Origin of the sequence: Ottowia flava, from assembly GCF_008017535.1 — a bacterium.
GTDB lineage: Bacteria > Pseudomonadota > Gammaproteobacteria > Burkholderiales > Burkholderiaceae_C > Ottowia > Ottowia flava.
Map to the genome: position 1 here is coordinate 1 of NZ_VRUA01000014.1, position 55525 is coordinate 55525.

54 protein-coding genes and 1 pseudogene (1 of these 55 cut by a window edge) are annotated in these 55525 nt (G+C 67.4%); 34 read left to right on the forward strand and 21 right to left on the reverse strand.

Going from position 1 to position 55525, the window contains the following annotated elements; genetic code table 11:
• Positions 1-113 (reverse strand): annotated as a pseudogene (locus tag FVQ98_RS13670) (IS481 family transposase); the annotation flags it as partial.
• A gap of 216 nt (positions 114-329) precedes the next feature.
• On the reverse strand, positions 330-1154 hold the full coding sequence (locus FVQ98_RS13675; protein ID WP_147914014.1) for a mechanosensitive ion channel family protein: 825 nt from the start codon (positions 1152-1154) through the stop codon (positions 330-332).
• Positions 1155-1502: 348 nt separating this feature from the next.
• On the opposite strand from FVQ98_RS13675, the gene selD reads away from it, so the two are divergent.
• The 8 genes from selD (at position 1503) to FVQ98_RS13715 (ending at position 10828) form a co-directional block, all read left to right on the forward strand.
• Complete coding sequence (gene selD / locus FVQ98_RS13680) at positions 1503-2594, forward strand: selenide, water dikinase SelD (protein WP_147914015.1); 1092 nt, start codon at positions 1503-1505, stop codon at positions 2592-2594.
• A gap of 467 nt (positions 2595-3061) precedes the next feature.
• A complete protein-coding gene (gene ftsY / locus FVQ98_RS13685) occupies positions 3062-4351 on the forward strand; it encodes a signal recognition particle-docking protein FtsY (protein ID WP_147914108.1) in 1290 nt (429 codons plus the stop codon).
• 111 nt (positions 4352-4462) lie between these two features.
• Complete coding sequence (locus tag FVQ98_RS13690) at positions 4463-5554, forward strand: NAD(P)/FAD-dependent oxidoreductase (protein ID WP_147914016.1); 1092 nt, start codon at positions 4463-4465, stop codon at positions 5552-5554.
• 346 nt (positions 5555-5900) lie between these two features.
• Positions 5901-7106: an ABC transporter substrate-binding protein gene (locus FVQ98_RS13695; RefSeq protein ID WP_147914017.1), complete on the forward strand. Its 1206-nt coding sequence runs from the start codon at positions 5901-5903 to the stop codon at positions 7104-7106.
• Positions 7107-7185: 79 nt separating this feature from the next.
• On the forward strand, positions 7186-8049 hold the full coding sequence (locus FVQ98_RS13700) for a branched-chain amino acid ABC transporter permease (RefSeq protein WP_147914018.1): 864 nt from the start codon (positions 7186-7188) through the stop codon (positions 8047-8049).
• Between the two features lie 184 nt (positions 8050-8233).
• Positions 8234-9262 carry a branched-chain amino acid ABC transporter permease gene (locus FVQ98_RS13705; RefSeq protein ID WP_147914019.1) on the forward strand — a complete coding sequence of 343 codons (1029 nt, stop codon included), beginning with the start codon at positions 8234-8236 and terminating at the stop codon, positions 9260-9262.
• Positions 9255-10016 carry an ABC transporter ATP-binding protein gene (locus FVQ98_RS13710; RefSeq protein WP_147914020.1) on the forward strand — a complete coding sequence of 254 codons (762 nt, stop codon included), beginning with the start codon at positions 9255-9257 and terminating at the stop codon, positions 10014-10016. The genes FVQ98_RS13705 and FVQ98_RS13710 overlap by 8 nt, the downstream gene beginning before the upstream one ends.
• Positions 10017-10018: 2 nt before the next feature.
• The gene (locus FVQ98_RS13715) at positions 10019-10828 is read left to right on the forward strand and encodes an ABC transporter ATP-binding protein (RefSeq protein ID WP_147914021.1); all 810 of its coding nucleotides are present in this window, start codon (positions 10019-10021) and stop codon (positions 10826-10828) included.
• Positions 10829-10932: 104 nt separating this feature from the next.
• Here the strand turns inward: FVQ98_RS13715 and FVQ98_RS13720 are convergent, their stop codons facing one another.
• Complete coding sequence (locus FVQ98_RS13720; RefSeq protein ID WP_255507782.1) at positions 10933-11712, reverse strand: M48 family metallopeptidase; 780 nt, start codon at positions 11710-11712, stop codon at positions 10933-10935.
• Positions 11713-11931: 219 nt separating this feature from the next.
• Positions 11932-12708, reverse strand: a complete 777-nt coding sequence (locus FVQ98_RS13725) for an IclR family transcriptional regulator domain-containing protein (protein ID WP_147914022.1) — start codon at positions 12706-12708, stop codon at positions 11932-11934.
• A gap of 138 nt (positions 12709-12846) precedes the next feature.
• Here FVQ98_RS13725 and pobA point away from each other — a divergent pair, with 138 nt between their 5' ends.
• Positions 12847-14049 carry a 4-hydroxybenzoate 3-monooxygenase gene (gene pobA, locus FVQ98_RS13730; RefSeq protein ID WP_147914023.1) on the forward strand — a complete coding sequence of 401 codons (1203 nt, stop codon included), beginning with the start codon at positions 12847-12849 and terminating at the stop codon, positions 14047-14049.
• 51 nt (positions 14050-14100) lie between these two features.
• On the opposite strand, the gene FVQ98_RS13735 is transcribed toward pobA, so the two are convergent.
• The gene (locus FVQ98_RS13735; protein ID WP_147914024.1) at positions 14101-14403 is read right to left on the reverse strand and encodes a YciI family protein; all 303 of its coding nucleotides are present in this window, start codon (positions 14401-14403) and stop codon (positions 14101-14103) included.
• Between the two features lie 118 nt (positions 14404-14521).
• Here FVQ98_RS13735 and FVQ98_RS13740 point away from each other — a divergent pair, with 118 nt between their 5' ends.
• The 16 genes from FVQ98_RS13740 (at position 14522) to FVQ98_RS13815 (ending at position 30582) form a co-directional block, all read left to right on the forward strand.
• Positions 14522-15472, forward strand: coding sequence for a LysR family transcriptional regulator (locus FVQ98_RS13740; RefSeq protein WP_147914025.1), 951 nt, complete (start codon positions 14522-14524; stop codon positions 15470-15472).
• Between the two features lie 178 nt (positions 15473-15650).
• Positions 15651-16160 (forward strand): cupin domain-containing protein, encoded by a 510-nt coding sequence (locus FVQ98_RS13745; protein WP_147914026.1) that lies wholly within the window; start codon positions 15651-15653, stop codon positions 16158-16160.
• Between the two features lie 53 nt (positions 16161-16213).
• On the forward strand, positions 16214-17221 hold the full coding sequence (locus FVQ98_RS13750) for a hydroxyquinol 1,2-dioxygenase (RefSeq protein WP_147914027.1): 1008 nt from the start codon (positions 16214-16216) through the stop codon (positions 17219-17221).
• Positions 17222-17321: 100 nt separating this feature from the next.
• Positions 17322-18785: an aldehyde dehydrogenase family protein gene (locus FVQ98_RS13755; RefSeq protein ID WP_147914110.1), complete on the forward strand. Its 1464-nt coding sequence runs from the start codon at positions 17322-17324 to the stop codon at positions 18783-18785.
• A 123-nt stretch (positions 18786-18908) separates the two neighbouring features.
• On the forward strand, positions 18909-19775 hold the full coding sequence (locus FVQ98_RS13760) for a tripartite tricarboxylate transporter substrate binding protein (RefSeq protein WP_255507783.1): 867 nt from the start codon (positions 18909-18911) through the stop codon (positions 19773-19775).
• A gap of 14 nt (positions 19776-19789) precedes the next feature.
• A complete protein-coding gene (locus FVQ98_RS13765) occupies positions 19790-20857 on the forward strand; it encodes a maleylacetate reductase (protein ID WP_147914029.1) in 1068 nt (355 codons plus the stop codon).
• 50 nt (positions 20858-20907) lie between these two features.
• Positions 20908-22161, forward strand: a complete 1254-nt coding sequence (locus FVQ98_RS13770) for an ABC transporter substrate-binding protein (protein WP_147914030.1) — start codon at positions 20908-20910, stop codon at positions 22159-22161.
• A gap of 23 nt (positions 22162-22184) precedes the next feature.
• Entirely contained in the window at positions 22185-22904 is a 720-nt protein-coding gene (locus FVQ98_RS13775) for an ABC transporter ATP-binding protein (RefSeq protein WP_147914031.1), read from the forward strand.
• Complete coding sequence (locus FVQ98_RS13780; RefSeq protein ID WP_147914032.1) at positions 22901-23614, forward strand: ABC transporter ATP-binding protein; 714 nt, start codon at positions 22901-22903, stop codon at positions 23612-23614. The genes FVQ98_RS13775 and FVQ98_RS13780 overlap by 4 nt, the downstream gene beginning before the upstream one ends.
• Complete coding sequence (locus FVQ98_RS13785; protein ID WP_147914033.1) at positions 23611-24465, forward strand: branched-chain amino acid ABC transporter permease; 855 nt, start codon at positions 23611-23613, stop codon at positions 24463-24465. The genes FVQ98_RS13780 and FVQ98_RS13785 overlap by 4 nt, the downstream gene beginning before the upstream one ends.
• A 49-nt stretch (positions 24466-24514) precedes the next feature.
• On the forward strand, positions 24515-25546 hold the full coding sequence (locus FVQ98_RS13790; protein WP_147914034.1) for a branched-chain amino acid ABC transporter permease: 1032 nt from the start codon (positions 24515-24517) through the stop codon (positions 25544-25546).
• Between the two features lie 32 nt (positions 25547-25578).
• The gene (locus FVQ98_RS13795) at positions 25579-26442 is read left to right on the forward strand and encodes an intradiol ring-cleavage dioxygenase (protein ID WP_147914035.1); all 864 of its coding nucleotides are present in this window, start codon (positions 25579-25581) and stop codon (positions 26440-26442) included.
• A gap of 87 nt (positions 26443-26529) precedes the next feature.
• The gene (locus FVQ98_RS13800) at positions 26530-27237 is read left to right on the forward strand and encodes an SDR family oxidoreductase (protein WP_147914036.1); all 708 of its coding nucleotides are present in this window, start codon (positions 26530-26532) and stop codon (positions 27235-27237) included.
• A 126-nt stretch (positions 27238-27363) separates the two neighbouring features.
• Complete coding sequence (locus FVQ98_RS13805; RefSeq protein ID WP_147914037.1) at positions 27364-28275, forward strand: CoA transferase; 912 nt, start codon at positions 27364-27366, stop codon at positions 28273-28275.
• A 36-nt stretch (positions 28276-28311) separates the two neighbouring features.
• Positions 28312-29037 (forward strand): DUF1294 domain-containing protein, encoded by a 726-nt coding sequence (locus FVQ98_RS13810; protein ID WP_147914038.1) that lies wholly within the window; start codon positions 28312-28314, stop codon positions 29035-29037.
• A 69-nt stretch (positions 29038-29106) separates the two neighbouring features.
• Positions 29107-30582 carry an RNB domain-containing ribonuclease gene (locus FVQ98_RS13815; protein WP_147914039.1) on the forward strand — a complete coding sequence of 492 codons (1476 nt, stop codon included), beginning with the start codon at positions 29107-29109 and terminating at the stop codon, positions 30580-30582.
• 144 nt (positions 30583-30726) lie between these two features.
• Here FVQ98_RS13815 and FVQ98_RS13820 read toward each other — a convergent pair whose 3' ends face one another.
• Positions 30727-31338 (reverse strand): DUF924 family protein, encoded by a 612-nt coding sequence (locus FVQ98_RS13820; RefSeq protein ID WP_147914040.1) that lies wholly within the window; start codon positions 31336-31338, stop codon positions 30727-30729.
• Between the two features lie 116 nt (positions 31339-31454).
• On the opposite strand from FVQ98_RS13820, the gene fusA reads away from it, so the two are divergent.
• Positions 31455-33512 (forward strand): elongation factor G, encoded by a 2058-nt coding sequence (fusA, locus tag FVQ98_RS13825; RefSeq protein ID WP_147914041.1) that lies wholly within the window; start codon positions 31455-31457, stop codon positions 33510-33512.
• A gap of 351 nt (positions 33513-33863) precedes the next feature.
• Here fusA and FVQ98_RS13830 read toward each other — a convergent pair whose 3' ends face one another.
• From FVQ98_RS13830 to FVQ98_RS13865, 8 genes are all read right to left on the reverse strand, one after another.
• Complete coding sequence (locus FVQ98_RS13830; RefSeq protein WP_147914042.1) at positions 33864-36392, reverse strand: YgiQ family radical SAM protein; 2529 nt, start codon at positions 36390-36392, stop codon at positions 33864-33866.
• Positions 36393-36560: 168 nt separating this feature from the next.
• Positions 36561-37079, reverse strand: a complete 519-nt coding sequence (locus tag FVQ98_RS13835) for a CHRD domain-containing protein (protein ID WP_187265741.1) — start codon at positions 37077-37079, stop codon at positions 36561-36563.
• A gap of 146 nt (positions 37080-37225) precedes the next feature.
• Positions 37226-37870, reverse strand: coding sequence for a CHRD domain-containing protein (locus FVQ98_RS13840; protein ID WP_147914044.1), 645 nt, complete (start codon positions 37868-37870; stop codon positions 37226-37228).
• 189 nt (positions 37871-38059) lie between these two features.
• Positions 38060-38521: a SixA phosphatase family protein gene (locus FVQ98_RS13845; RefSeq protein WP_147914045.1), complete on the reverse strand. Its 462-nt coding sequence runs from the start codon at positions 38519-38521 to the stop codon at positions 38060-38062.
• A complete protein-coding gene (ppk1, locus tag FVQ98_RS13850; protein WP_147914046.1) occupies positions 38512-40593 on the reverse strand; it encodes a polyphosphate kinase 1 in 2082 nt (693 codons plus the stop codon). The genes FVQ98_RS13845 and ppk1 overlap by 10 nt, the downstream gene beginning before the upstream one ends.
• A gap of 31 nt (positions 40594-40624) precedes the next feature.
• Complete coding sequence (locus FVQ98_RS13855; RefSeq protein WP_147914047.1) at positions 40625-41695, reverse strand: glycosyltransferase family 4 protein; 1071 nt, start codon at positions 41693-41695, stop codon at positions 40625-40627.
• On the reverse strand, positions 41692-42609 hold the full coding sequence (locus tag FVQ98_RS13860) for a UDP-2,3-diacylglucosamine diphosphatase (protein WP_147914048.1): 918 nt from the start codon (positions 42607-42609) through the stop codon (positions 41692-41694). The genes FVQ98_RS13855 and FVQ98_RS13860 overlap by 4 nt, the downstream gene beginning before the upstream one ends.
• 222 nt (positions 42610-42831) lie before the next feature.
• Positions 42832-43683, reverse strand: a complete 852-nt coding sequence (locus tag FVQ98_RS13865) for a GNAT family N-acetyltransferase (protein WP_147914049.1) — start codon at positions 43681-43683, stop codon at positions 42832-42834.
• Between the two features lie 296 nt (positions 43684-43979).
• Here FVQ98_RS13865 and FVQ98_RS13870 point away from each other — a divergent pair, with 296 nt between their 5' ends.
• Both FVQ98_RS13870 and FVQ98_RS13875 read left to right on the forward strand, forming a co-directional pair.
• Positions 43980-44543, forward strand: a complete 564-nt coding sequence (locus FVQ98_RS13870; protein WP_147914050.1) for a DOMON-like domain-containing protein — start codon at positions 43980-43982, stop codon at positions 44541-44543.
• Positions 44544-44574: 31 nt separating this feature from the next.
• A complete protein-coding gene (locus FVQ98_RS13875) occupies positions 44575-45792 on the forward strand; it encodes an exo-beta-N-acetylmuramidase NamZ family protein (RefSeq protein WP_147914051.1) in 1218 nt (405 codons plus the stop codon).
• A gap of 77 nt (positions 45793-45869) precedes the next feature.
• Here FVQ98_RS13875 and FVQ98_RS13880 read toward each other — a convergent pair whose 3' ends face one another.
• Genes FVQ98_RS13880 through FVQ98_RS19720 form a run of 4 tightly spaced genes read right to left on the reverse strand, consistent with a single transcriptional unit; the run spans position 45870 to position 47150 of the window.
• Complete coding sequence (locus FVQ98_RS13880) at positions 45870-46238, reverse strand: BON domain-containing protein (protein WP_255507784.1); 369 nt, start codon at positions 46236-46238, stop codon at positions 45870-45872.
• A gap of 26 nt (positions 46239-46264) precedes the next feature.
• Positions 46265-46516, reverse strand: a complete 252-nt coding sequence (locus FVQ98_RS13885; protein ID WP_147914052.1) for a CsbD family protein — start codon at positions 46514-46516, stop codon at positions 46265-46267.
• A complete protein-coding gene (locus FVQ98_RS13890; protein WP_147914053.1) occupies positions 46513-46989 on the reverse strand; it encodes a hypothetical protein in 477 nt (158 codons plus the stop codon). Before FVQ98_RS13890 ends, FVQ98_RS13885 begins: the two co-directional genes overlap by 4 nt.
• Entirely contained in the window at positions 46986-47150 is a 165-nt protein-coding gene (locus tag FVQ98_RS19720; protein ID WP_187265742.1) for a hypothetical protein, read from the reverse strand. The genes FVQ98_RS13890 and FVQ98_RS19720 overlap by 4 nt, the downstream gene beginning before the upstream one ends.
• Positions 47151-47424: 274 nt before the next feature.
• Between FVQ98_RS19720 and FVQ98_RS13895 the strand changes: the two genes are divergently transcribed.
• The 5 genes from FVQ98_RS13895 (at position 47425) to FVQ98_RS13915 (ending at position 50567) form a co-directional block, all read left to right on the forward strand.
• Positions 47425-47610, forward strand: coding sequence for a hypothetical protein (locus tag FVQ98_RS13895; protein WP_147914054.1), 186 nt, complete (start codon positions 47425-47427; stop codon positions 47608-47610).
• A 24-nt stretch (positions 47611-47634) separates the two neighbouring features.
• Positions 47635-48651, forward strand: a complete 1017-nt coding sequence (locus FVQ98_RS13900) for an SDR family oxidoreductase (RefSeq protein ID WP_147914055.1) — start codon at positions 47635-47637, stop codon at positions 48649-48651.
• 75 nt (positions 48652-48726) lie between these two features.
• Entirely contained in the window at positions 48727-49077 is a 351-nt protein-coding gene (gene arsC / locus FVQ98_RS13905) for an arsenate reductase (glutaredoxin) (protein WP_147914056.1), read from the forward strand.
• A gap of 168 nt (positions 49078-49245) precedes the next feature.
• The gene (locus tag FVQ98_RS13910; RefSeq protein WP_147914057.1) at positions 49246-49977 is read left to right on the forward strand and encodes a chromate transporter; all 732 of its coding nucleotides are present in this window, start codon (positions 49246-49248) and stop codon (positions 49975-49977) included.
• Positions 49974-50567 (forward strand): chromate transporter, encoded by a 594-nt coding sequence (locus FVQ98_RS13915; protein ID WP_147914058.1) that lies wholly within the window; start codon positions 49974-49976, stop codon positions 50565-50567. Before FVQ98_RS13910 ends, FVQ98_RS13915 begins: the two co-directional genes overlap by 4 nt.
• Before the next feature lie 38 nt (positions 50568-50605).
• Here the strand turns inward: FVQ98_RS13915 and FVQ98_RS13920 are convergent, their stop codons facing one another.
• The 3 genes from FVQ98_RS13920 to FVQ98_RS13930 all read right to left on the reverse strand — a co-directional run bounded on the left by FVQ98_RS13920 (position 50606) and on the right by FVQ98_RS13930 (position 54476).
• Positions 50606-51373: an SIR2 family NAD-dependent protein deacylase gene (locus tag FVQ98_RS13920; protein WP_147914059.1), complete on the reverse strand. Its 768-nt coding sequence runs from the start codon at positions 51371-51373 to the stop codon at positions 50606-50608.
• Between the two features lie 117 nt (positions 51374-51490).
• The gene (locus FVQ98_RS13925; RefSeq protein WP_147914060.1) at positions 51491-52870 is read right to left on the reverse strand and encodes a 3-deoxy-D-manno-octulosonic acid transferase; all 1380 of its coding nucleotides are present in this window, start codon (positions 52868-52870) and stop codon (positions 51491-51493) included.
• 139 nt (positions 52871-53009) lie between these two features.
• Positions 53010-54476, reverse strand: a complete 1467-nt coding sequence (locus FVQ98_RS13930; protein WP_147914061.1) for a phosphomannomutase/phosphoglucomutase — start codon at positions 54474-54476, stop codon at positions 53010-53012.
• Positions 54477-54753: 277 nt separating this feature from the next.
• Between FVQ98_RS13930 and FVQ98_RS13935 the strand changes: the two genes are divergently transcribed.
• Positions 54754-55525: the 5' portion of a DMT family transporter gene (locus FVQ98_RS13935; protein ID WP_255507790.1), read on the forward strand. 110 nt of this gene lie beyond the right edge of the window; the window shows 772 of its 882 coding nt (coding positions 1-772); the start codon lies at positions 54754-54756; the stop codon falls past the right edge of the window.

Here is a 55525-nt window from a genome sequence, read left to right on the forward strand (position 1 = left end):
CGAGTGCTGATGCCGGCAGCCTCGGCTGCCGGCATCAGGCCAATCAAGGCGATCTGAGAAACCAAATGGGCTCTCCCTTTGGGCGTCAATGAGGCATTCTTATGGGTGTTCATCCGGGGAGTGCTGAAGCAGCCGGTTTGGCTTGAGAACCTCCATCTTGCTTCACCTCGGGTGAACAACCTCTTGGGAAACGACACCTAGGCGCACGGCCTTGTCGGCCAAGGGCGCGACCGGCGCGGCGGGTGGCCTGTGGGCACAAAAAACCCGCCACGCGGGCGGGTCGGTCAAGCCGAAGGGGCGCGGACGGGGTCGCCGCCGCGGTCGCCCCGTCAGCCCGCCACCGGGCCGGCCTGGCGGTAGGCCACGGGCGTTTCCGGCACCGGGTAGCCGGCCGCGCCGAAGGTGTCGACGATGGCCTTGTTGGTGTCGAAGTAAACCTGCCAGTAGTGGTCGGTATGCGTGTAGGGGCGCACGCACAGCTTGGGGCCTTCGGGCGTGAATTCGAGGATCTCGATGTCGGGCGCCGGGTCGGCCGCGACGTTGGGGATGGCGGCGATCACCGGGCGCAGGCGCGCGATGGCGTCGGTCGGGCTGACGCTGTTGGCCACCTTGGCCACGCAGTCCACGCGGCGCACCGGCAGCGCGCTGTAGTTCTGGATGTTGTCGCCAAACACCTTGCCGTTGCCGACGATGGTGGTCACGTTGTCGGGCGTGACGACGGTGGTGCCGAACAGGCCCAGCTCCTTCACCGTGCCGGTCACGCCGCCGGCCTGGATGAAGTCACCCACCTTGTAGGGGCGCAGCACCTGCATGAACACGCCCGCGGCGAAGTTGCCCAGCATGCCGCTCCACGCCGCACCAATGGCCAGGCCGGCGCCCGCCAGCAACGCCGCGAACGAGGTGGTGCGCACGCCGAACAGGTCCAGAATCGCCAGGATCAGGACGATGTTCAGCACCACCGCGATGATGGATTTCAGGTAGTTGGCCAGCGTGGCGTCGATCTTGCCGCCGCGCTCGAACGCCTTGCCGATCAGGTTGACGGCCAGGTTGATCAGCCAGCGGCCGATGATCCAGGCGACGATCGCCGTCAGCAGCTTGATGGCGAAATCCACACCTTGCGTGGACAGGAATTGCCAGATGTCTTGGGTGTTCATGCGCTTCTCTCCAGGAGGTCCCTTCCGTTGAATCGGCGGCACTCTGCCAGCGCGCATGCCGCGCCGGTGCGCCCCGCGTCGGCCAGCGTGACATCCGTCACGCACGCGTCAGGCGGGTGAGACGTTCGGCGCGCACAGGCGCCGGGTGCTGCGCAGCGGGTTCGCGTGGCCACGCCGCACATCAGCGGTGCTGGCAGCGCCTGGCGCCTGTCACCGCCGCCCGACCAATTACTTCTCTTTTGATAGCTGCCTGCGCAGGTGGCTGTAGCGCAAGCGCCTGATTTTGCTTGCTATGTCCGCATCCCCCGCGGCGCACTTGCCGATGCGCCCTTGGGCGACAATCAGTGCATGAGCACACCGCACGCCGCCAACCCAACCGCCCCCACCACGGCACCCACCGCCGAACCCCGCCTGACCAGCCTGTCGCACGGCGGCGGCTGCGGCTGCAAGATCGCGCCGGGCGTGCTGTCCAGCATCCTGCGCGGGACCGGCGGCCTGCCGGTGCCGCCCGAACTGCTGGTGGGCATCGAGACCTCGGACGACGCCGCCGTCTACCGCCTGAACGACGAACAGGCCCTGGTCGCTACGACCGACTTTTTCATGCCCATCGTCGACGACCCGTTCGATTTCGGCCGCATCGCCGCCACCAACGCGCTGTCCGACGTGTACGCCATGGGCGGCCAACCGATCATGGCGCTGGCGCTGGTGGGCATGCCGATCAACGTGCTGTCGGTGGACACCATCGGCAAGATCCTGGAAGGCGGCGCCAGCGTGTGCCGCACCGCCGGCATTCCGATTGCGGGCGGGCACACCATCGACTCGGTCGAAGCCATTTACGGCCTGGTCGCGCTGGGCTTGGTGCACCCCGACCGCATCAAGAAAAACAGCGGCGCGCAACCGGGCGACGTGCTGGTGCTGGGCAAGCCGCTGGGCGTGGGCATCTATTCCGCTGCACTGAAAAAAGGCCAGCTGCCCACCGACGGCTACGCGCGCATGATCGACAGCACCACGCGCCTGAACACCCCCGGCACCGCGCTGGCCGCCCTGCCCGGCGTGCACGCGCTGACCGACGTCACCGGCTTTGGCCTGGCCGGCCACGCGCTTGAATTGGCGCGCGGCGCCAGCGTCACCGCGCAGATCGACTGGGCCGCCGTGCCCCTGCTGCCCGGCGCGCGCGACTTGGCGACGCAAGGCACCGTGACCGGCGCCAGCGGCCGCAACTGGGCCGCCTACGGCCAAGACATCGCCCTGCCCACCGGTTTTGCCGACGCCGAGCGTGCCCTGCTCACCGACCCGCAGACCAGCGGCGGCCTCTTGGTGGCTTGCGAGCCGGCTGCAGCGCCGGCGGTGCTGTCGGTGTTCCGCAGTCAGGGCTTTGCGGACGCTGCTGTCGTGGGCGCGGTGACGGCAGCCGCCGCGCAACCTTTGGTGGTGCGTTAAGTATCGACAGGCGAAGACCCGCCGGGCGATCACGCCGTGCGGGTGGACACCGCGGGCGGATGTGCACCGCACGGGCCTGTTCACGACGCCACCTGCGCCAGCACAAGCACCCAGTCACAGGTCGCCACCTAGAATCTGTCTTGATGTTCAGCTTCTTCCGCCGAAAAAAGGCCGCCGAACCGGCCCCCGCTACCCCCGCAACGCCCCCCGTCGATGCGGCTGCGCCTGCGCCGAGCGCGGCGCCCGAAGTACCGGTGGCCACGCCGTCGCCAACTGCCCCGGCCGTGCCAGCCCAGTCTTCCGCTGTGCCCAGCTCTCCGCCGGCGACGGCTGCACCATGGTCGCCTTCGCCCGACGCCCCCGCGCCTCCTGCCGTTCAGGCGCCAGCACCTCAAGGCTTCTCCGGCTGGGCCCCCGCGCCCTCGCCTGTACCGGCGCCTACGCAGGCCGCCGGTTCGGGCGCTGCACTGGAGGGCTGGGTCCAGACGGGTCAGACAACGCCTGAGGTCGCGCCGGTTGACGCGCCAGCGCCACCTCCAACCATTGCTCCTGCTGCGGCCTCCGCAGAAACCGCAGCACTGGCATCCCCGGCTGCCGATGCCGTTGCGCCGGCGGCATCCCCCGCTGCCGCGCCCGTGGCCGTCCCGACCACGGCTTTGTCGTCGGTGGACCCTGTGCCGGTGCCCCTGGCGCCGGCCGCTCCGGCTCTTGCGGCAGCCAAGGCCAAACCCGCGCCCACCCGCATGGCCGCCAGCACCGTCGACGCTCCTGTTTTCGGAGCTACCCGCGCTGATGGCTCTAGCGCTGCAAGCCAAAATGACCTGGAAGCGGTGCCGGTATCGGCTGCAACCGTGGCCACCCGCTCGGGCTGGCTGGACCGCCTGAAGACCGGGCTGCGCAAGACCGGCAGTTCGATCACCACGGTGTTCACCGGCGCACAGATCGACGACGCGCTGTACGAAGACCTGGAGACCGCGTTGCTGATGGCCGACGCCGGCGTGCAGGCGACGGAATTCCTGCTGGCCGATCTGAAGCGCCGGGTGAAAGACACGCGCGCCACCGATGCAACGCAGGTCAAGGCGCTGCTGCAGGACGCCATCGCCGACATGCTGGCGCCACTGGAAAAGCCGCTGACGGTCGGCGTGTACCACCCCACGGTGATTATGGTCGCGGGCGTCAACGGCGCCGGCAAGACGACCAGCATCGGCAAGCTGACCAAGCACCTGGCGGACGCCGGCGCTACCGTGCTGCTGGCCGCGGCCGACACCTTCCGCGCCGCCGCGCGCGAGCAACTGGCCGTCTGGGCCGACCGCAACCAGGTGGAAATCGTCAGCCAGCAAGGCGCCGACCCGTCCGCCGTCAGTTTTGACGCCGTGGCCGCCGGCCGCGCGCGCGACCTGGACGTGGTGCTGGTCGACACCGCTGGGCGCCTGCCGACGCAGAAACACCTGATGGAAGAGCTGACCAAGATCCGCCGCGTGGTCACCAAGGCCGACATCACCGCGCCGCACGAGGTGCTGCTGGTGATCGATGGCAACACCGGCCAGAACGCGCTGGCGCAAGTGAAGGCGTTCGACGATTCGGTGCAGCTCACCGGCCTGATCGTCACCAAGCTGGACGGCACGGCCAAAGGCGGCGTGCTGTGTGCCATCGCGCGCGAAAAGCCGGTGCCGGTCTACTTTGTTGGCGTGGGCGAACGGCTGGAAGACCTGCAGACCTTCCGCGCACGCGAATTCGCGCAGGCGCTGGTCGGCTGAACAAGCAGCGGGTCCGCGCCGCCCGCCATCATTTACTGCTACCCGTTCGGGCCCTGCTGCAACGGATTGAAACGTCGCAGCAGGCGCAGGCCCACTCGATACACTCGCAGCATGACCGTGAACCCCTCCCGCAAGCACCTGGTCCTGGTGGGCGCAGGCCGCGCCAATCTCCAGGTGCTCAAAGGACTGGCCCGACAAGGTTCGGGCGACATGAGTGTCACCTTGGTGGCGCCGCACCCTTACTACATCGATTCCGCCATGCTGCCCGGCTACGTCGCGGGCGACTATGCGCTGGACGACGTGCGCATCGCGCTCGACCCGCTGGTAGAGGCCAGTGGCGTGACCTTCGCGCCCGCACACGTGCATTCGCTGGACGCAGGCGGTCGCCGCATCCAGTTGACCAGCGGCGACGCGCTGCCCTACGACGTGCTCTCCATCGACGCCGAGCCCACGCTGTCGCGTGAAGCGGTCGAGGACGTGATGCCGGGCGCGCGCCGCAACGCCTTGTTCGTGCACCCGCATGAAGCTTTCGTGCAGCTGTGGCCGCAATTGCAATCGCTGGCCAGCCAGCGCGCCTTGCAGGTCGCCGTGATCGGCGAGGACCTCGCCGGGGTGGAAATGGCGATGGCGGTGGCGCATGCGCTGGCCAATCCGCATGGCAGCCGGGTGTCGCTGGTAGCGGGCGACGCGCCGCTGCTGGCCGATCAACCTGCCAGCCTGCAGCGCCGTGTGCTGGCGCGCCTGAAAGCAATGAACATCACCGTGCTGCAGGACCATTGCATCGGTCTGGACGGCCAGGCTGTGCAATTGGCCAGTGGCGCCACACTGCTGTGCGACGCGCCCTTGCTGGCGCTGGAAGCCGGTACGCCAACCTGGCTGCGCCAGGCTGGTCTGCAGGCCGACGAGGCCGGCGAGCCGGTAGTCAATGAACGCCTGCAGAGCGAAAGCCACCGCCAGATCTTCATCGTGCCGCCACGCGCCCCGGCCGAGATCGGCCCGGTGCTGGAGGCCAACCTGCGCACCGCGATGGATGGCGGCAACTTCAGGAAAGCGCCGCTCGACGTCTCGCGCCTGCGCACGGTGGCTTGCGGCGATGGCCACGCGATTGCTGCCTGGGGTCCGCTGGCACTGGAGGGCCGGGAGGTCTGGAACTGGAAGGACCGCCGCGACCGCCGTCAGCTTGCGGCCATGTTCGCGACCTGAGATCGCAGGCTCACGGTCGGCGCGGCCGCTTTGTCGAGCAAGCCCGCCAACCAACGAGACCCTTTCCCGTTTGGCGGCCAGCGCAACGACTGGGGTTTCGCCTTTCCGGGAAGTGACGGCCCCAAAGGGACCGTCCGCCAGTCGACTTGATCGGATCAATCTTTGGGTAAACCCTAGATTTTTCCCCGACACTGCGCACTATACTGCCACTTAACAGGCACTTTAATTCATATTTAAGGTGTACTGGAAGACGCAGTCGCGTGGGCTCTCAGGGAAAGTCGGGGCATACGAGCCCCTCCTGCTGCCCCACAATGTCGCCATTACTTGACACCTAAAGGAGTTTTGCATGACCCACACCACCCGTGCGCTCAACCGCCGCCTCATGCTGTCTCGCAGCGCCGCCGTGGTCGGGGCCAGCTCCTCCGGCCTGCTGCTGCCTGAAATCGTTCGCGCGCAAGGCAACAAGATCAAGATCGGCTTCATGCTGCCCTACACCGGCACCTTCGCCCAGCTGGGCGTCGCCATCGAAAACGGTGTGCGCATGGCCATCGCCGAAAAAGGCGGCAAGTTGGGTGGCCGCGAGATCGAATGGGTCAAGGTCGACGACGAATCGGAACCCTCCAAAGGCGTTGAAAACGCGCAGAAGCTGGTCCAGCGCGACAAGGTGGACGTGCTGATCGGCACGGTGCACTCGGGCGTGCAGATGGGCATCCAGAAAGTGGCGCGCGACTCCGGCGTGTTGAACATCATCCCCAATGCCGGCGTGCACGCGGCCACGCGCGGACTGTGCGCGGTCAACGTCTTCCGCACCAGCTTCACCAACAGCCAGCCCACCATGGCGCTGGGCAAGCCCATGATGGACAAGGGCCTGAAGAAGGCCGTGTGGATCACCTGGAAATACGCGGCCGGTGACGAGGCCTTCGAGGGCTTCAAGGAAAGCTACACCAAGGCCGGCGGCACCATCGTCAAGGAACTCGGCCTGCCCTTCCCGAACGTCGAATTCCAGGCGCTGCTGACCGAGATCGCCAGCCTCAAGCCCGACGCTGTTGCCTGCTTCTTCGCCGGCGCGGGTGCGGCCAAATTCATGCGCGATTACGCCGCTGCCGGTCTGCAGGGCAAGATTCCGCTGTACGGCTCGGGCTTCCTGACCGAAGGCGTGATCCAGGCCGCCGGCCCCGCCGCCGAAGGCGTGTACTCCACGCTGCACTACGCCGACTCGCTCGACACGCCGCGCAACAAGCAGTTCCGCGACGCCTACGCCCAGCAGTTCAAGCTGCAGCCCGACGTGTACGCCGTGCAAGGCTACGACTCCGGCCAATTGCTGGTGCAAGGCCTGGCGGCCGTCAAGGGCGACATGTCGAACAAGGCGGCGCTGTACAAAGCCATGGAATCGGCCGTCATCGACAGCCCGCGCGGCAAGTGGACCATGAGCAAGGCCCACAACCCGGTGCAGGACATCTACCTGCGCGTGGTCGAAAAAGGCGACAACAAGGTGCTCGGTGTCGCCGCCAAGGCTCTGGCAGACTCGGGGGCCGGCTGCAAGCTGGCGTGATCGCCGCGCGCGTCAGCAAGACGGCGGAAGCATCCGCCGTTTTTTTTGACCGGCCGATCCGGCCCAACGGAACGCACCTGTGGACTTCGCGAATTTTCTGATCCAGACGCTCAACAGCGTGCAGTACGGCCTGCTGCTGTTCATGCTGGCGGCCGGCCTGACCTTGATCTTCGGCATCATGGGCGTGGTGAACCTGGCGCACGGCAGCTTCTACATGCTGGGGGCCTACCTGGCATTTTCGCTGTCCAGCCATCTGGGCAGCTTCACCGCCGCGATCATCGTGGGCACGCTGCTGTCGGTGGTGTTCGGGCTGGTGCTCGAGCGCGTGCTGTTCCGCTACTTCTACCACCGAGACCACCTCGACCAGGTGCTGCTCACGTTCGGTCTGATCTACATCTTTGAAGAGATGCGCTCGCTGCTTTGGGGCGACGATGTGCATGGCGTGGCCATTCCCGCATTGCTGTCGGGCTCGATCCCGCTGACCGATACGCTGTCTTATCCCGTGTACCGCCTGTTCATGATGGGCGTGTGCGTGCTGCTGGCCATCGGGCTGTATCTGCTGATCAACAAGACTCGACTGGGCATGAAAATCCGCGCAGGCGCCTTCAACCGCGACATGACCGAGTCGCTGGGCATCAACATCAAGCTGATCCACGCGGTGGTGTTCGCCATCGGTGTCGCGCTGGCCTCAGTGGCCGGCATGATCGCCGCGCCCATTTCCAGCGTCTACCCCAACATGGGCTCGTCGGTGCTGATCATGTGCTTCGTCGTGGTGGTGATCGGCGGCATTGGTTCGGTGCGCGGTGCGCTCATCGCCGCCCTGCTGGTCGGGTTCGTCGACACGTTCGGCAAGGTGCTGTTGCCCCACGTGGCCGGCATGCTGGTCTACATGTTGATGGCGGCAGTCCTGTTGTGGAAGCCGGAAGGACTGTTCAAGCAATGAAAAACATGCAGCCCCCACGCTCCCCTGCTTCGCAGGGTGCGCTGCCCCCCGAGGGGGCTCAGGCCGCCTTGGGAGCGGCCCGGCGCCGGCCTGGCTTGTCCCCTTGCATCGCTGCAGCGCGTCACGTGGCGCGTGCGCGATCCGATAGCGGCGTTGCCCTCTTTGACCTATGGGGTCGCGACGCATGAGTGCAGCGCAATCGCATCTGGAAACCCTGCCGCGCAGCGTGCAGGTGGTGTTGGCGCTGGGCCTGATCGCGCTGGCGGTCTTCCCCTTGGTTGGCAGCGACTTCTACCAGCAGATGGTCACGCGGATGATGATCCTGGCCATCCTTGCGATGAGCCTCGACCTGCTGCAGGGCGTCACCGGCCTGGTGTCGCTGGGTCACGCCGCCTTCTTCGGCCTGGGCGGCTACGCGCTGGCCCTGGTGTCGTCCGACAACGGGCCGATCAGCCTGTGGTGGTCGCTGCCGGTGGCCGTGCTGGCATCGGGCCTGGCGGCGCTAATCATCGGCTTCTTCGTGGTGCGCACGCGCGGCATCTACTTCATCATGGTGACGATGGCGTTCGCCCAGATGCTGTTCTTCCTGGTGTTCGACAACAAGGAGCTGAGGCTGTTTGGCGATTTCGCGCTCAAGCTGGGCGGCTCGGACGGCGTCTACATCAACTTCAAGCCCGACGCCGGCCTGTTCGACCTGGAAAACAAGCGCGTCTTCTACTACTTCGTGCTGGCCATGCTGATCGCCGTGTACGCCTTCCTGCGCCGTGTGCTCTGGAGCCCGTTCGGCCGCGCGCTGGCTGGTGTGCGCGTCAACGAGCACCGCATGCGCGCCGTCGGCTACGGCACCTTCAGCTACAAGCTGACGGCGTTCACGCTGGCCGGCGCGCTCGCGGGTCTGGCAGGTTACCTCTGGGGCGCGCAGACCGGCTTCGTCAACCCCGAGCTGATGGGTTTCCACATGAGCGCGCACGCCATCATGATGGTGATCCTGGGTGGCATGGGCAACTTTGCCGGTGCCATCGTGGGGGCCTTCGCGTTCGAATTCATGCTGGAGCTGTTCAAGGACCTGCCCTCCATCGGCAGCTTCAACACCGGCAAGCACTGGCAGCTGTGGATGGGCCTGTTCATCGTCGCCGTTATCGTCTTCGCGCCGCGCGGCCTGCTGGGCCTGGTCAGCCAGTTCAGCCGCCGCAAGGAGGCCGAGCATGAGTGAAGTGCTGCTGCGCGCCAGCCACCTGACCAAGCGCTTCGGCGGCCTGGCCGCGGTCAACGACGTGTCGGTTGACCTGTGGCGCGACCGCATCCACGTGGTCATCGGGCCCAACGGCGCGGGCAAATCCACGTTGACCAACCTGCTCTCGGGCGACTTGCCGCCAACGTCCGGCACGATTTTGCTGGGCGAGCACGACGTCACCAAGTCATCGCCCGAACAGATCTCGCGCCGCGGCCTGGGCCGCAGCTACCAGAAGACCAACATCTTCCTGCCTTTCACCGTGTGGGAAAACGTGCGCCTGGCCGCCCAGTCGCGCGCGCCGCAGCAGCCCTGGAACCCGGTGCGCTGGCTGCAGGACGCCAGCCGCGACCGCAGCGTCAACGAACGCGCCGAAAAAGCGCTGGAACTGGCTGGCCTGACCGCCCGCCGGCACTTCATCGCCGGGGCCGCCAGCCACGGCGAGCAGCGCCAGCTCGAGATCGCCATGACGCTGGCCACCGACCCGCAGGTGCTGCTGCTGGACGAGCCGCTGGCCGGCATGGGCGTGGCCGAGGCCGAACGCATGGTCGAGTTGCTGCTGCGCCTGAAGCCCCAGCACGCCATGATGCTCGTCGAGCACGACATTGACGCGATCTTCGCGCTGGCCGACCACCTCACGGTGATGGTCAACGGCACCGTCATTGCCAGCGGCGAGCCCGCCGCCATCCGCGCCGACCGCGGTGTCCAGGCGGCCTACCTGGGCGAGGAACACTGAGCATGGCCACCCAATCCAACGCCAACCTGGCCGACGACCCGAACGATCCGCTGGCCCCGCGCTCGCAGAACCGCGCGCCCACGCAGCGGCACGGGCACGACCCCAACCTGCTGATCCACGCGATCGACCTGCACAGCTACTACGGCGCCAGCCACATCCTCAAGGGTGTGAACTTCATGGTGCGCCGCGGCGAGACCATCGGCCTGATGGGCCGCAACGGCATGGGCAAGAGCACCCTGCTCAAGTCCATCATGGGGCTGGTCAAGCCGCGCCGCGGCGGCGTGCTGGTGATGGGCAAACCCATGACGGGCCGCGCACCGTATGAAATCGCCCAGCTGGGCGTGGCCTACGTGCCCGAAGGCCGTGGCATCTTCGGCAACCTGAGCGTCGTTGAAAACCTGAAGATGGCCGCCCGTCCCGGCACGCGCGGCCAGCGCGACTGGACCTACGACCGGGTGCTGGAAACCTTCCCCCGCCTGAAGGAACGCCTGAACCACGGAGGCCAGCAGTTGTCGGGCGGCGAGCAGCAGATGCTGACCATCGGCCGCGCGCTGATGACCAACCCCGACGTGCTGATCCTGGACGAAGCCACCGAAGGCCTGGCACCGCTGATCGCGCGCGAGATCTGGCGCATCTGCGACGTGATCCGCGACAGCGGCATCAGCAGCGTGATCGTCGACAAGAACTGGAAGCACGTGACCCAGGTGACCGACCGCAATGTCATCCTGGTCAAGGGCGAGGTGGTGTTTGAAGGCACGTCTGCGGCGCTGATCGAGCAGCCTCAGTTGCTGACCCAACACCTCGGCGTTTAAAGCCAAATCGACTGCCAGCCCTACTCAGACCAGCGCAAGCTGCTATCAAAAGAAAAGCGCCCCGCGGGGCGCTTTTCAGTTTAGGCGGGTTGCCTGCGATCAGCTTACTTGGAAGCCATGTCGCGCATGCGGTCGGCGCGGGCGCCCGGATCCGGGTGCGTGGACATCATGTTTTCCATGGCGCTGGCTTTCTTGCCGTTGCGCTGCGCTTCCAGCTTGCGGAAGGCCGATTCCATGGCCTTGACGTTGTAGCCGTGCTTTTTCATGAAGGCCAGGCCGTAATCGTCCGACGAGGTTTCCTGGCTTTGCGAGAACTGGCTGTTGACCAGCGCCTCACCCATTTCGCCCAACTCCGACGCGGCCAGCGCGCCACCCGCGCCGCGCGAGCTGGCAGCTGCCTTGCGTCCGGCCGAGGCCATGTACGCGGTGCGCATGGCGCTCATGCTGTGGCCCAGCTTCACGTGACCGATTTCGTGGCCGATGATGCCCAGCATTTCCTGGTCGTTCATCAGGTCCATCAGGCCGCTGTAGACGCGGATCGAACCATCGGGCGTCGCGTTGGCGTTCACCTGCGGGCTCAGGTAGACCTTGTAGTTCAGGGTCATGCCGTCTTCGTTCTGATGCTTGCGCGTCAAGCGCTCCAGGCGCTGGGCGTATTTGTTCTTGGGCGGGGCCACGCGCGCCTGCTTGTCTTCTGCCGCGCGAAGCTGCAGCGACGCGTTCTTCAGTTCGTCTTCGGACACCGTCACGGCCTTGGCCATGTCCAGCACGGCACCTACCTTGCCGTCGGCCGACACACCGCTTCCACTGCCCCCCGTGGCGCTGCAGCCAGCCAGCCAAAGGGCCACCACACCGGTGGCGACCACCGTCATTCTGATTGTCATATCTGCCAAATCTCCCTCGGTACTCGTTCAGGTTCTGCGCACCGGCCCCATGCCGACGGCGCGAAACATCATACCCTGGGGGTCTATCAGGAAAATGACACATCAGTCGTCAAACTATGACGCCGACCCTGGGCGCGAACGAATCAGATCAACGGTCGATCAACTCAGAGCATTTTTGGCCTTGAGCGCAACAACCGCCTGCGCTGATAGCTCTATTATTCATAGCATTTCCCGCAAACCCCGCGCTGCCGTCTGCAGCCGAGGCAACTGCTCGGCCGCCAGCAGTTGGGGGCTGGCGCGGTCGGGCGGGACGATCACGTTCAGCGCCGCCACGGTGCGGCCCTGGGCGTTGCGCAGCGGCACCGCCACGGCCAGCACGCCCAACTCGTGTTCCTCGCTGGCCACGCAGTGGTCGTCGTGCGCCACCGCGTCCAGCAAGGCAAGAAAGGCGTCGGGTTCGGTTGTGGTGCGCGGCGTCAGGCGCGGCAGGGGGCGGCCAGCCAGCCAGGCCGTGCGTTCGGCCGGCGGCAGCGCGGCCAGCAACACGCGCCCGGTCGACGTGGCATGCGCCGGCAGGCGCGCGCCCAGGTGCATGCCGTAGGCCAGCAGCCGTGTCGACGGCCCGGCCAGGCCCGCGCTGCGCGCGATGATGACCACCTCGTCCCCGTCCAGCACGACGGCGGAGTACACGTTCTGCGTTTCGGCCGCCAGGCGGTTGAGCGTGGGCTGGATCACCCGCGGCAGCCGCGCCGATGCGAGGTAGGCGCCCGCCAGCCGGAGCGCGCGCGGACCCAGCCAGTAAAAGCTGCCGTCCGTTTCGAGGTAGCCCACATGCGCCAGGGTGAGCAAATGGCGCCGCGCCGCCGCCCGCGTCAGACCCGCACGTTGGGCGGCCTGCGTGGCGTTCAGGCGCTGGCGCTCGGTGTCGAAGCTTTCCAGCACCGCCAAGCCCTTGACCAGGCCGGCAATCGTGTCGGCGTGCGTGATCTGCGTCATGTTGCGCGATGATCGCACAACCTAGCCGATCATCGCGCAACGCACGTCGGCGGCCTCTGGAGCCAGACGGCCGGGCTCCGTAAGCTCCATGGTTGATCTCGATCCGAGCCAACACCCCCATCGCCAGGAGACTTTTTCATGTCCACCACCCGCACCCAGGTCGCCATCGTTGGCGCTGGCCCGTCCGGCCTGCTGCTCGGCCAACTGCTGCACAAGGCGGGCATCGACGCCGTGATCGTCGAGCGCGTGTCGGGTGAATACGTGCTCGGCCGCATCCGCGCCGGCATCCTGGAGCAGGTCTGCATCGACCTGATGGACGAGGCCGGCGTGGGGCAACGCATGCACAGGGAGGGCCTGGTGCACGGCGGCATCGAGATGCTGTACGGCGGCCAGCGCCACCGCGTCGATCTGAACAAGTACAGCGGCGGCAAGAACGTCATGGTCTACGGCCAGACCGAGCTGACGCGCGATTTGATGGAAGCGCGCGCCGCCGCCGGGCTGCCCACGATTTACGAAGCCAAGAACACCGCCGTGCACGGCTTCGACACGGCCAAGCCGTACGTCACCTACGAGAAGGACGGCGTGGAGCACCGCATCGATTGCGACTTCATTGCCGGCTGCGATGGCTTTCACGGCGTGTGCCGCGCCAGCGCGCCGCGCTCGGCCATCCGCGAATACGAAAAGGTCTACCCTTTCGGCTGGCTCGGCCTGCTGTCGGACACGCCCCCGGTGTGCGATGAACTCATCTACGTCAACAGCCCGCGTGGCTTTGCCCTGTGCAGCCAGCGCAGCATGACGCGCAGCCGCTATTACCTGCAGGTGCCGCTGACCGACAAGGTCGAGGAATGGAGCGACGACGCGTTCTGGCAGGAGCTCAAGCTCCGCCTCGACGAGGAAGCCCGCGAGACGCTGGTGACAGGCCCGAGCATCGAAAAGAGCATTGCCCCGCTGCGCAGTTTCGTCACCGAGCCGCTGCGCTTTGGCCGCATGTTCCTGGCCGGTGATGCCGGTCACATCGTGCCGCCCACCGGCGCCAAGGGGCTGAACCTGGCCGCCACCGACGTGAAGTACCTGTACGACGCGCTGGTCGATTTCTACAAGGACAAGAGCGAAGCCGGCATCGACGACTATTCGCGCAAATGCCTGGCCCGCATCTGGCGTGCCGAACGCTTCTCATGGTGGTTCACGCAGCTGATGCACCGCTTTCCGCACGACGAGCAGATCACCGCCAAGTTCCAGAACGCCGAGCTGGACTACCTCATGCACTCCGAGGCCGGTCTGCGCACCATCGCCGAGAACTACGTCGGCCTGCCGCTGGACTTTGGCGACGCCAAGCCCTGACGCAAGCCCCGTCACACAACGGCACCGTAGCGCGTCAGGTGCCCGGGGCCCTCAGCCGTCGGCCGGCTGGCCCAGGCCCCAATGCCAGCGCCGGATCTCGACCTGGGCAAACAGCCCCGCCTGGCTGTACGGGTCGTTCTGAATGAAGTCGCGAACGGCTTCCAGCGAGCCGGCTTCCAGCACCAGCATGGTTCCGTTCATTTGCCCGTCGCTCCCGAAGGTCGGCCCGCCAACCACGGCGACCACGCCATCGCGCCGTGTGCGGATGTAGCTGCGGTGCGATTCCCGGCGCTCGGCACGCACCGCAGCGTGGTCGGGTTTGTCAGTGCCGAAGAAGACATAGTGGTCGGGCATGCGCGCTCCGTTTTCTTGACCTTGGGTTAGTACCGTAGGCAGCAGGCAGCGCCCACGCCAGAATCGCTGATCGTGCGTCCAATCCTGGCGCGTTGCAACGTGCCTGTGAAATTGCCCCATGGATCGGCTGCAGAACCTCGAGACCTTCGTTCGCGTCGCAGAAACGCAGAGCTTTGCCGAAGCCGCCCGCCAGATGCGCGTCGCCAAATCGGTCGTGACCAGCCGCATCAAGCAGCTCGAGGACTACGTCGGCGCCCCGCTGTTTCACCGCAGCACGCGCGTTGTTCGCCTCAGCGACGTGGGTCAGGCCTTCTGGCGCGAGTGTGCTGCGCTGGTTGGGCGCGCCAACGCGGTGATGGACCAGATGCGCGACGCGCAGACCGGCCCTTCCGGCGTGTTGCGCGTGCATGCCCTCACCGGCTTCGTGCTGGGCCACTTCGCGGCACTGTTGCGCCAATTCCAGGCCAGCTACCCGGACATCCGGCTCGAACTGATTGTGAGCGACGCGGTGGTCGATCCGGTCAAGGCAGGTGTCGACTGCGCGCTGCAGATCTTTCCCGCGGCGTCCACCGAACTGGTCTCGCGGCCCCTGTTTCCGGTGCGTCGCGTGTTCTGCGCCACGCCTCGCTTTCTGGAGGAAAACGGCACACCCAGAACCCCGCGCGACCTGCACGGTTTCAAACTGGGCCTGTACTCCGGCTATCCCTCGCGCGACCGCTGGACCTTCCACCACCAGGGCAAAGAGGTCACGCTCTACATGAACCCCGCGCTGCTCACCAACAGCGTGCACCTGCTGCGCGAATATGCGCTGGAACACGCGGGGATCGTGTGCCTGCCCACGCTGGTGGCGGGTGAAGCCATCCTGCGCGGCGAGCTGCAGGTGGTGCTGGCCGAACATCTGTTGTCCGCGTTCTCGCTCAACGCGGTGTACGCAGGCACCTCACGCAACGCGTTCAAGCTGCGCCTGTTCATCGAGCACATCACAGGCGCGTTTGGTCGCGTCACCCCGTGGGATGCCCAGTTGATCCAACGTGCCATCCTGCCGGAAATGCTGGTGACCGACGCCTGAACTGGCTCTGACCGAGCCCTCCGGCAGATGCGCAGCCACCCAGGGAAAACCCTGGTGATTAGACGGATTTGCCGAACAATGCGGTCCGCAGACGATGCCTACCCAAGTACGTGGGTCTCACCTAAATTTCGCTCCATGCAGCCCACAGGCTGTGACGACGAAACCAACGGAGACACCCATGACCGCCACCTACCAGACTCGCTTCGGCTCCCTGAAGGACTTTGAGAAGGGCCGCGTCGAGCCGATCGACGACGACGTCAAGCACTACGCCATGTCGAACTGCTTCGACATCGCCAGCAAGAGCCAGCCCTACGAAAAGGTCGTGTTCGGCCAGAACCAGATCTACGTGCTCGAAACCCTGCGGGCCGAAGGCGCCTCGCCCTGGTTCACCTGCGCCCACGACGAATTTGCCCTGGTGATGGATGGCACGGTAGAAATCCATCTGGTGCAACTGGACGCCGAGCAGGCCGTTGCCGACACCGAAAAGAACGGCGCCGTGCTGCTGGAAGGCGAACCGCAAGGCAAGAAGATGGGCTGGATGAAGCTCACCCGCGGTCACCAAGGCATGCTGCCCAAGAACACCGCCTACCAGTTTCGCGTGGCCGGTGACCCAGGCGTGTTGATTATGCAGACCTGCAAGGGCGATCTCTCGGTCGAGAAATGGGCCGAAATCTGCCAGACGCAGTGATCGCCGTCCCTCAGCACCTCAAAACACCTCACCGAATCGCCAGGAGACACACCATGAACGCACCCGCCGAACTCGCCCGCACGATGGCGAACGCCTCCACCGACAACCTGGGCTACCAGCAGTTCCAGCTGGGCAGCTTTGGCTTCCGCCGCGACGAATACTTCGCCCACATCACCTGGACGACGCGCGACGGCCGCCCGATGAGCCACACCCTGGACGTCGGCAACTACCTGCGCGCCCTGATGCGCGACGTGGCCTGGGGCTTCTTCTACGGCTGGGTTAACTTCGACAACGTCATCGGCACCGTCAACCACTACAAGTCGGTCGACATGTACGCCGGCAGCTTCAACGGCACCATGAAGGAAGCGGGCGTCGACATGCTCGAGAACTTCCCCACCGACCAGATCCGCGAAGTGTTTGAAGCGATGCTGGACGACTGGACCAACAGCACCTTTGACCCGTTCTCGGCCCCGCAGGAGACCGGCTCGCCCTACGGCCGAAAGAACGGCAACAGCACCGAGAAGATCACCCGTGCACGCGAGCTGGCCAAGCGCTGCGTTGGTCTGAAGGGCGACCTGGACCTGCGCAGCGACCAGCGCGGCGCGCCCGTCAACCGCGCCTTCCTGGATGTGCAGCAGGACCAGCCCGAGCTGCACCCCGAGCCGGGCTTCGAGAACGAAGTCCACGCCTTCAACCTGTTCGGGTTCCTGAGCCGCTCGCAGGTCACCTGGAACCCGAGCTTCACCTCGGTCGTCAAGCACAGCTACATGTGCCCGACGACGGAAGAGCACATCCTGCCGATCATCCACGGCAACGACCGCGTCGAGTGGTTCTTCCAGATGACGGACGAGATCCACTGGGACTGCGGCGACAAGAACACCGGCAAGCCGATGGCGCGCGTGATCATGAAGGCCGGCGACATGGCCGCCATGCCCGCCTACTGCCGCCACCAGGGCTTCAGCCCCAAGCGTTCGATGCTGCTGGTCTGGGAAAACGGCTCGCCCAGCCTGGTCTACGAGATCCAGAAGGGCGAAAGCCCGGAAATCCCGGTGAGCTTCTAAGCCCCCGTCCGGTGCGCCGCGCGGCGCACCGCTCTCCCTTTTTTCAGGATCGATCATGAATCTCGCGGACATCCAGGCCGCGGTGGGGTTGAACACGCCCATCCGCAACCAGCTTTTCATCAACGGACGCTTTGTCGATGCCGAATCGGGCGAGACACTGGCCACGCTCAACCCGCACGACAACAGCGTCATCACGCAAGTCGCCCTGGCCGGCAAGGCTGACGTGGACAAAGCCGTGGCCGCCGCCAAGCGCGCCTTCCCCGCCTGGAGCCGCATGGCCGCCGCCGACCGTGGCCGCATCCTGCTGCGCCTGGCCGAGCTGATCGAAGCCAACACCGAGGAGCTGGCGCGTCTGGAGTCGCTGGACACCGGCCATCCGGTGCGCGATTCGCGCCGTCTGGACGTGCCCCGCACGGCCGCGTGCTTCCGCTACTTCGGCGGCATGGCCGACAAGTTCCAGGGCGAGACGATTCCCGTCGAAGCCGGCTTCCTGAACTACACACTGCGCGAGCCGGTGGGCATCGTCGGGCAGGTGGTGCCGTGGAACTTCCCGCTCATGTTCACCAGCTGGAAGATGGCGCCCGCGCTGGCGGCCGGCAACTGCATCGTGATGAAGCCGGCCGAGATCACGCCGCTGTCCTCACTCAAGATCGCCGAGCTGATGGCCGAAGCCGGCATCCCGGAGGGCGTGGTCAACATGGTGCCCGGTCTGGGTAGCGTCGCCGGGCAGTACATCGCCGAGCACCCGGACATCGCCAAGATCGCCTTCACTGGCAGCACCGCGACCGGGCGCCGCATCGTGCAGGCCAGCGCCGGCAACCTGAAGAAGATCCAGCTGGAGCTGGGCGGTAAGGGCCCGAACATCGTCTTTGAAGACGCCAACCTCGACGCCGCCGTCAACGGCAGCGCCTGGGCCATCTTCCACAACCAAGGTCAGGCCTGCATTGCCGGTTCGCGCCTGATGCTGCACGAGAAGATCGCCGACCAGTTCCTGGACAAGTTCCTGCCACTGGCCCGTTCCATCAAGCTGGGCAACCCGCTGGACGACGCCACCGAAATGGGCCCGCTGACCAGCGCCGACCACCGCGACCGCGTGCTCAGCTACGTGGAAGTGGCCAAGGGCGAAGGCGGCAAGGTGCTGGCCGGCGGCGCCGGTCCTGGCGGCGAGCTGGCGGGCGGCTGCTATGTGCAACCGACCGTGGTGCACGCCCAGAGCTTCCGTGACCGGGTGGCGCAGGAAGAAGTCTTCGGCCCCTTCGTCACCGTGCTCACCTTCAAGAACGACGAAGAAGCCCTGCAGATCGCCGATGGCACCGACTACGGCCTGGGCAGCGGCCTGTGGACCAACAACCTCCAGCGCGCCCACAAGGTAGCGCGCGACTTGCACGCCGGCATGGTCTGGATCAACAGCTACAAGCGCGTCAACCCCGGCTCGCCCTTCGGTGGCGTGGGCCAGAGCGGCTACGGGCGAGAGATGGGCTTTGATGCCATGCGCGAGTACACCCAGGTCAAGAGCGTTTGGGTAAACGTCGACGCGCAGATCCCCCCCCACTTCGCGCGTTGAGGCAAGGTCATGCGTCGAGATACTCTGAAACTGATAGCTGGGTGCGCAGTATTGGCTTGGGCCAGCGCCCCAATTCATGCCCAAACCACAGCCAACTGGCCAACCAAGCCTGTCAAGCTGCTGGTGGCCTTTCCACCCGGCGGCATCGTCGACAACGTGGCGCGCCAGATCCAGGCGCCTCTGCAGGCAGCACTCGGGCAAACCGTGATCGTGGAAAACCGCGGTGGGGCGGGCGGCACCGTCGCGGCGGCGGAAGTGGCGCGCGCAGCACCGGACGGACACACGCTGCTGATGGTGTTCGACAGCTACGCGACCTACCCGCTGGTCTACCCCAAGCTGCCCTTCGACACGACGAAGGACCTCCAACCCGTCACCCAGATCGCCAGCAACCCGCTGGTGCTGGTGGTCAACCCCAAGGTGCCGGCCACCGATGTGAAGGGCTTCGTGAAGCTGCTGCAGGCACAGCCCGGCAAGCTGAACTACGCGAGCGTCGGGCCCGGGTCCAGCAACCACCTGACGGCCGAGCTTTTCAAGGCGACGACGAAGACCTTCGTCACCCATATCCCCTACCGCGGCGGCGGCCCTGCCCAGCAGGACCTGCTGGGCGGTCAGGTCGAGATGATGTTCCTGTCGGCCGTGCTGGCCCAGCCCCACGTGAAGGCCGGCAAGCTGCGCGCGCTGGCGCAGACCGGGGCCCAGCGCGTCAGCGCCTACGCCAACGTGCCAACGGTGAAAGAAAGCGGCTACCCGGACTTCGTCGTCAATTCGTGGGTGGGCATGCTGGCACCCGCCGCCACGCCTGCGCCGATGATTGACCGCCTGCAGGGCGAGATCCGCAAGATCGTCACGCAACCTGCGTTCGTGGCCAAGCTGTCCGAACAGGGCTTGACCGGCATCGCCAATACGCCCGCCGAGTTCGCCCAGGCGCTGCAGTCCGAGCAGGCCCGCTGGACGCGCCTGGTCAAGGCGCAAAACCTGAGCCTGGAATAGGAAGCGAGGGACCCATGCGCGACTTCATCTACGTCGGCCAGCCGCAACGCGTCGTCTTTGGCGCGGGCAGTCTGGCCCGGTTGGCAGGCGAGATCGATACGCTGGGCGCACGCCGCGCCCTGGTGCTCAGCACGCCCGAGCAGCGCCCGCAAGCCGAGCGTGTGGTCGAGCTGCTGGGCGACAAGGCCGCCGGCATTTTCGACCGCGCCGTGATGCACGTGCCGATCGAAACGGCGCGTGAAGCCCGCGAGGTCGCGCAGAAGCTGGGCGCCGACTGCGCCGTGGCCATCGGCGGTGGCTCCACCACCGGCCTGGGCAAGACGATTGCGCTCGATTCGGGCCTGCCGATCATCGCCATCCCCACCACCTACGCTGGCAGCGAGATGACGCCGATCTACGGCATCACCGAAGGCGGCTTGAAGAAGACCGGCAAGGACGCCCGCGTGCTGCCGCGCACCGTGATCTACGACCCCGAACTCAGCCGCACGCTGCCAGTGCGCCTGTCGATCACCAGCGGCCTGAACGCCATCGCCCACGCCGCTGAAGGCCTGTACGCCAAGGACGGCAACCCGGTGATGGACCTGATGGCCGCCGAAGGCATCCGCGCGCTGGCGCGCGCCCTGCCGGTGCTGCGCCAGACGCCGGACGATTTGGACGCCCGCAGCGACGCGCTGTACGGCGCCTGGCTGTGCGGCTCGGTGCTGGGCAACGTTGGCATGGCACTGCACCACAAGCTGTGCCACACGCTGGGCGGCAGCTTCAACCTGCCCCACGCCGAAGTGCACACCGTGGTGCTGCCGCACGCCATCGCCTTCAACGCCAGCGCCGCGCCGGAAGCCGTGCGCCGTATCGCCGAAGCCCTGGGCAGCGACAACGCCGCGCAAGGTTTGCAAGACCTGGCCCGCGACAACGGCGCGCCGATCGCGCTGAAGGACATCGGCATGCGCGCTGAAGACCTGGACCGCGCTGCCGACATCGCTGTCAGCAACCCCTACTGGAATCCGCGCCCATTCGGGCCCGAGCAGCGTGGCGAGATCCGCGCACTGCTGCAACGCGCCTACGACGGCGCGCCACCGAGTTGACCTGTTCCCCATCAACGACAACGACCCGAGAGACAACCAGGAGACAAGCCATGACCCTCAACCGCCGACTGTTTACCCAGGGTGCCGCCGCGCTGGCTGCCGGTGCCGCCAGCCCCTTCGTATTCGCCGCCGACGTCCTCAAGATCGGCTATGTGTCGCCCCAGACCGGGCCGCTCGCCCCCTTCGGGGAGGCCGACAAATGGGTCATCGAACAGATGAAGGCCGCGTTCAAGAACGGCCTCACCGTCGGCGGCAAGAAGTACGACGTGCAGATCGTGCTGAAAGACAGCCAGTCCAACCCCAACCGTGCCGGTGAGGTGGCCAACGACCTGATCCTGAAAGACAAGGTTGCGCTGGTGCTGACCGCCGGCACGCCCGAAACCGCCAACCCCGTCAGCGACGCCTGCGAGCTGAACGAGGTGCCTTGCGTGTCCAGCGTGGTGCCGTGGCAGCCCTGGTTCTTCGGCCGCAAGGGCGATCCGAAGAGGGGCTTCGACTGGACCTACCACCTGTTCTGGGGCCTGGAAGATGTCATCACCACCTACACCAATGGCTGGAAGAGCGTCAGCACCAACAAGAAAGTGGGTGGCCTGTTCCCCAACGATGGCGACGGCAACGCCTGGGGCGACAAGAACCTGGGTTTCCCCAAACCGCTGGCCGCGCAGGGCTTCTCGCTCACCGACCCGGGCCGCTTCCAGAACGGAACGCAGGACTTCTCCGCACAGATCGCCGCCTTCAAGAAGGACGGTGTGGAGATCGTCACCGGCGTGGTGATTCCGCCCGACGCCAAGACCTTTCTGACGCAGGCGCGCCAGCAGGGCTTCAAGCCGAAGGTCGTCACGCTGGGCAAGGCCCTGCTGTTCCCCGGTGCGATCGAAGCGCTGGGCGAGCTGGGCGATGGCCTGTCCACCGAAGTTTGGTGGAGCCCATCGCACCCCTTCGCCTCCAGTCTGACGAAGCAAAGCGCCAAGGCCCTGGCCGACGCCTATGAAGCAGGCACCAAGAAGCAGTGGACGCAGCCGATCGGGTTTGCCCACGCGTTGTTTGAAGTGGCGGCCAGCGCGCTGGCGCGCAGCAAGTCGCTCAAACCCAATGACGTGCGCGACGCTGTCGCCGCCACGCAGATCAACTCCGTGGTCGGTCCCGTGAAATGGGGCGGCCAGGGCCCGATGAAGAACGTGAGCAAGACGCCGCTGGTGCTGGGCCAATGGGGCAAGGGCAAGACGCACAAGATGGAGCTGACGATCGTCAACAACCAGGCGGCGCCCAGCATCCCGACCGGCGGCGCGCTGCGCCTGATCTGACACGCTGAACCCGAGGTGCGGCCATGACCCTGCTCGCGCTGCGCGACGTGCGCAAATCCTTCGGTGCGCTGAAGGTGACCGACGGCATCTCGCTGGAGGTGAAGGAAGGTGAAACGCTCGGCATCCTGGGCCCGAACGGCGCCGGCAAGACGACGCTGTTCAATCTGATCTCCGGCGACGTGCGCGCCGATTCGGGGCAGGTCCAGTACGAAGGCATCGACATCACCGGCTTGCCGCCTCACCGGCGCTGCCGCGCAGGCATAGGCCGCAGCTACCAGGTGCCGCAGCCATTCGGCAACATGAGCGTGTTCGAAAACCTGGTCGCCGCGGCTTGCTTCGGCGGCGGTGAGGACGAGAAAAAAGCCTGGGTCACGGCGCAGGAAGTGCTGGAACAAACGGGGCTCCGCGCACACGCCAACAAGCCCGCGGGCGGCCTCGCGCTGCTCGACCGGAAGCGCCTGGAGCTGGCGCGCGCCCTGGCCACGCGCCCGAGACTGCTGCTGCTGGACGAGATCGCCGGTGGCCTCACCGAGCCCGAGGCACGCCAGCTGGTTCAGGAACTGAAAAACATCAAGGCCCGCGGCGTCACCATGATCTGGATCGAGCATGTGGTGCATGCGCTGATGGCGCTGGCCGACCGCCTGTTCGTCATCAACTTCGGCCAGAAACTGGCCGAGGGCGAACCGCACGCCGTGATGGCCGATGCGGAGGTGCGCCGCGTCTACATGGGGGTGGAAGCATGAGCCACTTGTTGGAAACCACAGGTCTGCAAGCCTTCTACGGCGATGCCCAGGCCCTCTTCGGGGTGGACGTGGCACTGCGCGCAGGCGAGATCACGGCAGTGATTGGCGCCAATGGCGCTGGCAAGTCAACATTCTTGAAAAGCATCACCGGCCTTGTCAGGGTGCCGGGTGAAGCGATCCGGCACAAGGGCGACCCCATTGGCGGACTGCCTCCTGCCGAGATCGTGCGACGCGGCATCGCCATGGTGCCGGAGGGCCGACGCCTCTTTCCCAGTCTGAGCGTGGAGGAGAACCTGCAGATGGGGGCGCTCACGCGTCGACCCGGCCCGTGGAACCTTCAGCGCCTGTATGGCATGTTCCCGATCCTGGAGCAGAAGAAGCGCGCGCCTTCCACCTCCCTCTCCGGTGGTCAGCAGCAAATGGTGGCGCTGGGTCGCGCACTGATGAGCAACCCCGACATCCTGCTGTGCGACGAGCTGTCGCTGGGCTTGGCACCGATCGTCATCCGCGAGATCTACGCTGCCATGCCGACGATCACCGCAGAGGGGATGACGGTGGTCATCGTCGAGCAGGACGTGGGCCTCGCGCAGCAGGTATCGCAGCAGGTGTACTGCTTCCAGGAAGGCCAGGTGTCGCTGCAGGGCCGCTCGGCCGACCTCACCCGCGAACAGATCTCCCAAGCGTACTTTGGCGCAGAGGTGGCCGCATGATCGATACCCTGTTCCAGGCCATCCTGCTGGGCGGCCTCTACACCTTGTTCGCGCTCGGGCTGTCGCTGATGTTCGGCGTGATGCGCCTGACCAACGTGGCGCAAGGCGACTTCATCATCCTGGCCGCCTTTGCCGTCATTGGCGCGATCACCTTCGCGGGAGCCGCTCCCTGGCTCGCCATCGCGATCGTGATGCCCGTGTCGTTCGCTGTCGGCTACGTGCTGCAGCGCTTCGTGCTCAATCGCACGCTGGGCAAGGACCCGCTGCCTTCGCTCGTGGTCACCTTCGGTCTGTCGATCGTGGTGCAGAACGCACTGATGGAAGTCTTCTCGGCCGATCCGCGCGCGATCGACACCGGGGCGTTGGCGACCCAGTCGCTGCAGGTTGGCACGCTCACGCTCGGCGTGTTGCCGTTGATCATTCTGGCCGTCGCCCTGGTCGCCACGGCCGGCTTACAGGACCTGTTCAGCCGAACCGCGCTGGGCCGTTCGTTCCGCGCCGTCTCGGACGACCCCGCCATCGCCGAGCTGATGGGTCTGAAGGCCGGCCGCGTGTATGCGCTGGCCACCGGTATCGCCTTCGTGCTGATCGCCATCGCCGGCACCATGCAGGGCATGCGCACCACGGTGGCGCCCACCGACGGACCGATGCTGCTGCTGTTCGCCTTTGAAGCCGTGATCATCGGTGGCATGGGCTCGTTTTGGGGCACGCTGGCGGGCGCCATGATCCTGGCGCTGGCGCAGCAGATTGGCTTCCGCTTCGACCCGGGCTGGGGCGTCTGGTTCGGCCACATCGTCTTTCTGGCGGTGCTGGTGGTCCGGCCACAGGGCCTGTTCCCCAAGACCCGCTGAACTCGCGTTCCGCGACCTGCACGCTCTCAAACTTCTGGACGGACACGGCATGACCGATCTCACCGCCACCCTCTCCGCGCGCACGCTCGCGCGCCCGCGCGCACCCGATGTCATCGTCGGCTCGCGCGCCAGCCGACAGGCCGCCTGGTTCGGCATCGTTCTTGTCTTGCTGGCCGCCACCTTGCCCTGGTGGGGCGAATCCAGCTGGATGCGCGAGTTCGTCGAGATCGCCTGCTACCTCATCTTCGCGATGATGTGGAACCTGCTGGCGGGGTACGGCGGCATGGTCAGCATCGGGCAGCAGGCCTTCTTCGGCTTCGGCGGCTACGTGATGCTGATGCTCGGCAACTATGCGGGCATCAACCCGTTCATTGCCATTCCGCTGGGGGCGGTCGCTGCAGGGCTGATCGCCGTGCCCGTATCCTGGGTCGCCTTCCGGCTGCAGGGCGGCTACTTCGCCATCGGCACCTGGGTAATCGCCGAGGTATTCCGCCTCAGCTTCGCCAACCTGTCGATCGTCGGCGGCGGCTCCGGCACCACGCTCACGGCGCTGCGCGGGATCGAGCGCAGCACACGCCAGAACCTGACGTACTGGATGGCGCTGGCCTGTGTCGTGGCCGCGGTGCTGCTGGTGTACCTGTTCCTGCGCAGCAAACGCGGCCTCGCGCTGCTGGCGATCCGCGACAACCCGGTGGCCGCCGAATCGCAAGGCATTCCCGTGCGCCGCATGCGTCTGGCGGTGTACGTGGTGGCCGCGTTCGGTGCGGGGATGGCCGGTGCGCTGTACTTCGTGGGCAACCTGCGCATCAGTCCGGACGCGGCCTTCAGCGTCAACTGGACGGCGTTCGCCATCTTCATGGTCGTGATCGGCGGCGTGGGCCGCATCGAAGGCCCTCTGGTCGGTGCGCTGATCTTCTGGGCGCTCAACAAGCTGTTCAGCGACTACGGCACCTGGTACCTCATCGGCCTTGGCCTGCTCGCCATCGTGGTGACGCTGTTCTTCAAGGACGGCCTGTGGGGTTACGCCCAGCGGCGCTGGGGCTGGTCGCTCTTTCCCACGCAGCGCCACCTAAAACCGTAAGCGGGCACCTGCCCACCAGACGAGGAGACACCATGCGCAACATCGATGAACATTCGATCACCCCTGCCGTACTGGAGAGCTTCGCCCAGTGCAGCGACCCGCGACTGCGCGAAGTGCTGTCCGCGCTGGTGCAGCACCTGCACGATTTCGCCCGAGAAGTGAAACTGAGCGAACCCGAGTGGATGGCCGCCATCGAATTTCTCACGGCCACCGGCCAGCTGTGCAACGACCAGCGTCAGGAATTCATTCTGCTGTCAGACGTGCTGGGCATGTCAATGCTCACGGTCGCGCTCAACCACGCCAAGCGCCCCGAAGCCACCGAAGCCACCGTGTTCGGCCCCTTCCACGTTCACGGCGCACCCGAGTTGCCGCTGGGCGGCGACATGGGCGCCGGTGCAGCGGGTGAACCGCTGTTCGTCAACGTCACGGTCAAGGGCCCGGACGGACAGCCCGTGGCCCATGCCCAGATGGACGTGTGGGAGGCCGACGCGGAGGGCTTTTACGACGTGCAGCGTGAAGGGCTGCCCGCCGCGCAAGGCCGCGCCGTGTTCCGCACCGACGCGCAAGGCGGCGCCCACTTCAAGGCCGTGTTGCCCGTCGGCTACCCGATCCCCACGGACGGCCCGGTCGGTCGTCTGCTGCAGGCCACTGGTCGCCATCCGTGGCGGCCCGCGCACCTGCATTTCATGATCCAGGCGCCAGGCTACGAAACCCTGGTCACGCACATCTTTCGCGACGGCGACACCTACCTCGACAGCGACGCCGTTTTCGGCGTGCGCAACTCGCTCATCGGCGATTTTCAGGAACATCCGGCCGGCGCCACGCCGGATGGTGACACCAGCGCCACGCCGTTCCACACCTTGCGCTACGACTTCGTGTTGGAGCCTTCGGCCTGATCACGGGCGCGTGCCCTGGCGCGCGCGCCAAGACTCCAGCGGCGGCGCTAGGATGCGGTCTTTCACCTGCACCGGGAGCAGCACCGCATGGCCTCATCGCAAAAAGTCGCCCTGATCACCGCCGGGGGCAGCGGCATGGGCGCCGCTGCAGCGCAGCGTCTGGCGCGGGACGGGTTTCACGTAGGCGTGCTCTCGTCGTCGGGCAAAGGTGAGGCGCTGGGCCTCGCGCTGGGCGGCTTCGGCGTGACCGGCAGCAACCTGGTGGCGGCCGATTTGCAGCGTCTGGTCGACGGTGCGCTGCAACGCTGGGGCCGCATCGACGTGCTGGTCAACTCCGCCGGGCATGGGCCCAAAGGCGATCTGCTGGCGATCAGCGACGAAGCCTGGGCCACCGGCATGGACGTCTACCTGATGAACGTGATCCGCCCCACGCGGCTGGTCACGCCGCACCTGCAGGCCGCGGGAGGCGGCGCCATCGTCAACATCTCGAGCTTCGCCGCGGTCGAGCCAGACCCGGTCTTTCCCACCTCGGCCGTGTTCCGTGCCGGGCTGGCGGCTTTCACCAAGCTGTATGCCGACCATTACGCCGCCGAGGGCATTCGCATGAACAACGTGCTGCCCGGCTTCATCGACAGCCTGCCTGAAAAGGAAGACCGGCGCGCGCGCATCCCCGCCGGGCGCTATGGGCATGCGGACGAGGTCGCGTCGCTGATCGCGTGGCTGGCCTCTGACGAGGGCGCCTACATGACCGGGCAGAATCTGCGGCTGGACGGCGGCCTCACGCGCAGTTGGTGAGTCGGAGCCATCCAGCACGCGTCGGCAAACGCGTGCGTGGCCGCCCTTTCGAATTTCAAGTAAAAATGGGCGCCAGCCCTAGATGAGCCTGCGCAAGCAGCTCCTTATTTCATAGTACCACCCTCCATGCCGACCCCTGCCACCTCCAAACCTCTGCGCGGCGTGCGCATCGTCAGCCTCGCCCTCAACCTGCCCGGCCCCGCCGCGCTGATGCGCCTGGCCGAACTGGGCGCGCGCTGCCTGAAGGTCGAGCCGCCCGGCCCCGGCGTCACGCCCGCTGGGCGACCGATGTCGGGCGACCCCATGGGCAACTACGACATCGGGGCCTACAACACCATGCACGCCGACGTCCGCGTGGTGCAAATGGACCTGAAGACCGAGCGCGGGCGCATGCAGATGGCGCGCGAGCTGGCCAAAGCGGACCTGCTGCTGACCTCGTTTCGCCCCTCCGCGCTGCAAAAGCTGGGCCTGAACTGGCGCACCGTGCACCGCGCGCACCCGGAGCTGTCGATGGTCGAAATCGTCGGCGCACCCGGCGAGCGCGCCGACGAACCGGGCCACGACCTGACCTACCTGGCCGAGGCGGGCCTGGTCACCGGCACCGAGCTGCCGCCCTCGCTGCTGGCCGACATGGGCGGCGCCCTGCTCACCGTCGAAGCCGCGCTGGCGGTGCTGATGCAGGCCGGCGCCACCGGCAAGGGCGCGCACCGCCAGGTCGCGCTGTCGGACGCAGCGCACTGGCTGGCGCTGCCGCGCACCTGGGGCCTGACGCTGCCCAGTGGCGCGGTCGGCGGCGCGCACGCGGGTTACCGCGTCTACCCCTGCAAGGACGGGCGCGTGGCCATCGCGGCGTTGGAGCCGCACTTCGCGGCCGCCCTGTTCGAAGCCGTCGGCCTGCCGCCCCCCGACCTGCTGGCGCCGTTTGCGCCGCAGACGCGCGACGCCATCGCCGCCTGGGCGCTGACCAAGACCCGCCGCCAACTGGACGCCCTGGCCGTAGCCAAAGACATTCCGCTCTACACGCTCCCAAAACAATAGCTGCTTGCGCAATCCACTGTAGGCCTGCAGCCCTGAATGACACAAGACGGCGAAATCCTGCGCTTTGACGCGGAGCGCGGCTTTGGCTTCATCGCCACGGCCGACGGGCAGCGCAACATCTTCTTCCACGTGCGCGATTTCCGCAGTGACGCGCTGCCGCGTGTGGGCGAACGCGTGCGCTTTGAACGCATCGACGTCGGCGGCAAGGGCCCGCGGGCGATGGCGGTGCAACCCTTGGCGGGCGCGCGACAGAGCGGCGTCAACGCGCCCGGCCGAGCGACGCCTGCGCAGCGGCCTGCCGACCGACCCGCCCGGTCGCAGCCATCGCGCAACGCCAGCGCCCCAAGCCGCCGTGACAGCGGGTCCAACGACCACCGCCGCGCACATGAGCCGCAAGGCCTGGACGGCCAACCCGTTTTGTTCGTCGTGGCCTTGCTGGTCTGGATCGGCTTGCTGGCCACCCTGACCTGGCGCGGCGCCTGGCCGGTGTCGGCGGTCGCAGTGCTGGGCGGCTTGGCGCTGCTGAATGCGGCCACCTTCATGGCCTACGCCTTTGACAAGTCAGCCGCCGAGCAAGGGCGCTGGCGCACGGCCGAAAGCACTTTGCACTCGCTGGCGCTGCTGGGCGGCTGGCCAGCGGCGTGGCTGGCGCAGCGGGCACTGCGCCACAAGTCGCGCAAGCAGCCATTCCTGAGCATCTACGTGGCCACCATCGTGCTGCACTTGGGCGCGCTGGCCGCCCTGCTCTGGCGCGCGAGCTGACGGGCGGACGCGCCCGGCGCCTACATGGGCGCTGGCTATGATGGCCCGGTCCTCATTTCGACGATCGCCATGAGCCAATTGCATCCCCATCAGAAACAGGAACTGGCCGAGCTGGCCGTGATCGCCATGCGCGAACGTGGGCTGGAGCCCGAGTTTCCGCGCGGCGTTCACGAGCAGCTCAAAACCATCGACGGGCCGAGCGAGGAAGACGGTGCGGACATCGTCGACATGACCAGCCTGCTGTGGTGCTCGATCGACAACGACGACTCGCGTGATCTGGACCAGCTGTCGCACAGCGAAGTGCTGCCGGACGGTGGCGTGCGCATCCGTGTGGCTGTGGCCGACGTCGACACCCTGATCGACAAGCACACGCCGATCGACAAGCACGCCGAAATCAACACCACCAGCGTCTACACCTCGGCACGCATCTTTCCGATGCTGCCGGAGAAGCTGAGTACCGACTACACCTCGCTCAACCCGAACGAAGCGCGCGTGGCCCTGGTGACCGAGATGGACTTCGCGGCCGATGGCACGCTGCGCCAGTCGCACATCGCCCGCGCGCGCGTGCACAACAAGGCCAAGCTGGCGTACGACGCGGTCTCGGCCTGGATCGAAGGCGAAGGCCCGCTGCCCGAGGCCGCCGCCGCGGTGGACGGCATGGACGAGCAGTTGCGCACGCAGGATTCGATGGCGCAGCAGCTGCGCGCCCGGCGGCGCGAACAGGGTTCGCTGGAATTTCAGACGCTGCAGCCGCGCGCTGAATTCAAGGACGACGAAGTGGTCGCCATCCGCCAGCAGGTGCAGAACCGCGCACGCCAGCTGATCGAGGAATTCATGGTCGCCACCAACGGCGTGGTGGCGCGCTACCTGGCCGGCAAGCGGCGCGCGTCGCTGCGGCGAGTGGTGCGTTCACCTGAGCGCTGGGCGCGCATCGCCGAAGTGGCGGCCGAGCGCGGCTGGACGCTGCCGCCCGACCCGGATTCGGCCGCGCTGGAACAGTTTCTGGCGGCCGAGCGCCGTCGCGACCCGGAGCGCTTTCCGGACCTGTCGCTCACCATCGTCAAGTTGATGGGCCGCGGCGAATACGTGGTCGAAGTGCCGGGCGGCCCCAAGATCGGCCACTTCGGTCTGGCGGTGCGCGACTACTCGCATTCGACCGCGCCCAACCGGCGCTTTCCCGACCTGATCACCGGGCGTCTGGTGAAAGCCGCACTGGCCGACGCGGCCGCGCCCTACTCGCCCACCGAACTGGAATTCCTGGCCAACCACTGCACCAAGCAGGAAGACGCGGCCAACAAGGTCGAGCGTCAGCTGCGCAAATCCGAAGCCGCGATGCTGCTGGAGCGGCGCATCGGCGACGTGTTCGACGGCGTGGTGACGGGCGTGTCCAAGGGCAACAACTGGGTGCGCGTGTTCTCGCCACCCGCCGAGGGCAAGCTCATCATCGGCCGCGGTCGCGCGGTGAAGGTGGGCGACAAGGTGCGCGCCAAGCTGCTGTCGACCAATGTCGAGCGCGGCTTTATCGACTTTGAAATGCAAGGCTGAGCGCAGGCGCCTGGCGCGCCGCAGCAAGGTCCACTTCGCGCAGGCCAATGCTTCAATTATGATAGCTTCTTGCGCAGGTAGCTGTAGCGCTAGCGGCCTATTCTGTTCAAATACTGAAGACGACGCTGCGCGCCGCGTGCAGGCTCAGAACCCCGAACCTGGCTGCCGCAGATAGGCCTCTTCCTCCGGCGTGCTCGGGCGCCCGAGGACCGCGTTGCGGTGCGGAAAGCGGCCGAAGCGCTCGATCACGTCCTGGTGCCGGTGCGCGTAGTCCAGCGTGTTGTCGAAGAAGGCCTTGGGTTCGGCACCCGGCGCGGCGGCCAGCGCGGTGAACAGCGCCACGCTGCGGGCCTGCAACTCGCGGTCCTCGGCGTGCTCCAGCGGCAGGTAGCAGAAGATGCGCGCCATGGGCGGCACCCGCTGGTCGCGGCCAGCGGCGATGCCTTCCACCGCATGCTGCAGCGCCGCCGGGTCGCCGGCAAAGCTTTTGGGTTCACCGCGAAAGGTGTTGCGCGTGAACTGGTCCAGCACGAGCAGCAGCGCCAGCCAACCGTCGTCCGTGGCTGGCCAGTCGCTCAGCCGACCGGCCAGCGCGGCCTCGATGGTCGGCCCGAAGCGCTGGCGCAGCTCGGCGTCGAAGGCCTCGTTCTTCTGGAACCACTGCGCCTGCACGCGCGCCATGGCCGCTTCGTCCAGCGGGCAGGCGCCGAGCCAGAACGCCAGCACCTGTTGGGGGGTTGCCACTTCGTTTTGCATCGCGGCATTCTGGCACTGCGGCTTGAGCCCGTCATGCCCAGGGTAATTCCGAGCGGGTGTGCGGGCTTGTGCACGGAGCGTGGCAGGACTACGCTGCGCCTGAAAGGAGACGCCCGATGCCTGCGAATACCCCCGCTGCCCTGCCCATCGAATCCCTACGCGCCGTGGCGCTGGTCGGTCCGGCCGGCGCTGGCAAGACCAGCCTGTGCGAGGCGCTGCTGCAGGCCAGTGGCGCCATTGGCGCGGTCGGCAGCATCGAGCGGGGCAGCACCGTGAGCGACCACGACCCGCTGGAGGCGCAGGCGCAGCATTCGCTGCAGTCGTCGGTGATGCACCTGGCGCACGACGGCTGCCGCGTGCAGCTGATCGACACCCCGGGATCGATCGATTTTCTGGGCCAGACGCTGGCGGCGCTGGAAGCGGTGGACACCGCCATCGTCGTGCTGAACGCCGCGGCGGGCATCGAGCCGATGGCGCAGCGCATGATGGACCACGCGGCCGAACGCCAGCTGGACCGGCTGATCGTGGTCAACCGCATCGACACGCCGGACGCCGACCTGCCGGCGCTGCTGGCCGACATCCAGGCCACGTTCGGCAAGACCTGCCTGCCGCTGAACCTGCCCGATGCGGGCGCCAGCCAGGTGGTGGACTGCTTCTACAACCGCGACGGCCACAGCGATTTTGGTGCCGTGGCCGACGCGCACCGTGCGCTGGTCGAGCAGGTGGTCGAGGTCGATGGCGACTTCGTCGAGCGCTACCTGAACGACGGCGACGTGGACGCGAGCGAGCTGCATGCGCCGCTGGAACAAGCGCTGCGTGAAGGCCATCTGGTGCCGGTCTGCTTCGTCTCGGCGCGCAGCGGCGCCGGGGTCAAGGCGCTGCTGGACGTGATCGTGCGCTTGCTGCCCAATCCGACCGAGGGCAATCCGCCGGAGTTTCTGAACGGTGAAGGCGCCGCCGCGCAGCCCGTGCACGCCACGCCCGACCCTGCCGCGCATGTGCTGGCGCATGTCTTCAAGGTCAGCGTGGACCCGTACATCGGCAAGCTCGCCAGCGTGCGCGTGCACCAGGGCACGCTGCGGCCCGGCGCGCAGCTGTACGTCGGCGACGCGCGCAAGCCGTTCCGGCTGGGCCACCTGTACCTGCAGCAGGGCAAGGCGCTGAGCGACCTGGCCGCGGCTGGCCCCGGCGAGCTGTGCGCCATTGGCAAGGTGGAAGAGCTGCATTTCGACGCTGTGCTGCACGACGCGGCCGAAGACGCGCGCATGCACCTCAAGCCGGCGGCCTTTCCTCAGCCGGCGCACGGCGTGGCCATCCGGCCCGCGCGCCGCGGCGACGAGCAGCGGGTGTGGGAAACGCTGGCCAAGCTGGTCTCGGAAGACCCCTGCCTGCGCATCGAGCACGTGGCGGTGACCAACGAAACCATCGTCTACGGGCTGGGCGAACAGCACCTGCGCGTGCTGCTGGCGCGGCTGCGCGACACCTACAAGCTGGACGTGCAAACGCAGCCACCGCGCGTGGCCTACCGCGAATCGATCACCGCGCCCGCCGCCGCGCAGTACCGCCACAAGAAGCAGTCGGGCGGCGCCGGGCAGTTCGGTGAGGTGCACCTGCGCGTGGAGCCGCTGCCGCGCGGCGCGGGCTTCGAATTCGTCGACCAGGTCAAGGGCGGCACCATTCCGGGCCAGTTCATGCCGGCCGTCGAAAAAGGCGTGCGCGAAGCGCTGGCCGAAGGCGTGATCGCCGGCTACCCGGTGGAAGACCTGCGTGTGATCGTGCACGACGGCAAGCACCACCCGGTCGACAGCAAGGAGATCGCCTTCGTCACCGCCGGCAAGAAGGCGGCGCGAGCGGCCATCCGCGACGCGCACCCGGTGGTGCTGGAGCCGATCGCGCGCATCCAGATCACGGCGCCCGACAGCGCCACGGGCGCCATCACCGGCGATCTGTCGTCACGCCGCGGCATGGTCAGCGGCACCGACAGCGGCAAGCTGGGCACGCTCACGGTCACCGGCCAGGCGCCCGTGGCCGAACTGGCCGACTACCAAAACCGCTTGAACGCGCTGACCGGCGGCCAGGGCAGCTACGCGCTGGCGCTGTCGCACTATGAGGTCGTGCCGCCGCACCTGCAGACGCAACTGACGAGCGCCCACACCGTGGCGGACGACGACTGAGCGGCGCGCGCCGCAGCGCACCTGCCTTGGGAATCTCGCAAGCGCGCTAACCCCAGAGCATCGACCGCATCGAGATCGACGCCAACTGAAAGCCGGTGTTGAAAGAACGCGGGACCCCGGCCGCTGCCTCGGAACCAGCGTTCATCAGCGCGATGGTGGGCGAAGCGGCCAGGCCCGTTCAGGCGGCAAGGTAACGGCGACGGATCATGCGTCAACAGGCGGTGCCCAGGCGCTTGTGGGGACGCAGGCGCGGTCACGCCACGGCTTCAATACTATTGAATTAATAGCTGCTCGCGCAGGTTGTTCTAGGGCTACAGCGCGATTCAACGTGAAATCGCGCCGCAGGCGCACTCACGGGCGCCGGCGCCCCGTGCCTGGCTTGCCGCCACCCGGCTTGCGCGCGACGCCCGCGCGCGGCGGCAGGCCGGTGTGCTGCGACAGCATTTGGCCGGGCGCCGGTTGCGGGGTGCGAAAGCGCACGTCTTCGGTCGGCTCGCGCGCGGCCTGTTCGGCGGCACGCAGGGCGCCTGCGCCCATCGGCTTTTTCGACTTGCTTTGCGCGTGCGCCTTGCCTTGTGAAGGCTGCAGGCTGCGCCCGGCCTGTCCGGTGCCTTGGGTGCTGTTCTTGCGCCGCGCGGACTGATAGTCACCGTCGACCAGCGGCTGGAAGCTGGGGATCAGGTGCTGCTTGCCGTTGCCGATCAGATCGGCGCGGCCCATGTCCTTCAGCGCCTGGCGCAGCAGCGGCCAGTTGTTGGGGTCGTGGTAGCGCAGGAAAGCCTTGTGCAGGCGGCGCAGCCGGTCGCCCTTGGGCGTGTCGACCTTCTCGGCGCGCTCGTCGCGGTGGATGCCCTTGAGCGTGTTCAGCCCCGTGTGGTACATGGTCGTGGCGGTGGCCATGGGGCTGGGGTAGAAGGCCTGGACCTGGTCGGCGCGGAAACCGTTGCGCTTGAGCCAGAGCGCCAGGTTCATCATGTCTTCTACGGTGGTGCCGGGGTGCGCGGCGATGAAGTACGGGATCAAAAACTGCTTCTTGCCCGCTTCGGCGCTGAACTTCTCAAACAGCTGCTTGAAGCGGTCGTAGCTGCCGATGCCCGGCTTCATCATCTTGGACAGCGGGCCCTCTTCGGTGTGCTCGGGCGCGATCTTCAGGTAGCCGCCGACGTGGTGCTGCACCAGCTCCTTCACGTAGGCCGGGCTTTGCACCGCCAGGTCGTAGCGCAGGCCGGAGCCGATCAGCACCTTCTTCACGCCCTTCAACTGCCGCACGCGCTTGTAGATGCGGATCAGCGGGTCGTGGTTGGTGGTCAGGTTCTGGCAGATGCCGGGGAAGACGCAGCTGGGCTTGCGGCAGGCGGCTTCGATCTGCGGCGTCTTGCAGCCCAGCCGGTACATGTTGGCCGTGGGGCCGCCCAGGTCGCTGACGACGCCGGTGAAGCCCTGCACCTTGTCGCGCATGTCTTCGACCTCGCGCACGATGGAGTCTTCGCTGCGGCTCTGGATGATGCGGCCTTCGTGCTCGGTGATGGAGCAGAAGGTGCAGCCGCCAAAGCAGCCGCGCATGATGTTCACGCTAAAACGGATCATCTCCCACGCCGGGATCTTGGTCGCGCCGTCGTGGCGGCCGCGCTCGTCCGCGTACTGCGGGTGCGGGCTGCGGGCGTAGGGCAGACCAAAGACTTCGTCCATCTCGGCCGTGGTGAGCGGGATGGGTGGCGGGTTGATCCAGACGTCGCGCGCCGTTGCGCCTTCACCGTGCGCCTGCACCAGCGCGCGGGCGTTGCCGGGGTTGGTTTCGAGGTGCAGCACGCGGTTGGCGTGGGCGTAGAGCACGGGGTCGCGCTTGACCTGCTCGTAGCTGGGCAGTCGGACCACGGTGCGCTCGCGCGGCGCGCGTGCGACGGGGGTGCGCTGCAGCGCGGGGTTGGGCACGAAGCGCAGGGGTTGCGCCTCGGCTTTCAAGTCTTTTTTACCTTCAGCCCTACTGCCATCTGCGCGACCAGCTACTGTATTTGTAGCGAGCTGCGCGTCGCCACTGGTTTCGCGCGCGCAGCTTTCGCCCTGCGCAGCCGCCTGTTCGCCCGTGGTCAGGTAGGGGTTGATGTGCGCTTCCACGCGGCCGGGCTGATCGACCTCGCTGGAATCGATTTCGTACCAGCCGGCTTCGGACGCGCGGCGCACGAAGGCCGTGCCGCGCACGTCGGTGATCTGCTCGACCGGTTCGCGCCGCGCCAGGCGGTGCGCCACTTCGACCAGCGCGCGTTCGGCGTTGCCGTACAGCAGGATGTCGCACTTGCTGTCGACCACGATGGAGCGGCGCACCTTGTCGCTCCAGTAGTCGTAGTGGGCGATGCGGCGCAGGCTGCCTTCGATGCCGCCCAGGACGATGGGCACGTCCTTGTAGGCCTCGCGGCAGCGCTGGCTGTAGACGATGGCGGCGCGGTCGGGCCGCTTGCCGCCGACGTCGCCGGGGGTGTAGGCGTCGTCGCTGCGGATCTTCCGGTCGGCCGTGTACCGGTTGATCATCGAATCCATGTTGCCGGCCGTCACGCCCCAGAACAGGTTGGGCTGGCCGAGGGCCTTGAAGGGCTCGGCGCTCTGCCAGTCGGGCTGCGCGATGATGCCCACGCGAAAGCCCTGCGCCTCCAGCACGCGGCCGATCACGGCCATGCCGAAGCTGGGGTGGTCGACATAGGCGTCGCCCGTGACCAGAATCACGTCGCACGAATCCCAGCCGAGCGCATCCATCTCGGCCCGGCTCATGGGCAGAAACGGGGCGGTGCCGAAGCGTTTGGCCCAGTACGGCTTGTAGCTGGCCAGCGGCTTGGCGGCGCGCGGGAAGAAGGAAACGTCCTGAAAACGTTCGACGGGGGCGTTCATGGGGTGACCTGCGGCAGCGTCGGGCCGCAACGGCGCCGGACCACAGCCGACGCACAGGCAAAGCGGGGAAAGTCCGCTATTTTAAGCAATGGCGACGTTTTCTGCCTGACAGGCTGCGCAAACACTTATGACCAGCCCAACGCAGCTTGGCGCCCCCAGGCGCTGTGCTCAGCGCTGCTCGATCAGCTGGCCGCGCACTTCGCCCTCGGGGTAGCGCGCCGTGGTCAGGTTGACGTACCACTGGCCGGCCAGCAGGTCGGACCGTTGCTTGGGCGTCAGCATCGCGCGGCCCTCCGAAGGGCTGAGCACCGAACGGCCCAGGGAAACCACCGGCGCAGCGACTTCGTCGCTCATTCCGGGGCTGTGGAAGCTGCCCAGGCGCACCGGACCGCTGAGGCCGGAGAAGCTCAGCTTCCACTGCAGGAGGCCGGTCTTGCGGTTGAGCACCGCCACCAGTTCACCCTGGGCCGGGCTATCGGTGCGCGGCACGGCACTGTGGCCATTGAGCACCGCGCGGAAAGCCGCCACCTCGGGCTGGCGCGACGGCGTCGTCGGCGGTGGCGGCAGGGTGATCACCGGCGGCGCGGGCTGCATCACCGGCGTGCTGGAACAGGCGGACAGCAACGCAGCCACACCAAGCGGCAGCCAGACACGGCGACGGCTCAGGCCGGTGTTGTGCGCAGCCAAGCGGCCGGTGCACGCCGATGAACGAGGGGAAGCAGAAGGGGCCGTCTCTAACATGCATGCAACCATAGCATCCGCAGCGCCGAATTCCAGAGTGCCGACCCGCATTTACAGGCCGATACGCTGACGATCAGCAGGCGCACCGGCACTCAATGGACCACGTGCAACTGACCACGCAACTCGCCGCCAGGGTTGGCGGTGGTTTGGACGTTCAGGTACCAGCGCCCGCCCATGAGGTCGACCGCCTGTTCAGGCGTCAGGGTGGCGCGGCCCTCATATTTAGGACCGAACGGGCCTGGCCATACCAGCGTTGCAGGGCCATTTTGCCCTTGGTCGGCCGGGCCGTGGAACTGGGCGCCTGTGATGGCGCCCGACAGGCCAGACCACGAAGCCTTCCAACGGAACAGGCGCGTGTTGGCGTCGTAGATGGCGTCCAACTGCCCCGTGCCGCTGCTGCGAGCAGGCGGCAGCGTGTTGGCGGCGTCCAGGCGGGTGCTCAGAGTGACGACGCTGGCCTGGGGATCGATAGGTGCCGGGGGCACGGCGCCGGGTACGCCAACGGGCGGCGTCCCGATGGGCGGCAAAGCCTGGGGCATCGGTTGCACGGGCGGTACAGCACTCGGCTGAGCCACCGGGGGCATCGGCGCCTGCGCGGGGGGCGTTGTCTGCGGCATGCGTACGGGCGGCGGGTTGTAGCGCGGGCCCAGATCCACCGAGGCGCAGCCACCGACAAGCACCGCCAGGGCCAGCAAGACCAGCGTGGAACGTGAAGATGGGAAAGTGAAGGTGGACATGGCTCAACTCCAGGACGGGCAAATCGCGTTCAAGCGTGGGATCCGCTTCATTGTTTTAGGGGCCGGCACCGCAGCAAGGCAGATGGTAGCCAGCCGTCTGGCGGGCGATTGTAGGCAATCGTCGCCGATCGCCGCAGCGGCCGGCCGGCGCCGGCACGGCCTCCAGTTCGAACCCTGCCCAGCAATTGGCTAGGTCAGTTCCGCCGTGAGGACGGCCACCACCACAGTCTGGTCTGCACCATCGCGCTCGCGCGATCGCAGCCACCAGATCGCGCCCTTCTTGATGGCGCACTCGCCGCCTGGCAGTCCCAAGAGCTGCGCCGCCACCTGACCCAGGGTGGGCTGGTGGCCCACCACCAACACCGGCGCCTTGGACAGGGGCCAGCCAGCCAGCTGCAGGACCTGATCGGCGCTGGCCCCCGGTCGCAACTCGTCCAGCGACTTATAGCGCCGGCCCAGCGCGCGGGCGGTTTCGTCGGTGCGTCGCGCCGAACTGCTGAGAATGCGCGTGCCGTCGGGCAGCTGGCGATCCAGCCAGGCGGCCATGCGGGCCGCCTGCTTTTCGCCGCGGCGTGTGAGTGACCGCTCCAGGTCGGTCATGACCCCTTCCGGTTCTTGCGCTTCGGCGTGGCGCCACAAGATCAGATCCATTCCTCCTCCTGCGGGCCCTTGGCCCCATACCGTGCCATCAGGGCTTGCTGGGCCGAATGCCCAGGCTCGCCCCCCGGCGGCACAACGCTCCGGTACTCGCCGCCCGGTCCTTGGATCCAGGCATCACATGCATCGTGCAGGTAAGCCACCAGGCATTCATCGACGATGCGCTGGCGCAGTGCCGGGTCGGTCACCTGCCACGCCGTTTCCACGCGCCGCAGCATGTTGCGGTTCATCCAGTCGGCCGAAGACAGCCACAGTTCTTCATGGGCGCCGGTGCGGAAATAGAACACCCGTGAGTGCTCCAGGAACCGTCCGATGATGCTGCGCACGCGAATGTTCTCAGTGAGCTGACCGGGCAGCATGCAAGCGCCGCGCACGATCAGGTCGATCTTCGCGCCCGCGTCGCCGGCACGCAGCAGCGCTTCGATCAGCGGCTGATCGGTCAATGCGTTCATCTTGGCGACCACACGGCCGCCACGCCCGCGCCGCGCCGCCAGGCCCACCGCCTCGATCTTGGCCAGCATCTGCTTATGCAGCGTGAATGGCGCCAGCAGCATGCGCTGCATGCGCGGCAGCCGGCTGTGGCTGGCCAGGTGCACAAAGAGCTGGTCCATGTCGGCGGTGAGCCGCGCGTCCGCCGTCAGGTAGCTGATGTCCGTGTACAGCGCCGCCGTGCGGGGGTTGTAGTTGCCCGTGGACAGGTGGCCATAGCGCCGCAGCTGGCGGCCTTCGCGGCGCGTGATCAGCAGCATCTTGGCGTGCGTCTTGAGTCCGACCACGCCGTAGACCACCTGCGCACCTGCCTGCTCCAGACGCTCCGCCCAGTTGATGTTGGCTTCCTCGTCGAAGCGCGCCTTCAGCTCGACCACGGCCGTCACTTCCTTGCCGCGGCGCTGCGCCTCGATCAGCAGATCCATCATCCGGCTGTCGTTGCCGGTGCGGTAGATGGTCTGCTTGATGGCCAGCACCTTCGGGTCGTGCACCGCTTCGCGCAGGAAATCGATCACACCGTCGAAGCTTTCAAAAGGCAGGTGGCTCAGCACATCGCCCTGCTTCAGCCGCTCCATCACCGACTGGCCCCTGCGCAATTGGACCGGGTAGCTCGCGACATAGGGCTTGAACTGCAGGTCCTGCCGGTCCGCCAGCTGGATCAACTGCTGCAGCCGCACCAGGTTGACCGGGCCCTGCACTCGGAACAGAGCCTCCGGCGGCAGATGGAATTGCTTCAGCAACAAGCCCGACAGCGCTTCCGTGCACGCGGACGACACCTCGACCCGCACCGCCTCGCCGTAGTGGCGCTGGTGCAGGCCCTGGCGCAGGGCGGTGCGCAGGTTTTTGACCTCCTCCTCGTCCACCGACAGGTCGGAATGCCGGGTCACGCGAAAGTGTGAAAACGCACCCACTTCGCGGCCCGGAAACAGGTCGGCCAGGTTGCCGCGGATCACGCTGGACAGCATGACGAACAACGTTTCGCCCCCGGCGACCCGGTCGGGCATGCGCAACACGCGCGGCAGCACCCGCGGCACCTTCACGATCGCAATGTCGTTGGTGCGTCCGAACGCGTCCTTGCCCTTGAGTTGGACGATGAAGTTCAGCGACTTGTTGGCCACCTGCGGGAACGGGTGCGCCGGATCCAGCGCCACCGGCACCAGCAGCGGCTTGACTTCGCGCAGAAACAGCTGGCGCACCCAGCGCCGCTGCGCCTCGGTGCGGTCAAGGTGCGACACGATTCGCATGCCCTGCGCGCCCATCGCCGGTAGCAGCGCTTCGTTGAAGATCTGGTACTGCCGCGCCACCAGCGCATGGGCATCCGCCAGTGTTGGCTGCAGGCGCCCATTCGCTTCAGTGCCGGATCGCCACGCCGTGATGTGCGGGTCGGCTCGCACCTCAAAGAACTCGTCCAGGTTGGACGACACGATGCACAGGTAGCGCAGCCGCTCCAGCAAGGGCACGTCCGCCCGCTCGGCCCAGTGCAGCACGCGGTGGTTGAAAGCGAGGATGCTGGCGTCGCGGTCCAGCAGGGGATACTTTTCGAGGATCGGCTGCGGCACGGGGCGACGGGACGGCATGTCAGCACTTCAAAAGTGGGAGCACGCCAGCTTACCTCAATGCGCTTGTGCGGCCAATTCTGGGCTGCTCTGCATGGTTTTTTGCAGGCACCAGAAAGCCGCGAAAGAGTTCCGTTGCAGCGTCCCAGCCAAAGCGCTCGGCATGGGCCCGTGCGGCATGACGCTCGATGCGCAACGCGGCCTCGACAGCCTGCCCCAGGTCCGCGTGCATCGCGCCGCCCAACGGTTGGCCTGCGGGCGCGCGCAGGACTTCGAGCGGACCGTCGACCGGAAAGGCCGCCACGGGCGTGCCCGCCGCCATGGCCTCCAGCATCACCAAGCCGAATGTGTCGGCCCGGCTCGGAAAGACGAACACGTCCGCGCTGGCGTACACGCGCGCCAACTCGTCGCGTGGCAGCACGCCGAGCCAGCGCACCTCCGGGTGGCGCGCGCGCAGCTTCTGCTCGACCGGGCCGACGCCGCACACCACCTTGGTGCCAGGCGCGTCCAAGGCCAGAAAGGCCTCGATGTTCTTCTCGTAAGACACCCGCCCGACGAACAGTTGCACCGGTCGCACCAACTCGCCCAGCGCCGGGTAGGCCGATGGCCAAGCGCTGAAGCCGAACAGCGACGTGTCCACCCCGTGGGTCCAGCGCCGCAGGTTGCGGAAGTGGCGCTCCGCCAACATGTCGGCCACGCCGTCCGTGGGCACCATCACGCCCGCAGAGGGCGCATGGAAATGCCGGAACAGCGCGTAGCCCCAACCGAGCGGCACGTGCGCCGCCGCGTTCAGGATCTCGGGAAACTTGGTGTGAAACGCGGTGGTGAACGCCCAGCCACGCCGCAGGCAGTGCCGCCGCGCCGCCCAGCCCAGCGGCCCTTCGGTGGCGATGTGGACCGCGTCGGCTTGCAGGCTGTCGAGTTGCGCCGCCAACGCGCGCCCTGGCCGCACCGCCAGGTCGATGCCCGCGTAGCCGGGGCAAGGCCGGGTCTTGAAGCGGTACGGGTGGATCACCTCCACCTCGTCGCCGCGCCGCTGCAGGGCCGCCACCAGCTCGACCAGCGTGGTGACGACACCGTTGACCTGCGGCGCCCAGGCGTCGGTGACCAAGGCCAGCTTCATGCCTCGGCCACCGCCGGCTTGCGCTGCGCAGCCTCCCCTTGCGTCCCCTGCCAGAACAGCAATTCCAGCCGACCGTCGTGGTGCTCCACGAGCGCGCTGCGGCTTTCCACCCAATCCCCATCGTTGCAGTACAGCGTGCCTTCGATCTCGCGGATCTCGGCGTGGTGGATGTGGCCACAGACCACGCCCTGGTGGCCGCGCCGGCGCGCCTCGGCCGCGACGGCGCTTTCAAAGTCGCTGACGTAGTTCACGGCCTTCTTGACCTTGTGCTTCAAGTAAGCGGACAGCGACCAGTAAGGCAACCCAAGGCGGGCCCGCAGGCTGTTGATGTGGCGATTGAGCTTGAGCGTGAACTCGTAGGCGTGGTCGCCCACATAGGCCAGCCACTTGGCACACTGGATCACGCCATCGAAATAGTCGCCGTGCGTGATCCACAGCCGCCGGCCGTCCGCGGTGGTGTGCACCGCGTCCTCGACCACCTCGATGCCTCCGAAGTTGTTGCCAACGAAACCGCGCGCAAACTCGTCGTGGTTGCCGGGCACGAAGACCACGCGGCACCCCTTGCGCGCCTGGCGCAGCAGCTTCTGCACCACGTCGTTGTGCGCCTGCGGCCAGTACCAGCGGCGGCGCAACTGCCAGCCGTCGATGATGTCACCAATCAGGTACAGCGACTCGGCCTGGTGCTCGCGCAGAAAGTCCAGCAGCGGCCCCGCCTGACAGCCTGGCGTGCCCAGGTGGATGTCGGATATGAAAATGGCGCGGAACCGGGGTCGGTCGCGCGCCATGTCGGCTACGGGCTCGGGGCCTCCGCCCCCGCCCTCCGGCGCCAGCCCGTCTTCCCGCAAGTCTTGCGTAGCCACCCGCGCCAACCAGCCCGCTGACGCCACCGATCGAGCGGCCGCGGAGCAGGCCATCTCAGCGAACGCCGTCGCCGCACCTGCGGCGGCGACTGGCGTCGTCTTCCCTCCCGCAGCGCGCAGCGCGAAGAGTGGGGAGGGAAGCCGCGTCAGCGGCTCAGAGGGGTGGCGCACCTGCTCAGCGAACGCCGTGCTCGGACCTGCGCCGAGCACTGGCGTTGTCCCCCCTCCCGCAGAGAGAGGGGGGAAGGCGCGCAGCGACTCAGGGGGGTGTCCCAATCACTCCCCCAAAAAATGCTTGCGGTAGCGCGCCGGCAGGTCGCCCAGGCGCATCAGCATCGGCAAATCGGCCGAGTTGAAGTCCGGATCCCATGCCGGTGGGCCCAGCACCTTGGAGCCCAGGCGCAGGTAGCCCTTGATCAGTGCGGGCGGCTCCACCGACAGTTGGTCGTTCAGCTGTTCCACCGGCAGCGGCAGGCGCGGGCGCACGTGAAATTCAATCGGCGCCATGTGGTTCTGGCTGACCTGGCGCCAAATGCTGGACGCCACGTCGCCGCTGACGATGCCGTTGTGCAGCATCGGAATGCTGGCGCAGCCGATCATCGTGTCCAGGCCGTTGCGCACCATGAATTCGCCGAGCGCCGTCCACAACGCCATGATCACGCCACCATGGCGGTGCTCGGCGTGCACGCAGCTGCGGCCCAGCTCCAGCATGCGGCTGCGCAAGGCGCGCAGGCGGGTCAGGTCGAACTCGGTGTCGCTGTAGGTGCCACCCACGCGGCGCGCCTGCGCCGGGGTCAGCACGCGGTAGGTGCCGATGACCTCACCGCTGGCAGCGTCGCGCACCAGCAGGTGTTCGCAGTAGTCGTCGAACAGGTCGACGTCGTGGCCGGGGACCGCCGTCGTCAGCCGCGCGCCCATCTCGCCGGCAAACACCTGGTAGCGCAGGCGCTGCGCGGCCCTCACTTCGTCCTGGTGCCGCGCCCAGGCCACCTGGATCTCGCCGCCGAGGCCCGCCGCACCCCGGCCAGAAGGCGTGTCGCTGCCGCGTGGATGAACAGACCCCCGTGGCAGCTGAACCGGCGGGCTCAGCTGCGACAACGCAAAAGTGGGCGTGGGCAGTTCTTTCATGGGGCCAGTCCTCGTCGTATGTCCGCTTTTCTGAGGGCCATCGTGCGGGCTGGGCGTGACGTGTTCGTGTCGATACCGTGACGACAACATGACAGATCAACTCCCCGCAGGCGGACACGCGACGCGGGTGGTACGCACGCCTGCCTGCTCGGCCCGCCGCGCGACGCGCGACGTCGTTGGGCCACCCAAAAGTCAGAGCGCAATGGGCACCCCGCGCTACAGCCACCTGCGCGAGCAGCTATTGATTAGGTAGCAAGCCAAGCGCCCTGCCTCACGCTGAGACAATAGCGCCCGACATGCCCGCACCCGCCGACACTCGCCTGCGCCTGCAGCCCCACCCCAACACGCCCTGCCCCGCGCTGGACAGCCTGTGGGTGGACCTGCACTGGCTGCCGTCCGGCGCGCTGGCGCTGCGCTACGCGCTGAGCGGCGCCCTCGCCGAGTTGCGGCTGCCCACGCCCTCGCCGGCGCCCGCCGCGACCGATGGCCTGTGGCGCCACAGCTGCCTGGAGGCCTTCATCGGCGCGGCAACGGGCACGGCGTACGTCGAATGCAACTTCTCGCCTTCGGGCGACTGGGCCTGCTACGCCTTCGACGCGGAACGCGTGCGCGCCGCGGCATCGCCCACCGGCGCGCCGCAAATCACCACCGAACGCAGCGCGCACACGCTGACGCTGACCGCCACCGTGCCGCGCAGCGCGCTGGCCGCGCTGCCCAGCAACGCACCCGCGCTGCTGGGCCTGACGGCGGTGATCGAAAGTACCGACGGCAGCCTGAGCTACTGGGCGCTGGCGCACCCGCGCGGTGTGCCCGACTTCCACGCGTGCGCTGGCTGGACGGCGCGCCTTCCCCTTGATTGATGGCGGCCCGCGCGGCCGCTGCGAAACCCCCATGCACATCGGACTCGAACGCTTTCTGCAAGACCCCGCGCTGCGCGCCCCGCTGAAAGGCCGCCGCGTCGCGCTGCTGGCGCACCCGGCCTCGGTCACGCGCGACCTCACCCATTCGCTCGACGCGCTGGCCGCCCTGCCCGATGTCCAGCTCACGGCCGCCTTCGGCCCGCAGCACGGCCTGCGCGGCGACAAGCAGGACAACATGGTCGAGTCGCCTGACTTCACCGACCCGCGTCTGGGCATCCCCGTGTTCAGTCTGTACGGCGAAGTGCGCCGTCCCACGCCCGCCATGCTCGCGCCCTGGGACGTACTGCTGGTCGACCTGCAGGACCTGGGCTGCCGCATCTACACCTTCATCACCACGCTGCGCTACGTGCTGGAAGCCGCCGCCGCGCACGGCAAAGCCGTGTGGGTGCTGGACCGGCCCAACCCCGCCGGCCGCCCGGTCGAAGGGCTGACGCTGCGCGAAGGCTGGGAAAGCTTTGTCGGCGCCGGCCCCATGCCGATGCGCCACGGCATGACCATGGGCGAGTTGGGCCACTGGTTCATCGCTCAACTCGGTCTGCAGCTGGAATACCGCGTCATTGAAATGCAGGGCTGGCAACCCGACGCCGCGCCCGGCTTCGGCTGGCCGGTGGGCCCGGACGATTGGCGCACCTGGGTCAACCCCAGCCCCAACGCCGCCAACCTGAGCATGGCGCGCGCCTACGGCGGCACCGTCATGCTGGAAGGCACGACCCTGTCCGAAGGCCGCGGCACCACGCGCCCGCTGGAGCTGTTCGGCGCGCCCGACATCGACACCGGCCGCCTGCTGGCCGACATGCGCGCCTTGGCGCCCGGCTGGCTGCGCGGCTGCACGCTGCGCGAATGCTGGTTTGAGCCCACCTTCCACAAGCACGTCGGCCAGCTGTGCGCCGGCGTGCAGATCCACACCGAAGACCCGGCCCATTACGACCACGCCGCCTTCCAGCCCTGGCGCCTGCAGGCGTTGGCCTTCCGCGCCGTGCGCCTGCAGCGGCCCGACTACCCGCTGTGGCGCGACTTCGGCTACGAGTACGAACACGACCGCCTGGCGATCGACCTGATCAACGGCAGTCCGCTGCTGCGCGAGTGGGTGGACGACGTGAACGCGCCACCCGCGGCGCTGGACGCGCTGGCGCGCGCGGATGAAGCGGCCTGGCTGGTGGCACGAACGCCCTTCCTGTTGTATGGATAGACGTTAGGCCGCACCACATTCAAGCAAGAGCAGGCCAAAAAAAAGCGCCCTTGCGGGCGCGTTGAGGAAGCACGGCCTCATGGCCGCACGGCGATCGAATTTCGAACGTTTCGAACGCCTTCCGTGGTCTGAGCGATTTCACCGGCGCGTTTTTTCTCGGCATCCGATTTGGCAAAGCCTGAGAGCAGGACTTCGCCGTTCTTGGTCTCAACCTTGATGGCCAGCGCCGATACCGTCTTGTCGGCGGCAAATGCGGTCTTGATCTTGGCGGTGATCGCCGAATCGCCCATGGCAGTGCCCACCGAGCCAGAACTTGCGGGGGCGCCCATAGGCGCTGGCTTCTCGCCGGTGGCCGGCTGGCCAGTTTGGGCCATCACCGCGCTGGCACCCGCAGCCGCGCCCAGCGCTAGCGTGAAGGCAAGAAATCGATTGTGTGCATAGGTCATAGCGGTATCTCCTTGGCTGCCGAGGCTTAGCCCCAGGGACAGCCTTGCCGGGACTGCCACTCGGCAACTTGCCGATCGGCCTGCTCGGCTGTGATGTTCTCCCGCTCCTGAATCTTGCCGACGAGTTGATCGCGCCGGCCAGCAACCATTTCCAGATCGTCGTCAGTGAGGCGCGGCCATTGGTCCTGTAGCTTTCCTTTCAGTTCGCTCCAGTTGTCCTTGATCGTGCCTTTCTCCTTCGCTCCGCCTGAGGCGGGCGGGTGCGTGCGCAGTCTCATGATCCACCGGAAGCGGGGCCCGAAGGACGCTGCGGCTCGTTGTCAATGTCGGGCTCAACTGCGCGCTTCTTGCGCCAGGTTTTGAGGTCTTCCGAAACCGTCTCATTTCGCTGCTGTTGCAAGGATCGATGGTCCTTGGCCTGTGCCCGCAACTGACTCCTGCGCCATTGAGCGTACTCTGGATCGTAGGGCCCATAGTCCTGCTCAGTATTTCTCCGGCCCACGCCTTGCAGTTCAGTCTCCCTGTACTCGAGCAAATCATCCCGCAAACCGTACCCACTGCTGTGCACTGGATTTTCTCGACTGGGATGGTAGTAATTGGGTCCATTTTCCTGACCCCAGTAGTACGCGTCGGTACGGCGGTGGGATTCTCGGCCGAGCCAATCGGGTTCACTGCGTGGGCCATGAGGCGGTTCGGTAACACTGGAACGTCGACGCCCCAACTGCTCGAACAGTGCGCGGTCATCGGTCATTTCTGCTGCTGCTTGGATGACTCATCCTGCTTGCTGCTGGGTTGCGCCTGACTCTGCTGCTTGTGCGACGAGCTTTTGCCGTCCTTTTGCATGCTTTTGTCCTCATTGGAACGATGCTGAGTGTCATATTGATTGTGACCTTGGGGATTATTCGTAGCCATAGCTATCTCCTAAATAATGGATAAACCGCATCCGGGAAGTTCGGACACGTGATTTCATCCTAGACCTGTTGACCGGCGCCAACATGAAAACCTAGCCAAAGGATACGTTTGAGGTCAAGAGAACACGCCTATTGCAACTGCCTCGTAAGTCCTCTCTCACGTTGATTCGGCGCGCTGTCGGATTTTCAAACATCGGGAAGGAAAATATTATTTATATGCTGATAGGCCTATTTTTGGACGTCAGCTCATTCTTATTTCACAGGAGACAATCGTCATGCCACGTGGTGATAAATCTGCCTACACCGACAAGCAAAAGCGTCAGGCCGCGCACATTGAAGAAAGTGAACGCGACCGCGGTCGCAGCGAGGAAACGGCCGAGCGCATCGCCTGGGCCACCGTCAACAAGCAGGACGGCGGTGGCAAGAAATCCGGTGCCGCTCACAAATCCAAACATTCGTAGAGCCGAAGGCATAGGACCCAGGCCGTGCCCTCCAAAGCGCCCCCACCCCAAGCCCGCAAAACCGAAGGAAGCGTTGAAAAAGCCTATCAACGCATCCAAGGCGCGCAGCAGCGTGTGGATGCGGCGCGGCCCAAGAAAAAGAAGCCGGCATCGGGCCAGCGGGCAGTTCAGGCAGGAGCGGCGAAACAGCCCACCAATCCGCTGCCCAGGCAAGGTTTGCGCAAGCCCGGTCGAGAAACCGAGATGGATCTCGCACCCCGCTATTTGGCGCCGCGCTACATCGGCTCTAGCAAGCTGCAAAGCCGGGTAGCGCTGATCACCGGTGGCGATTCGGGGATCGGGCGTGCGGTGGCGGTGCTGTTTGCGCGCGAGGGCTGCGACGTCGCCATCGTCTACCTGCGCAGCGAACAGGCGGATGCCCAAGTCACGCGCCGCGCCGTCGAAAACGAGGGGCGCCACTGCCTGTTGATTCCGGGTGATGTGCGACGTACCGCTTTCTGTGATCAGGCGGTGCAGCGCACGCTGAAGGCTTTTGGCCATTTGGACATCCTGGTCAACAACGCCGCATTTCAGATGCACGCAGACCGGCTGGAAGACCTGAGCGACGAGCGCATCCTGCTGACCCTGAACACAAACATTGCCGGCTACATGCGCATGGCGCGCGCCGCCCTGCCCCACCTGCCTCCTGGCGGTTGCATCATCAACACGGGCTCGGTCACTGGCCTCACGGGCAGCAGCCACCTGCTGGACTACTCCGCCACCAAGGGTGGGGTGCATGCCTTCACCAAGGCGCTGGCGCAGAACGTGCTGGACAGGGGCATCCGCGTCAACGCGGTCGCGCCGGGGCCCGTGTGGACGCCGCTGAACCCGGCCGACCAGCGCCCGTCCGACATCGCAGAATTCGGTGCAGACACGGCTTTTCGTCGCCCCGCGCAACCCGAAGAGTTATCGCCGGCCTACGTGTTCCTGGCTTCGCCGGTCACGGCCGGGTACATCACCGGGGTGGTGCTGCCGATCACCGGCCGTGTAGGTGCAATCTAGATCGACAGGGTTGGCGCTGTCAGGTTATCGCGCGGCCTGCCATGTGCTTGCGGCCAGCCGCCGCACAATGGCGTCATGAGCACCGTCACGATCTACCACAACCCCAGGTGCAGCACCTCGCGCAACGCGCTGGCATTGCTGCGCGAAAAGGGCATCGAGCCCACCGTCATCGAGTACCTGAAGACGCCGCCCAGCCGCGATGAACTGAAGCGCATCGCCAATGCCACGGGCGAGCCGTTGCGCGCGCTGGTGCGCACCAAGCAGGCGGAATACACCGAGCAAGGGCTGGACGACCCCGCGCTGACGGACGACCAGCTGATCGACGCGATGCTGGCCACGCCGGTGCTGATCAACCGCCCGATCGTGGTGACGCCCAAGGGCGCGCGGCTGGGCCGGCCGCTGGAGCGCATACTCGAAGTCGTCTGACGGCCCGCACCGCGCGGACGGTGCTTGCGGCACTGGGCGGTGCGCGCACTTTCGGTGGGCGGCCGAGCATTGGTCTCCACCGCCCATCCGATCCATGATTTATTAGAGTTTTTGGCCTGCAGCCCTACAACCACCTGCGCAAGCAGCTATCTTTTTTGATGCCTCTGCGTGACACGCTCTGACGCCACCGACCACACTGCACTTCTGAACGCGCCACGTTCGCGCGGCGATCTGTTCTGGTCCTTCACCTGGCTGGCGCTGCAGGGCTTTGGCGGTGTGCTGGCGGTGGTGCAGCGCGAGCTGGTCGAGAAAAAGCGCTGGATGACGCGCGAGCAGTTCATCGAAGACTGGGCGGTGGCGCAGATCATGCCCGGCCCCAACGTGGTCAACCTGTCGATGATGATCGGCGACCGCTACTTCGGTCTGTCGGGCGCGCTGGTGGCGCTGACCGGCATGCTGCTGCTGCCCACGCTGGTGGTGCTGGCGCTGGCGATCGGCTTTGCCAGCGTGGCCGAGTACGACGTTGCCCAGCGCGCGCTGCGCGGCATGGGCGCGGTGGCCGCCGGGCTGGTGATCGCCACCGGCATCAAGCTGATGGGCGCGCTGCGCAACAGCGTGATGGGCCTGCCCGCCTGCGTGGCGCTGGGGGTCGCCGCCTTCGTCGCCATCGCCCTGCTGCGCTGGCCGCTGGGCTGGGTGCTGCCGGCCGTGGGCGGCGCAGGCTGCGTCTGGGCCTGGATCTGCCTGGGCCGCGCGCACCGGCTGACCGCCGTGGTGGCCCCCGCCACCGCGGCAGCGGCCGCACTGACCCACCCACCTGACGGTGTGCCTGAGCCGGAGGCGTCCGAGCCGGCCGCCGCCCTGACCGACGCCGATTCCGGCCAGGCGCCCACGCCATGATCGACCTGTCTGCCGCCGACTGGCTGGCCCTGTTCGGGCACTTTCTGTCGCTATCGCTGCTGGCGGTGGGCGGCGCCATCACCACCGCGCCCGACATGCACCGCTACCTGGTCGACCAGCGCCACTGGCTGAGCGACGACCAATTCACCTCGTCCATCGCCATCGCCCAAGCCGCGCCAGGGCCGAACGTGCTGTTCGTCGGCCTGATGGGCTGGAACGTCGGGCTCAACGCCGGTGGCGGCTCGGGCGCGGGCTGGCACGCGTACGCGCTGGGCTTGCTGGGGCTGGTGGTCGCCATGGTGGGCATTCTGCTGCCCTCGGGCGTGCTGACCTACACCGCCACGCGCTGGGCGCACCAGCACCGCGAGTTGCGCGCCGTGCGCGCCTTCAAGGCCGGCATGGCGCCCATCGTCGTCGCGCTGCTGATCGCCACCGGCTGGCTGCTGACGGCAGCGCAGAACCAGCCGGCGCGCGACTGGCCGCTATGGGCGCTGACGGCCGTCTCGGCGCTGATCGTCTGGCGCACCAAGGTCCACCTGCTGTGGCTGATCGGCGCCGGCGCCGTGCTGGGGATGCTGGGGCTGGTGTAGCGCCCGCAGCCAGCCGCGTACCCGGTGGGGCGCGTGGCTCAGAAATCCAGCAGCTGCGGCAACACGCTGGCCGACGGCCCGCGCAGCAGGGCATGCGCCTCGGCATCCAGCGCGGTGGCGTCGGGGTTGACCACCACCACCTTCGCGCCCGCGCGCCGTGCCGTCACCGCCAGACCGGCGGCCGGCCAGACCTCGCCCGAGGTGCCGACCACCAGCATCACGTCGCAGGCCTCGGCCGCCGCTTCGGCCGCGGCCAGCGCCTCGGCCGGCAGGTTTTCGCCGAACCACACCACCGCCGGGCGCACCAGGTTGCCGCACTGCGCACAGTGCGGTGGCCGGCCCGGCACCGCCAGGGTGACGGGGCAGGCATCGGCCGGGCGGCGCGCCAGCGCGCAGCTGTCCAGCCAGGCATCGTCAAAGAGATTGCCGTGCAGCGCCAGCACGCCCGGGCTGCCCGCGGCCTGGTGCAGGCCATCGACGTTCTGGGTGATCACCGTCAACCGATCGGGGTGGCGCGCCTGGAACTCGGCCACCGCCACATGGCCCGCGTTGGGCCGCACCGCCTTCAGCGCCTCGCGCCGCCCGGCGTACCAGTCCCACACGCGCTCCGGGTGGTCACGGAAGGCGTCCTCGGTCGCCAATTCTTCCGGCCGAAAGTGGGCCCACAGGCCCGACTGCGCGTCGCGGAACGTGGGCACGCCCGATTCCGCGCTGACGCCCGCGCCGGTCAGCATCGCGATGCGCTGCGCGCTGTGCAGCCAGGTGCGGACCTGGGCGATGGAGGAGGCTAGAGCGTCGGTGGACATGGCGGCAGCTTAGCCTGCCGTGGTGCAAGCCCACGTGGGCCCTATCGACCGGAGCACGCCGCTCAGAGCGCCCCAGGGTTCAGCGGCTTGCAGCCTCGCGGCGCGCCGCGAGAAAAGCTACTTCGCGGCAGGAGCCAACAAGGCACCGACCGCCTCCGCTGTGCGCGCTGCTGCGCCCCGGTGGGCAGCGGCGAAGGCCACGCCCGCGTCCTGCATGGCGTTGCGCGCCGCATTGTCGGCCAGCAGGTCACAGGCCGCGGCCACGCCGGCTGCCATGTCCGGCACGCGGCGCGCGGCGCCGGCGGCTTCGGCCAGCTCGCCCGCCTGGGCGAAGTTGAAGGTGTGCGGGCCCATCAGCACCGGGCAGCCGCAGGCGGCGGCTTCGATCAGGTTCTGGCCGCCCAGGGGGGCGAAGCTGCCGCCCAAGAGCGCGACGTCGGCCAGGCTGTAGTACAGCGCCATCTCGCCCAGGCTGTCGCCGATCCAGACATCGGCCTGCGCCGCGTCGGCCGGCGGCGTGTCGCCCCAGGCGCTGCGGCGCGCCACGCGCCAGCCTTGCGCGGTGGCCAGCGCCGCGACTTCGTCAAAGCGTTGCGGGTGGCGCGGAACGATGAGCCACAGCGGCGCGGGCGCAGCGCCCGCAGGCACAGCGCTGCTCACACGGTCTTGAACACCCGCTTCAACTCCTGATTTGGTAGCTGCCTGCGCAGGTGGCTGTGGCGCTGGCGACCGAATGCACTCTAAAAACAGCGTTTCCTCACCTTCGCGCGCGCTGGCCAGCATGACGACCGGGCGACCGAGCAGATTGCGCCACGCGCGGCCCTGTGCCAGCTGGGCCGGGTCGGGCGTGGCGTCGAACTTCAGGTTGCCCAGCACCGTGACTTGGCGTGCGCCGGCGCGGCGCAGGCGATCGGCGTCGGCTTCGGTCTGCGCCCACACGGCGCGCAACGCGGCGTAGGCGGGGCGCATCAGCCAGCCTGCGCGTTCGGCCCCGCGCAGCGACTTGGCCGACAGGCGCGCGTTGGCCAGCGCCAGTGGCACGCCTTGCGTGGCGCATTCGGCGTTCAGGTTGGGCCAGATCTCGGTTTCCATCAACACGCCGACGTCGGGGCGGAAGTGGCGCAGAAAACCCCGCACCGCACCGCGCGTGTCCCACGGCTGCCAGACCTGCGCGTCGCCCGGCTGCAGCAGCGCGCGCCCTTCGGCCCGGCCGGTGGCGGTGCCGTGCGTCAGCAGCAGGCGCATGCCGGGCAGGCGCTGGCGCAGCGCCTTCAGCAAGATCGCGGCGGCGCGCGTTTCACCCAACGACACGGCGTGGATCCACACCAGCGGCCGGCCCGCGGTGGCATCGGCATCGGGCCGCGCAACGGTGTAGTGGCCAAAGCGCTCATCGACCGCTTCGAGGTAGCCCGGCTCGGCCGCGCCGCGGCGGCGCAGCTTGCGGCGCAGCAGGGGTTGGGCCGCCCACATCAGGGCGCTGTAAAGGGTGCGGACCATGGTGGCGGGGCGCGCTGTGGATCAGGCGAGGTGGCGCAGTGCTACTAACTTTGTAGCCGTCCGCGTAGATGACTGTAGGGCCAGAGACCGATTTCTTTTCAAGATCAGCACCCGAACCCCGCCAAGACGACGAAGCGCGTCAATGCGCCGACGCGCCCAGCTGCGCATCGGGTTTCACGCGGCGCAGCAGGGCCAGCATGTCGGCTTCGATGCGTTGCAGCGCCTCGGGCGTGTGGCCTTCGAAGCGGAGGACGAGCACCGGCGTGGTGTTGCTGGCGCGGACCAGACCGAAGCCATCCGGCCAGTCGACGCGCACGCCGTCGATCACGTTGACAACAGGGGCCCCCACGCTCCCCGCTGCGCGTGGTTCGCTGCCCCCCAAGGGGGCGCTCGCGGCCTGGCACGGCCCGGCGCCGCTCGGCTCGGCGAAATAGGACGGCGCCAGCGCCTGCAACTCGGCCGCCAGGCGGTGCGGCTCGCCTTCGGCGCAGGCGACGTTCAGCTCGGGCGTGTTGTGGCTGGTGGGCAGGGCGTTGAGCAGCGCGCTGGGGTCGGCCACGCGGCTGACGATTTCCAGCAGGCGGCAGCCGGCGTAGGTGCCGTCGTCAAAGCCGTACCAGCGCTCCTTGAAGAAGATGTGGCCGCTCATCTCGCCGCCCAGCGGCGCGTCGACTTCCTTCATGCGCGCCTTGACCAGCGAATGGCCGGTCTTGAACATCTCCGGCACGCCGCCCGCGGCCGTGATGGCGGGCGCCAGGCGCTGTGAACATTTCACGTCAAACACGATGGTGCCGCCGGGCGCGCGGCTGAGCACGTCCTGCGCGAACAGCATCATCTGGCGGTCGGGGTAGATCGTCTGGCCGTCCTTGGTGACGATGCCCAGGCGGTCGCCGTCGCCGTCGAAGGCCAGGCCCAGCTCGGCGTCGGTGGTCTGCAGCGCACGGATCACGTCGCGCAGGTTGTCGGGCTTGCTGGGGTCGGGGTGGTGGTTGGGGAAGTTGCCGTCGACCTCGGTGAACAGCTCGGTCACCTCGCAGCCGAGCGCGCGGAAGATGCCCGGCGCGCTGGCGCCGGCCACGCCGTTGCCGCAGTCGACCACGATCTTCATCGGGCGGGCCAGTTGGATGTCGCTGGTGATGCGTTCGACATACGCCGGCTGCACGTCGTGCTGGCGCAGGCTGCCGCCGGGCTGGCGCTGCCAGGTTTCGGCTTCGATCATCTGGCGCAGCTTTTGGATGTCGTCGCCGTAGATGGCGCGGCCGGCCAACACCATCTTGAAGCCGTTGTCGTCGCGCGGGTTGTGGCTGCCGGTGACCTGGATGCCGGTGCGGCACAGCGTGCTGGCGGCAAAGTACAGCATCGGCGTGGTGACCATGCCGATGTCGATGACTTCCACACCCGCCGCGACCAGGCCACGCATCAGCGCGCTGCTGAGCGCGGGGCCGGACAAACGCCCGTCGCGGCCGACGGCCACGGTGCGCTCGCCCGCCGCCAACGCCTGGGTGCCAAACGCCAGGCCCAGCGCTTCGGCCAGCGGCTCGGTCAGCGTGGTGGGCGTGGTGCCGCGGATGTCGTAGGCCTTGAAGATGGCAGGTGTGAGGTGCATGGGACGACATTGTAGGCAGGCCAAATGCTATTAAATCGGGAGCTTTCTGCGCTGGTGGTTGTAGGGCCAGGGGTCAAAAACGCCGAAAATCCTAAGAACAGGCGAGCGTGCGCCCCCTGCTGCGCCGCAGCAAGCCCCAGGGCATCAATCTGCTTCGCAAGTTTCATGAATCGCGCCGGCCACAGCACGCCTGCCACGGCGATACTTGCGGGCTGCCCATGACCACCTCGACCGCCCCCCCCCAACGGCCACCGCGGCCAGCCCCGCCGACGCCGCGCTGACCCCGCGCATCGCCACGGAGTTCCTGCTGCTGGCGGCGGCCTGGGGCGCGTCGTTCCTCTTCATGCGCCAGGCGGCGCTGGAGTTCGGGCCGCTGCCCACGGCCGCGCTGCGCGTCACCATCGCCGCGCTGGCGCTGCTGCCGCTGATGCTGGCGCGCGGGCTGGGCCCGTCGCTGCGCCAGCACTGGCGGCCGGTGTTCGTCTGCGGGCTGCTGAATTCGGGGATTCCATTCGCGCTGTACAGCTTCGCGCTGCTGCACATCAGCACCGGCGTGTCGGCCATCCTGAACGCCACCGTGCCGCTGTTCGGCGCGCTGGTCGCGTGGGCCTGGCTGGGCCACCGGCCGGGCGCGTCGCGCGCCATCGGGCTGGCGCTGGGCTTCATCGGTGTGGCGCTGCTGGCCTGGGACAAGGTCGGCATGAAAAGCGGCGCCAGCGCCACCTGGGCCGCGCTGGCGGTGCTGGCCTGTCTGGGCGCGACGCTGTGCTATGCCGTCGCCGCCAGCTACACGCAGCGCTTTTTGACCGGCCTGCCGCCCTTGATGACGGCCACCGGCAGCCAGATCGGCGCCGCGCTGGGGCTGGCCCTGCCGGCCATCTGGCTGTGGCCGGCGCAAATGCCCAGCGCCAAGGCCTGGGGCGCGCTGCTGGCGCTGGGCGTGCTGTGCACCAGCGTGGCCTACGTGCTGTACTTCAAGCTGATCGAGCAGATCGGCCCGGCGCGCGCGCTGACGGTGACGTTTGCGGTGCCGGTGTTCGCGGTGCTCT

What these genes read in the sequence shown, in the direction of transcription:
- FVQ98_RS13675 (WP_147914014.1), bottom strand. Translation starts at nt 1,154, where the DNA reads ATGAACACCCAAGACATCTGGCAATTCCTGTCCACGCAAGGTGTGGAT.
- selD (WP_147914015.1), top strand. Translation starts at nt 1,503, where the DNA reads ATGAGCACACCGCACGCCGCCAACCCAACCGCCCCCACCACGGCACCC.
- FVQ98_RS13690 (WP_147914016.1), top strand. Translation starts at nt 4,463, where the DNA reads ATGACCGTGAACCCCTCCCGCAAGCACCTGGTCCTGGTGGGCGCAGGC.
- FVQ98_RS13695 (WP_147914017.1), top strand. Translation starts at nt 5,901, where the DNA reads ATGACCCACACCACCCGTGCGCTCAACCGCCGCCTCATGCTGTCTCGC.
- FVQ98_RS13705 (WP_147914019.1), top strand. Translation starts at nt 8,234, where the DNA reads ATGAGTGCAGCGCAATCGCATCTGGAAACCCTGCCGCGCAGCGTGCAG.
- FVQ98_RS13710 (WP_147914020.1), top strand. Translation starts at nt 9,255, where the DNA reads ATGAGTGAAGTGCTGCTGCGCGCCAGCCACCTGACCAAGCGCTTCGGC.
- FVQ98_RS13715 (WP_147914021.1), top strand. Translation starts at nt 10,019, where the DNA reads ATGGCCACCCAATCCAACGCCAACCTGGCCGACGACCCGAACGATCCG.
- FVQ98_RS13720 (WP_255507782.1), bottom strand. Translation starts at nt 11,712, where the DNA reads ATGACAATCAGAATGACGGTGGTCGCCACCGGTGTGGTGGCCCTTTGG.
- FVQ98_RS13725 (WP_147914022.1), bottom strand. Translation starts at nt 12,708, where the DNA reads ATGACGCAGATCACGCACGCCGACACGATTGCCGGCCTGGTCAAGGGC.
- pobA (WP_147914023.1), top strand. Translation starts at nt 12,847, where the DNA reads ATGTCCACCACCCGCACCCAGGTCGCCATCGTTGGCGCTGGCCCGTCC.
- FVQ98_RS13735 (WP_147914024.1), bottom strand. Translation starts at nt 14,403, where the DNA reads ATGCCCGACCACTATGTCTTCTTCGGCACTGACAAACCCGACCACGCT.
- FVQ98_RS13740 (WP_147914025.1), top strand. Translation starts at nt 14,522, where the DNA reads ATGGATCGGCTGCAGAACCTCGAGACCTTCGTTCGCGTCGCAGAAACG.
- FVQ98_RS13745 (WP_147914026.1), top strand. Translation starts at nt 15,651, where the DNA reads ATGACCGCCACCTACCAGACTCGCTTCGGCTCCCTGAAGGACTTTGAG.
- FVQ98_RS13750 (WP_147914027.1), top strand. Translation starts at nt 16,214, where the DNA reads ATGAACGCACCCGCCGAACTCGCCCGCACGATGGCGAACGCCTCCACC.
- FVQ98_RS13765 (WP_147914029.1), top strand. Translation starts at nt 19,790, where the DNA reads ATGCGCGACTTCATCTACGTCGGCCAGCCGCAACGCGTCGTCTTTGGC.
- FVQ98_RS13770 (WP_147914030.1), top strand. Translation starts at nt 20,908, where the DNA reads ATGACCCTCAACCGCCGACTGTTTACCCAGGGTGCCGCCGCGCTGGCT.
- FVQ98_RS13775 (WP_147914031.1), top strand. Translation starts at nt 22,185, where the DNA reads ATGACCCTGCTCGCGCTGCGCGACGTGCGCAAATCCTTCGGTGCGCTG.
- FVQ98_RS13780 (WP_147914032.1), top strand. Translation starts at nt 22,901, where the DNA reads ATGAGCCACTTGTTGGAAACCACAGGTCTGCAAGCCTTCTACGGCGAT.
- FVQ98_RS13785 (WP_147914033.1), top strand. Translation starts at nt 23,611, where the DNA reads ATGATCGATACCCTGTTCCAGGCCATCCTGCTGGGCGGCCTCTACACC.
- FVQ98_RS13790 (WP_147914034.1), top strand. Translation starts at nt 24,515, where the DNA reads ATGACCGATCTCACCGCCACCCTCTCCGCGCGCACGCTCGCGCGCCCG.
- FVQ98_RS13795 (WP_147914035.1), top strand. Translation starts at nt 25,579, where the DNA reads ATGCGCAACATCGATGAACATTCGATCACCCCTGCCGTACTGGAGAGC.
- FVQ98_RS13800 (WP_147914036.1), top strand. Translation starts at nt 26,530, where the DNA reads ATGGCCTCATCGCAAAAAGTCGCCCTGATCACCGCCGGGGGCAGCGGC.
- FVQ98_RS13805 (WP_147914037.1), top strand. Translation starts at nt 27,364, where the DNA reads ATGCCGACCCCTGCCACCTCCAAACCTCTGCGCGGCGTGCGCATCGTC.
- FVQ98_RS13810 (WP_147914038.1), top strand. Translation starts at nt 28,312, where the DNA reads ATGACACAAGACGGCGAAATCCTGCGCTTTGACGCGGAGCGCGGCTTT.
- FVQ98_RS13815 (WP_147914039.1), top strand. Translation starts at nt 29,107, where the DNA reads ATGAGCCAATTGCATCCCCATCAGAAACAGGAACTGGCCGAGCTGGCC.
- FVQ98_RS13820 (WP_147914040.1), bottom strand. Translation starts at nt 31,338, where the DNA reads ATGCAAAACGAAGTGGCAACCCCCCAACAGGTGCTGGCGTTCTGGCTC.
- fusA (WP_147914041.1), top strand. Translation starts at nt 31,455, where the DNA reads ATGCCTGCGAATACCCCCGCTGCCCTGCCCATCGAATCCCTACGCGCC.
- FVQ98_RS13830 (WP_147914042.1), bottom strand. Translation starts at nt 36,392, where the DNA reads ATGAACGCCCCCGTCGAACGTTTTCAGGACGTTTCCTTCTTCCCGCGC.
- FVQ98_RS13840 (WP_147914044.1), bottom strand. Translation starts at nt 37,870, where the DNA reads ATGTCCACCTTCACTTTCCCATCTTCACGTTCCACGCTGGTCTTGCTG.
- FVQ98_RS13845 (WP_147914045.1), bottom strand. Translation starts at nt 38,521, where the DNA reads ATGGATCTGATCTTGTGGCGCCACGCCGAAGCGCAAGAACCGGAAGGG.
- ppk1 (WP_147914046.1), bottom strand. Translation starts at nt 40,593, where the DNA reads ATGCCGTCCCGTCGCCCCGTGCCGCAGCCGATCCTCGAAAAGTATCCC.
- FVQ98_RS13855 (WP_147914047.1), bottom strand. Translation starts at nt 41,695, where the DNA reads ATGAAGCTGGCCTTGGTCACCGACGCCTGGGCGCCGCAGGTCAACGGT.
- FVQ98_RS13860 (WP_147914048.1), bottom strand. Translation starts at nt 42,609, where the DNA reads ATGGCCTGCTCCGCGGCCGCTCGATCGGTGGCGTCAGCGGGCTGGTTG.
- FVQ98_RS13865 (WP_147914049.1), bottom strand. Translation starts at nt 43,683, where the DNA reads ATGAAAGAACTGCCCACGCCCACTTTTGCGTTGTCGCAGCTGAGCCCG.
- FVQ98_RS13870 (WP_147914050.1), top strand. Translation starts at nt 43,980, where the DNA reads ATGCCCGCACCCGCCGACACTCGCCTGCGCCTGCAGCCCCACCCCAAC.
- FVQ98_RS13875 (WP_147914051.1), top strand. Translation starts at nt 44,575, where the DNA reads ATGCACATCGGACTCGAACGCTTTCTGCAAGACCCCGCGCTGCGCGCC.
- FVQ98_RS13880 (WP_255507784.1), bottom strand. Translation starts at nt 46,238, where the DNA reads ATGACCTATGCACACAATCGATTTCTTGCCTTCACGCTAGCGCTGGGC.
- FVQ98_RS13885 (WP_147914052.1), bottom strand. Translation starts at nt 46,516, where the DNA reads ATGAGACTGCGCACGCACCCGCCCGCCTCAGGCGGAGCGAAGGAGAAA.
- FVQ98_RS13890 (WP_147914053.1), bottom strand. Translation starts at nt 46,989, where the DNA reads ATGACCGATGACCGCGCACTGTTCGAGCAGTTGGGGCGTCGACGTTCC.
- FVQ98_RS19720 (WP_187265742.1), bottom strand. Translation starts at nt 47,150, where the DNA reads ATGGCTACGAATAATCCCCAAGGTCACAATCAATATGACACTCAGCAT.
- FVQ98_RS13895 (WP_147914054.1), top strand. Translation starts at nt 47,425, where the DNA reads ATGCCACGTGGTGATAAATCTGCCTACACCGACAAGCAAAAGCGTCAG.
- arsC (WP_147914056.1), top strand. Translation starts at nt 48,727, where the DNA reads ATGAGCACCGTCACGATCTACCACAACCCCAGGTGCAGCACCTCGCGC.
- FVQ98_RS13915 (WP_147914058.1), top strand. Translation starts at nt 49,974, where the DNA reads ATGATCGACCTGTCTGCCGCCGACTGGCTGGCCCTGTTCGGGCACTTT.
- FVQ98_RS13920 (WP_147914059.1), bottom strand. Translation starts at nt 51,373, where the DNA reads ATGTCCACCGACGCTCTAGCCTCCTCCATCGCCCAGGTCCGCACCTGG.
- FVQ98_RS13925 (WP_147914060.1), bottom strand. Translation starts at nt 52,870, where the DNA reads ATGGTCCGCACCCTTTACAGCGCCCTGATGTGGGCGGCCCAACCCCTG.
- FVQ98_RS13930 (WP_147914061.1), bottom strand. Translation starts at nt 54,476, where the DNA reads ATGCACCTCACACCTGCCATCTTCAAGGCCTACGACATCCGCGGCACC.